This window comes from Pseudomonas sp. P7759 (assembly GCF_013386445.1).
GTDB classification, from domain to species: Bacteria; Pseudomonadota; Gammaproteobacteria; order Pseudomonadales; family Pseudomonadaceae; genus Aquipseudomonas; species Aquipseudomonas azotoformans_A.
Genome location: NZ_JACART010000048.1, coordinates 1 through 56,729, shown reverse-complemented (window position 1 = coordinate 56,729; position 56,729 = coordinate 1). Strand labels below are relative to the sequence as shown.

52 protein-coding genes are annotated in these 56,729 nt (G+C 60.7%); 26 read left to right on the top strand and 26 right to left on the bottom strand.

What is annotated here, in order from left to right; all coding sequences use genetic code 11:
- Nucleotides 1–12: 12 nt before the first annotated feature.
- The gene (locus HX823_RS26600; RefSeq protein ID WP_010212384.1) at nt 13–477 is read right to left on the bottom strand and encodes a CopD family protein; all 465 of its coding nucleotides are present in this window, start codon (nt 475–477) and stop codon (nt 13–15) included.
- A 99-nt stretch (nt 478–576) separates the two neighbouring features.
- Here HX823_RS26600 and dinG point away from each other — a divergent pair, with 99 nt between their 5' ends.
- The 6 genes from dinG to HX823_RS26570 all read left to right on the top strand — a co-directional run bounded on the left by dinG (nt 577) and on the right by HX823_RS26570 (nt 9,034).
- Nucleotides 577–2,721 carry an ATP-dependent DNA helicase DinG gene (gene dinG, locus HX823_RS26595; RefSeq protein WP_038849724.1) on the top strand — a complete coding sequence of 715 codons (2,145 nt, stop codon included), beginning with the start codon at nt 577–579 and terminating at the stop codon, nt 2,719–2,721.
- Nucleotides 2,722–2,810: 89 nt separating this feature from the next.
- A complete protein-coding gene (locus tag HX823_RS26590; protein WP_177077496.1) occupies nt 2,811–5,108 on the top strand; it encodes a beta-galactosidase in 2,298 nt (765 codons plus the stop codon).
- Nucleotides 5,109–5,190: 82 nt separating this feature from the next.
- A complete protein-coding gene (locus HX823_RS26585) occupies nt 5,191–6,336 on the top strand; it encodes an EstA family serine hydrolase (protein WP_038849834.1) in 1,146 nt (381 codons plus the stop codon).
- 143 nt (nt 6,337–6,479) lie between these two features.
- Nucleotides 6,480–7,625 (top strand): OmpA family protein, encoded by a 1,146-nt coding sequence (locus HX823_RS26580; RefSeq protein WP_080642430.1) that lies wholly within the window; start codon nt 6,480–6,482, stop codon nt 7,623–7,625.
- A gap of 27 nt (nt 7,626–7,652) precedes the next feature.
- Nucleotides 7,653–8,300: a pyridoxamine 5'-phosphate oxidase gene (pdxH, locus tag HX823_RS26575; protein WP_177077494.1), complete on the top strand. Its 648-nt coding sequence runs from the start codon at nt 7,653–7,655 to the stop codon at nt 8,298–8,300.
- Between the two features lie 269 nt (nt 8,301–8,569).
- Nucleotides 8,570–9,034 carry a glycine zipper 2TM domain-containing protein gene (locus tag HX823_RS26570; RefSeq protein WP_003189251.1) on the top strand — a complete coding sequence of 155 codons (465 nt, stop codon included), beginning with the start codon at nt 8,570–8,572 and terminating at the stop codon, nt 9,032–9,034.
- 703 nt (nt 9,035–9,737) lie between these two features.
- On the opposite strand, the gene nhaA is transcribed toward HX823_RS26570, so the two are convergent.
- The gene (nhaA, locus tag HX823_RS26565; protein ID WP_016975057.1) at nt 9,738–10,925 is read right to left on the bottom strand and encodes a Na+/H+ antiporter NhaA; all 1,188 of its coding nucleotides are present in this window, start codon (nt 10,923–10,925) and stop codon (nt 9,738–9,740) included.
- Between the two features lie 216 nt (nt 10,926–11,141).
- On the opposite strand from nhaA, the gene HX823_RS26560 reads away from it, so the two are divergent.
- Nucleotides 11,142–12,236 carry a PLP-dependent cysteine synthase family protein gene (locus HX823_RS26560; RefSeq protein ID WP_038849734.1) on the top strand — a complete coding sequence of 365 codons (1,095 nt, stop codon included), beginning with the start codon at nt 11,142–11,144 and terminating at the stop codon, nt 12,234–12,236.
- Between the two features lie 43 nt (nt 12,237–12,279).
- Here HX823_RS26560 and HX823_RS26555 read toward each other — a convergent pair whose 3' ends face one another.
- On the bottom strand, nt 12,280–13,893 hold the full coding sequence (locus HX823_RS26555; RefSeq protein WP_177077492.1) for an NAD(P)/FAD-dependent oxidoreductase: 1,614 nt from the start codon (nt 13,891–13,893) through the stop codon (nt 12,280–12,282).
- A gap of 106 nt (nt 13,894–13,999) precedes the next feature.
- A complete protein-coding gene (locus tag HX823_RS26550; protein ID WP_038849737.1) occupies nt 14,000–14,671 on the bottom strand; it encodes a COG3650 family protein in 672 nt (223 codons plus the stop codon).
- Between the two features lie 182 nt (nt 14,672–14,853).
- On the opposite strand from HX823_RS26550, the gene HX823_RS26545 reads away from it, so the two are divergent.
- Complete coding sequence (locus tag HX823_RS26545; RefSeq protein ID WP_177077490.1) at nt 14,854–15,234, top strand: hypothetical protein; 381 nt, start codon at nt 14,854–14,856, stop codon at nt 15,232–15,234.
- Here HX823_RS26545 and HX823_RS26540 read toward each other — a convergent pair.
- Nucleotides 15,219–15,818, bottom strand: a complete 600-nt coding sequence (locus tag HX823_RS26540) for a short chain dehydrogenase (RefSeq protein WP_177077488.1) — start codon at nt 15,816–15,818, stop codon at nt 15,219–15,221. The genes HX823_RS26545 and HX823_RS26540 overlap by 16 nt on opposite strands.
- Nucleotides 15,819–15,922: 104 nt before the next feature.
- Here HX823_RS26540 and HX823_RS26535 point away from each other — a divergent pair, with 104 nt between their 5' ends.
- Nucleotides 15,923–16,831, top strand: a complete 909-nt coding sequence (locus HX823_RS26535) for a LysR family transcriptional regulator (protein WP_177077486.1) — start codon at nt 15,923–15,925, stop codon at nt 16,829–16,831.
- On the opposite strand, the gene HX823_RS26530 is transcribed toward HX823_RS26535, so the two are convergent.
- The 9 genes from HX823_RS26530 to HX823_RS26490 all read right to left on the bottom strand — a co-directional run bounded on the left by HX823_RS26530 (nt 16,828) and on the right by HX823_RS26490 (nt 24,447).
- Nucleotides 16,828–17,313 carry a DoxX family protein gene (locus tag HX823_RS26530; protein WP_038849743.1) on the bottom strand — a complete coding sequence of 162 codons (486 nt, stop codon included), beginning with the start codon at nt 17,311–17,313 and terminating at the stop codon, nt 16,828–16,830. The two genes, HX823_RS26535 and HX823_RS26530, sit on opposite strands and share 4 nt — an antisense overlap.
- A complete protein-coding gene (locus HX823_RS26525; RefSeq protein ID WP_177077484.1) occupies nt 17,310–18,086 on the bottom strand; it encodes a DNA-binding domain-containing protein in 777 nt (258 codons plus the stop codon). The genes HX823_RS26530 and HX823_RS26525 overlap by 4 nt, the downstream gene beginning before the upstream one ends.
- Complete coding sequence (locus HX823_RS26520; RefSeq protein ID WP_177077482.1) at nt 18,083–18,961, bottom strand: DUF692 domain-containing protein; 879 nt, start codon at nt 18,959–18,961, stop codon at nt 18,083–18,085. Before HX823_RS26520 ends, HX823_RS26525 begins: the two co-directional genes overlap by 4 nt.
- 23 nt (nt 18,962–18,984) lie before the next feature.
- Entirely contained in the window at nt 18,985–19,281 is a 297-nt protein-coding gene (locus HX823_RS26515; protein WP_012722651.1) for a DUF2282 domain-containing protein, read from the bottom strand.
- 171 nt (nt 19,282–19,452) lie between these two features.
- Nucleotides 19,453–20,154 carry an ABC transporter ATP-binding protein gene (locus HX823_RS26510; RefSeq protein WP_010212366.1) on the bottom strand — a complete coding sequence of 234 codons (702 nt, stop codon included), beginning with the start codon at nt 20,152–20,154 and terminating at the stop codon, nt 19,453–19,455.
- 1 nt (nt 20,155) lies between these two features.
- Nucleotides 20,156–20,923 (bottom strand): high-affinity branched-chain amino acid ABC transporter ATP-binding protein LivG, encoded by a 768-nt coding sequence (gene livG, locus HX823_RS26505; RefSeq protein WP_012722652.1) that lies wholly within the window; start codon nt 20,921–20,923, stop codon nt 20,156–20,158.
- Nucleotides 20,920–22,173 carry a high-affinity branched-chain amino acid ABC transporter permease LivM gene (locus tag HX823_RS26500; protein WP_016975068.1) on the bottom strand — a complete coding sequence of 418 codons (1,254 nt, stop codon included), beginning with the start codon at nt 22,171–22,173 and terminating at the stop codon, nt 20,920–20,922. The genes livG and HX823_RS26500 overlap by 4 nt, the downstream gene beginning before the upstream one ends.
- Entirely contained in the window at nt 22,170–23,093 is a 924-nt protein-coding gene (livH, locus tag HX823_RS26495) for a high-affinity branched-chain amino acid ABC transporter permease LivH (protein ID WP_028619257.1), read from the bottom strand. Before livH ends, HX823_RS26500 begins: the two co-directional genes overlap by 4 nt.
- A 226-nt stretch (nt 23,094–23,319) precedes the next feature.
- On the bottom strand, nt 23,320–24,447 hold the full coding sequence (locus HX823_RS26490) for a branched-chain amino acid ABC transporter substrate-binding protein (protein ID WP_016975069.1): 1,128 nt from the start codon (nt 24,445–24,447) through the stop codon (nt 23,320–23,322).
- Nucleotides 24,448–24,787: 340 nt separating this feature from the next.
- Here HX823_RS26490 and HX823_RS26485 point away from each other — a divergent pair, with 340 nt between their 5' ends.
- Both HX823_RS26485 and HX823_RS26480 read left to right on the top strand, forming a co-directional pair.
- Nucleotides 24,788–25,099 (top strand): DUF2288 domain-containing protein, encoded by a 312-nt coding sequence (locus tag HX823_RS26485; RefSeq protein WP_038849750.1) that lies wholly within the window; start codon nt 24,788–24,790, stop codon nt 25,097–25,099.
- A 252-nt stretch (nt 25,100–25,351) separates the two neighbouring features.
- Nucleotides 25,352–26,440, top strand: a complete 1,089-nt coding sequence (locus tag HX823_RS26480) for a hypothetical protein (RefSeq protein WP_177077472.1) — start codon at nt 25,352–25,354, stop codon at nt 26,438–26,440.
- Nucleotides 26,441–26,479: 39 nt separating this feature from the next.
- On the opposite strand, the gene HX823_RS26475 is transcribed toward HX823_RS26480, so the two are convergent.
- The 3 genes from HX823_RS26475 to HX823_RS26465 all read right to left on the bottom strand — a co-directional run bounded on the left by HX823_RS26475 (nt 26,480) and on the right by HX823_RS26465 (nt 31,632).
- Complete coding sequence (locus tag HX823_RS26475; protein WP_038849754.1) at nt 26,480–28,657, bottom strand: hypothetical protein; 2,178 nt, start codon at nt 28,655–28,657, stop codon at nt 26,480–26,482.
- A gap of 204 nt (nt 28,658–28,861) precedes the next feature.
- Complete coding sequence (locus HX823_RS26470) at nt 28,862–31,126, bottom strand: bifunctional diguanylate cyclase/phosphodiesterase (protein ID WP_038849756.1); 2,265 nt, start codon at nt 31,124–31,126, stop codon at nt 28,862–28,864.
- 140 nt (nt 31,127–31,266) lie between these two features.
- Nucleotides 31,267–31,632, bottom strand: coding sequence for a YkgJ family cysteine cluster protein (locus HX823_RS26465; RefSeq protein ID WP_038849758.1), 366 nt, complete (start codon nt 31,630–31,632; stop codon nt 31,267–31,269).
- A 251-nt stretch (nt 31,633–31,883) separates the two neighbouring features.
- On the opposite strand from HX823_RS26465, the gene HX823_RS26460 reads away from it, so the two are divergent.
- Nucleotides 31,884–33,230 carry an MFS transporter gene (locus tag HX823_RS26460; protein WP_177077470.1) on the top strand — a complete coding sequence of 449 codons (1,347 nt, stop codon included), beginning with the start codon at nt 31,884–31,886 and terminating at the stop codon, nt 33,228–33,230.
- Between the two features lie 150 nt (nt 33,231–33,380).
- Here the strand turns inward: HX823_RS26460 and rapA are convergent, their stop codons facing one another.
- Nucleotides 33,381–36,227 carry an RNA polymerase-associated protein RapA gene (gene rapA, locus HX823_RS26455; RefSeq protein WP_177077468.1) on the bottom strand — a complete coding sequence of 949 codons (2,847 nt, stop codon included), beginning with the start codon at nt 36,225–36,227 and terminating at the stop codon, nt 33,381–33,383.
- Nucleotides 36,228–36,447: 220 nt separating this feature from the next.
- On the opposite strand from rapA, the gene HX823_RS26450 reads away from it, so the two are divergent.
- A complete protein-coding gene (locus HX823_RS26450) occupies nt 36,448–36,789 on the top strand; it encodes a hypothetical protein (RefSeq protein WP_033902733.1) in 342 nt (113 codons plus the stop codon).
- Here the strand turns inward: HX823_RS26450 and HX823_RS26445 are convergent.
- The 3 genes from HX823_RS26445 to HX823_RS26435 all read right to left on the bottom strand — a co-directional run bounded on the left by HX823_RS26445 (nt 36,786) and on the right by HX823_RS26435 (nt 39,391).
- A complete protein-coding gene (locus tag HX823_RS26445) occupies nt 36,786–37,967 on the bottom strand; it encodes an aminotransferase class V-fold PLP-dependent enzyme (RefSeq protein WP_177077466.1) in 1,182 nt (393 codons plus the stop codon). The genes HX823_RS26450 and HX823_RS26445 overlap by 4 nt on opposite strands.
- Nucleotides 37,964–38,434, bottom strand: a complete 471-nt coding sequence (locus HX823_RS26440) for a RidA family protein (RefSeq protein ID WP_177077464.1) — start codon at nt 38,432–38,434, stop codon at nt 37,964–37,966. Before HX823_RS26440 ends, HX823_RS26445 begins: the two co-directional genes overlap by 4 nt.
- 90 nt (nt 38,435–38,524) lie before the next feature.
- Nucleotides 38,525–39,391, bottom strand: a complete 867-nt coding sequence (locus HX823_RS26435; RefSeq protein WP_177077462.1) for a LysR substrate-binding domain-containing protein — start codon at nt 39,389–39,391, stop codon at nt 38,525–38,527.
- Between the two features lie 98 nt (nt 39,392–39,489).
- On the opposite strand from HX823_RS26435, the gene HX823_RS26430 reads away from it, so the two are divergent.
- Entirely contained in the window at nt 39,490–39,684 is a 195-nt protein-coding gene (locus HX823_RS26430) for a hypothetical protein (protein ID WP_141537463.1), read from the top strand.
- 143 nt (nt 39,685–39,827) lie between these two features.
- Entirely contained in the window at nt 39,828–39,944 is a 117-nt protein-coding gene (gene ccoM, locus HX823_RS32170) for a cytochrome c oxidase subunit CcoM (RefSeq protein WP_003172387.1), read from the top strand.
- 151 nt (nt 39,945–40,095) lie between these two features.
- Here ccoM and HX823_RS26425 read toward each other — a convergent pair whose 3' ends face one another.
- A complete protein-coding gene (locus HX823_RS26425) occupies nt 40,096–41,571 on the bottom strand; it encodes an inorganic phosphate transporter (protein WP_177077460.1) in 1,476 nt (491 codons plus the stop codon).
- A gap of 314 nt (nt 41,572–41,885) precedes the next feature.
- Complete coding sequence (locus HX823_RS26420) at nt 41,886–42,086, bottom strand: hypothetical protein (protein ID WP_003189295.1); 201 nt, start codon at nt 42,084–42,086, stop codon at nt 41,886–41,888.
- A 531-nt stretch (nt 42,087–42,617) separates the two neighbouring features.
- On the opposite strand from HX823_RS26420, the gene pcaR reads away from it, so the two are divergent.
- From pcaR to pcaC, 11 genes are all read left to right on the top strand, one after another.
- Nucleotides 42,618–43,460, top strand: coding sequence for a pca regulon transcriptional regulator PcaR (gene pcaR, locus HX823_RS26415; protein WP_028619267.1), 843 nt, complete (start codon nt 42,618–42,620; stop codon nt 43,458–43,460).
- Nucleotides 43,461–43,605: 145 nt separating this feature from the next.
- Nucleotides 43,606–44,946 (top strand): MFS transporter, encoded by a 1,341-nt coding sequence (locus HX823_RS26410; RefSeq protein ID WP_061435600.1) that lies wholly within the window; start codon nt 43,606–43,608, stop codon nt 44,944–44,946.
- A gap of 148 nt (nt 44,947–45,094) precedes the next feature.
- A complete protein-coding gene (locus tag HX823_RS26405) occupies nt 45,095–45,952 on the top strand; it encodes a CoA transferase subunit A (RefSeq protein WP_038849774.1) in 858 nt (285 codons plus the stop codon).
- Entirely contained in the window at nt 45,952–46,731 is a 780-nt protein-coding gene (locus HX823_RS26400) for a CoA-transferase subunit beta (protein WP_028619270.1), read from the top strand. Before HX823_RS26405 ends, HX823_RS26400 begins: the two co-directional genes overlap by 1 nt.
- Nucleotides 46,728–47,930: a 3-oxoadipyl-CoA thiolase gene (gene pcaF / locus HX823_RS26395; protein ID WP_177003547.1), complete on the top strand. Its 1,203-nt coding sequence runs from the start codon at nt 46,728–46,730 to the stop codon at nt 47,928–47,930. The genes HX823_RS26400 and pcaF overlap by 4 nt, the downstream gene beginning before the upstream one ends.
- A 17-nt stretch (nt 47,931–47,947) precedes the next feature.
- Nucleotides 47,948–48,652, top strand: coding sequence for a protocatechuate 3,4-dioxygenase subunit beta (pcaH, locus tag HX823_RS26390; RefSeq protein ID WP_019817832.1), 705 nt, complete (start codon nt 47,948–47,950; stop codon nt 48,650–48,652).
- Nucleotide 48,653: 1 nt separating this feature from the next.
- The gene (gene pcaG, locus HX823_RS26385) at nt 48,654–49,220 is read left to right on the top strand and encodes a protocatechuate 3,4-dioxygenase subunit alpha (protein WP_177077458.1); all 567 of its coding nucleotides are present in this window, start codon (nt 48,654–48,656) and stop codon (nt 49,218–49,220) included.
- Between the two features lie 196 nt (nt 49,221–49,416).
- Complete coding sequence (locus tag HX823_RS26380) at nt 49,417–50,712, top strand: MFS family transporter (protein WP_016975088.1); 1,296 nt, start codon at nt 49,417–49,419, stop codon at nt 50,710–50,712.
- 10 nt (nt 50,713–50,722) lie between these two features.
- Nucleotides 50,723–52,078: a 3-carboxy-cis,cis-muconate cycloisomerase gene (locus HX823_RS26375; RefSeq protein ID WP_177077456.1), complete on the top strand. Its 1,356-nt coding sequence runs from the start codon at nt 50,723–50,725 to the stop codon at nt 52,076–52,078.
- A gap of 10 nt (nt 52,079–52,088) precedes the next feature.
- Nucleotides 52,089–52,880 (top strand): 3-oxoadipate enol-lactonase, encoded by a 792-nt coding sequence (pcaD, locus tag HX823_RS26370; protein ID WP_177077454.1) that lies wholly within the window; start codon nt 52,089–52,091, stop codon nt 52,878–52,880.
- A 10-nt stretch (nt 52,881–52,890) separates the two neighbouring features.
- Complete coding sequence (pcaC, locus tag HX823_RS26365; RefSeq protein ID WP_028619276.1) at nt 52,891–53,283, top strand: 4-carboxymuconolactone decarboxylase; 393 nt, start codon at nt 52,891–52,893, stop codon at nt 53,281–53,283.
- Between the two features lie 3 nt (nt 53,284–53,286).
- On the opposite strand, the gene HX823_RS26360 is transcribed toward pcaC, so the two are convergent.
- The 3 genes from HX823_RS26360 to HX823_RS26350 form a co-directional block, all read right to left on the bottom strand.
- Nucleotides 53,287–54,186, bottom strand: a complete 900-nt coding sequence (locus tag HX823_RS26360; protein WP_177077452.1) for a polysaccharide deacetylase family protein — start codon at nt 54,184–54,186, stop codon at nt 53,287–53,289.
- A 117-nt stretch (nt 54,187–54,303) separates the two neighbouring features.
- On the bottom strand, nt 54,304–55,806 hold the full coding sequence (locus tag HX823_RS26355) for a M91 family zinc metallopeptidase (RefSeq protein WP_177077450.1): 1,503 nt from the start codon (nt 55,804–55,806) through the stop codon (nt 54,304–54,306).
- A 91-nt stretch (nt 55,807–55,897) separates the two neighbouring features.
- Nucleotides 55,898–56,729 (bottom strand): OprD family outer membrane porin (locus HX823_RS26350; RefSeq protein WP_177077447.1); only part of this gene is annotated, 832 nt, incomplete at its 5' end.

Genomic DNA, 56,729 nt, shown 5'->3' with positions numbered 1-56,729 from the left:
CAAGCCCGCTCACTACAACATGGGTCGAGCCGAAGCAATCGCCACCACCACCAACCCCACGATCAAATTGATCCCCACCAACCGGCGGATCTGCCCCAGCACCGCAGCCCCCGCCGGCCAGTCCTCGGCCGCCACCGCCGTACGCAATTCCGGGAATTTCAACGCCTGGATACGGATAAACAACGCCGTCATCACCAGGTACAACCCCATCATCACCTGCACATAACGCGGCGCTGTCTCAAAGCCGTTGAAGCGCAACTGCAGCAGGCCTATGCCGCTGATCGGCAAAATCGCCACCGCGACCCACACCCACACGAAAAAACGTTGAAACACATTCGCCCACAACCTGAGCCGGGCAGGGCCCTCAAGTGCCGCCACAGCGGCGGGGCGCAGGATCATCCAGGCGAAAAACATACCGCCGACCCATACCAGGGCGGCCAATACATGCAGGGTGTAAGCGAGGCTAAACGCGGTCATTGTGGTACTCCGTTCTGCGCGGGATTCATTAGCGGGGTATGATAGCCGCCGATCCGAACCACTGAAAATTTATCCAGCGTTTTTTGCGCCCGACTATCCATGATCAGCACTGAACTCAAAACCACGATCCAGGGCGCCTATTCGCGTTTTCTCGAAGCCAAGAGCTTGAAACCGCGCTACGGCCAACGCCTGATGATCGCCGAAGTGGCCAAGGTCCTCGGGGATATCGACACCGACGACGAAGGCCGCCGCGAGGGTGAGCCCGCGGTCGTGGCCGTCGAGGCCGGCACCGGTACCGGCAAGACCGTGGCCTACAGCCTGGCCGCGATCCCCACCGCCAAGGCCGCCGGCAAGCGCCTGGTGATCGCCACCGCCACCGTCGCCCTGCAGGAGCAGATCGTCTACAAAGACCTGCCCGACCTGATGCGCAACAGCGGCTTGAACTTCACCTTCGCCCTGGCCAAGGGCCGTGGCCGCTACATGTGCCTGTCCAAGCTCGACGTACTGCTACAGGAAGGCCACGCGCAAACCGCCACCGCGTCACTGTTCGAAGAAGAAGGCTTCAAGATCGAGGTGGATGAAGTCAGCCAGAAGCTGTTCACCAGCATGATCGAGAAACTCGCCGGCAATAAATGGGACGGCGACCGCGATAGCTGGCCCACCGCCCTGGAGGATGCCGACTGGGCGCGCCTGACCACCGACCACAGCCAGTGCACCAACCGTCATTGCCCCAATTTCGGCCAGTGCGCTTTCTACAAGGCCCGCGAAGGCATGGGCAAGGTTGATGTGATCGTCACCAACCACGACATGGTCCTGGCCGACCTGGCCCTGGGCGGCGGCGCCGTGCTGCCGGACCCGCGTGACACCCTCTACGTTTTCGACGAAGGCCATCACCTTCCCGACAAGGCCATCGGCCACTTTGCCCACTACACGCGCCTGCGTTCCACTGCCGACTGGCTGGAAACCACCGCGAAGAACCTCACCAAGTTGCTGGCCCAGCACCCGCTGCCCGGCGATCTGGGCAAGCTGATCGAACAGGTGCCGGAGCTGGCGCGGGAGATCAAGACCCAGCAGCAATTCATGTTCAGCGCCTGCGAGCAGGTGGCGGACTTCAAACCCGGTGAAGACGTCGAGGGCCGCGAGCGGCCGCGTCATCGGTTCGTCGGCGGTTTGATTCCCGAGCACATGCGCGAAATGGGCATTGAGCTGAAGAAGGGTTTCTCACGCCTGACCGATCTGTTCACCCGCCTCACCGACCTGCTCAAAGAGGGCATGGACGGCGAGGTCAATATCGGCATCGCCAGCAACCAGGCCGAGGAATGGTACCCACTGTTCGGCAGCCTGTTGTCCCGCTCCCAGGGCAACTGGGAGTTGTGGACGGCCTTCACCGTTGAAGACCCGGAAGACAACCCGCCGATGGCGCGTTGGCTGACCCTGTCGGAAAGCGGTGCGCTGTTCGACATCGAGGTCAACGCCAGCCCGATCCTGGCGGCGGAAATGCTGCGCCGCAACCTATGGAACGTGGCTTACGGCTGCCTGGTTACCTCGGCCACGCTGACCGCCCTGGGCACCTTCGACCGCTTCCGCATGCGCGCCGGCCTGCCGAAAAAGGCCGTCACTGCGGTGGTGCCGAGCCCGTTTCATCATGCCGATGCCGGCGTGTTGCGGGTGCCGGACCTCAAGGCCGACCCACGGGATGCGGCGGCTCACACCGCCGCAATCATCCGTGACCTGCCGGAACTGGTAGAAGGTTCACGCGGAACGCTGGTGCTGTTCTCGTCGCGCAAACAGATGCAGGACGTGTTCGACGGCCTCGACCGTGACTGGCGCAAGCAGGTGTTTATCCAGGGCAACCTGTCCAAGCAGGAAACCCTGAACAAACACAAGGCGCGGGTAGATGGCGGTGATTCCAGCGTGCTGTTCGGCCTGGCGAGCTTTGCCGAAGGGGTGGACTTGCCCGGCGCCTACTGTGAGCACGTGGTGATCGCCAAGATCCCGTTCTCGGTACCGGATGATCCGGTCGAGGCGGCCTTGGCCGAATGGATCGAAGCACGGGGCGGTAACCCGTTCATGGAAATCTCGGTGCCGGATGCTTCCTTGAAGCTGGTCCAGGCCTGCGGTCGCTTGCTGCGTACCGAAGAAGACCGAGGCACCATCACCTTGCTCGACCGCCGTTTGGTCACCCAGCGCTATGGCAAGGCTATCCTTAATGCGTTGCCGCCGTTCAGGCGCGAAATTTCTTAAGCCACCGTGGGCGGATTCGCCCACTTCGTGGTCTATCTCACTGTATTTCATCAGGCCATTCATCGGCCGTCTGGGAGAACCTTGCTCGTATGATTCGCACGCTGCCCGCTCTTTTTGCCCTGCTGTTCGCCGCGCCCTTGCTGGCGGCGCCCGCCGGGCAACAGACCCTGTTCAATTTCGTCCGGCCTGCCGATGTGGTCAAGGTGGCGACCCAGGACGCCAGCCTGCCGCAGTACAACGCTGAACAGACCCCCGAAGGCGAAGTGCTACGCCGCATCACCTTCAACCCGGCTGCCGAACCCAGCCTGGTGCTCAGCCCACAGACGGGCGCCTGGGACTGGTCTCAGTCGGGGGCCATGAGCCTGCGCATCCAGAGTGCGATGGATTGGGCGCTGACGCTCTACGCGAAAGTGCAGAGCAGTGATGGCCGCACTCTGATCAGCCGCATCGACCTGCCGGCGGGCCCGGCGCAGACCCTGCTGGTGCCGTTGCAGGCCAACTCGCCGCTGAGCCAGGGCATGAAGGCCGGCCCGCCGATGCCGATCACCGTAGACGGCCAGCGCGTCTTGCTGGCCAGCAGCGCGGGTGAAATCGACCGTAGCCAGGTGGTTTCGGTGACGTTGTCGATGATCAAGCCCAACGCCGCCCAAAGCATCCTGCTGGAACGCTTTGGCGTGCAGGACAGCGAGCCGGTGTTGAAGGCCGCCTACAGCGAATTGGTGGATGCCTATGGTCAATCCACCCGTGCCCGCTGGCCGGAAAAGGTCAGCAGCGACGAACAGCTCAAGGCTGCCGCCGCCAAGGAGCAACAGCAGCTCCAGGGCTGGCTGGCCACGCGAGAGAAATTGTCACTGGATAAGTTCGGCGGTTGGAACAAAGGCCCGGCCTTCGACGCCAGCGGCTTTTTCCGCACCGAGAAGCGCGACGGGCGTTGGTACCTGGTGACGCCGGAGGGGCATCCGTTCTATTCGCTGGGCGTCAATACCGTGGCCCCGGACAACAACCAGACCTACGTGTCCGGCCGAGAATGGATGTTCGCGGCGCTGCCCAAGGCTGGCGAACCGTTCGACAAGTATTACGGCAGCGGCGACAACCGCACCGGCAACGGCGCAGGTGAAGGCCGCAGCTTTGGCGCCGGGCGCTGGTACGACTTCTACGGCGCCAACCTGCAACGCACCTACGGCGGTGACGGGTTTGACCAGAAGCGCTGGACCACTCACACCCTCGACCGCCTGCAAGCCTGGGGTTTCAACACTGTGGGCAACTGGAGCGACGACGATCTCGCCCGTGCCGATCGCGTACCCTACACCTTGCCGCTGTCGATCGTCGGCGACTACACCAGCATCAGCACCGGCACCGACTGGTGGGGCGGCATGCCCGACCCGTTCGACCCGCGTTTCGCCATGGCCACCGAGCGCGCCGTCGCTATCGCCGCCCGCGATCACCGTGACGATCCGTGGTTGATCGGCTTCTTTGCCGACAACGAGTTGGCCTGGGCCGGCCCAGGTGATGATCCCAAGTCCCGTTATGCCTTGGCCTACGGCACTTTACGCATGACCACCGACGTTCCGGCCAAGCGCGCGTTCCTCAAGCAACTGCGTGACAAGTACCGTAACGAAGAGGGCCTGTCGAAAGCCTGGGGCATTGAATTGAAGGGCTGGGAGTTGATGGAAGACCCAGGCTTCGAACCGCCGATGCCCAACCCTGAGCACCCGGAGATCGAAGCGGACTTCAAATACTTCCAGAAGACCTTTGCCGATGCTTACTTCAAGACCATTTCCGACTCGCTGAAATGGCATGCGCCCAACCAGCTGCTGCTGGGCGGTCGTTTCGCCGTGAGCACGCCGGAAGCCGTGGCGTCCTGCGCTCAGTATTGCGATGTGCTGAGCTTCAACATGTACACCCTCAAGCCGCAGGACGGTTATGACTTCGCTGCCCTGCGTGCGCTGGATAAGCCGGTGCTGATCACCGAATTCAACTTCGGCTCGGCTGACCGTGGCCCGTTCTGGGGCGGTGTGACGCAGTTGGCCAAGGAAGAGGACCGCGGTGTGGCGTACGGCAACTTCCTCAAGCAGGCCATGGCTGAACCGTCGATTGTCGGCGTGCACTGGTTCCAATACCTGGATCAGCCGGCAACCGGGCGTCTGCTGGACGGCGAAAATGGCCACTTTGGCCTGGTGGGCATCACCGATGTGCCGTTCCAGGGTTTTGTCGACAGCGTGCGCAAAAGCAATCTGGCAGCGGTCGATCAACTGGGCAAGGAAGCGGAAAAGGCCAAGGCGGCGGGCGCCGTGCGTGAAAGCGAAGGCGGCAGGGCCGGGCACGAAGGCAAAGGCCCGGGGCAGGGCGCCGGGCATGCGGGCGGGCACTCAGGGAATGGTCATTGATTGAGGGCTGACGGGTTCACAAAACCCACCAGTACTGGAACAATGTCGGCCACTTTTTGCTGTGTTGTCCGAGGGTGTTCAGGTGCAGATCCAGGGTCATTACGAACTCCAGTTCGAAGCGGTACGGGAAGCCTTTGCCGCGTTGTTCGATGACCCGCAGGAGCGTGGTGCCGGGCTGTGTATCCAGATAGGCGGCGAAACCGTTGTCGACCTGTGGGCCGGCACCGCCGACAAGGACGGTGCCGAGGCCTGGCACAGTGACACCATCGTCAACCTGTTCTCCTGCACCAAGACCTTCACCGCCGTGACAGCCCTGCAATTGGTGGCCGAAGGCAAGTTGCAACTGGACGTACCCGTTGCCAACTACTGGCCGGAATTTGCGGCAGCGGGCAAAGAATCCATCACCCTGCGCCAGTTGCTCTGCCACCAGGCCGGGTTGCCGGCAATCCGCGAAATGCTGCCGACCGAGGCTTTGTACGACTGGCAACTGATGGTCGATACCTTGGCGGCCGAAGCCCCGTGGTGGACGCCCGGCCAAGGTCATGGCTACGAGGCGATCACCTACGGCTGGCTGGTGGGTGAATTGCTGCGTCGCGTCGATGGGCGTGGCCCGGGAGAATCCATCGTGGCGCGGGTTGCGCGGCCACTGGGGCTGGACTTCCATGTGGGCCTGGCGGATGAAGAGTTTTATCGCGTGGCACATATAGCGCGTAGCAAAGGCAATATGGGCGATGAAGCCGCACAACGTTTGCTGCAAGTAATGATGCGTGAACCCACGGCCATGACGACCCGTGCATTTGCCAATCCGCCGTCTATTCTGACCAGCACTAACAAACCTGAATGGCGCCGTATGCAGCAGCCAGCGGCAAATGGTCACGGTAATGCACGCAGCCTGGCGGGCTTTTATAGCGGCTTATTGGACGGTAGTTTGCTCGAAGCCGACATGCTCGAACAATTGACCCGTGAACACAGTATTGGGCCGGATAAAACATTATTGACCCAGACTCGTTTTGGCCTGGGTTGCATGTTGGACCAACCGCAGTTGCCCAATGCCACGTTCGGCCTTGGCCCGCGTGCGTTCGGGCATCCCGGCGCAGGCGGCTCGGTCGGGTTTGCCGACCCTGAGCATGATGTAGCGTTTGGTTTCGTGACTAATACATTGGGCCCTTATGTACTTATGGACCCACGGGCACAGAAGTTGGTCGGAATATTGGCCGGTTGTCTGTAAACCCCTTGCTGTTTCACATTTTTTTGTTACAAAGGCAACTATAAGAAGGCGCTGAACGAAATGATGTAACTTTAATGTTCTCTAAGCGTCTGTTTAACGGGTCATCCAGACCCCCGTTTCTTTTCTCATTTTGTGGATATCTCATGTTATCGAACAAGTCCTTGGCACTGGCGCTATGCCTCACTATTACCGGCTGCGCACAAACTCCACAAAATGATGCCGAGGGCGGGCATTGGTGGTCATTTGGATCTGATAAGGCTGCCACCAAGGATGCAGTGACCCAAACCGATGCCAAGCCAGACGCTAAACCGGACGCCAAGCCCGCTGCCGGCGCCAAGCCTGCCGCCCCGGTAGTCGCCGCTGCCGCGCCCGCTCCAGCTGCCAAGGCTGACACCGGTTCCAGCTGGTGGCCGTTCTCTTCCAAGACTGCCGACGAAAAAGCCGCCGATGCCAAGGCCGACCTGAAAGCCGACCTCAAGGCCGCCGAGCCGGCGCCTGCCGTCGCCAAGACCGACAGCGAAACCCACTGGTGGTGGCCGTTCGAAAGCAAGCCCAAGCCACTGGCCAAGGTCGACGTGACCAACGTGCCGATGCCTGATCCAAAAATCACCCAGGCCTGGTTGGACGACTATGAGCCGCGCCTGCGCGCCGCCATCAAGGACAGCAACCTGCAACTGGAGCGTCGCGACAACGTACTCGTCGTGATTGCCCCGGTAGACGGCTCCTACAACCCGAAACGCCCGGCCATGCTTCTGCCGGTCACCCTCGGTCCGTTCACCCGTGTTGCCAAGGCTGTAGAAGCCGATCCCAAGACCGCCGTGCTGGTACTGGGCCACGTCGACGCAACGGGCACTGCCCCAGCCAGCCAGGCGCTGACCAAGGAACGTGCACAATCCATCGCGTCGATCTTCAGCCTCAGCGGCCTGAAGCAGGATCGTCTGATGCTGCGTGGCATGGGCGACCTGATGCCACGTGCCGCCAACGACAGCAACCAGGGCCGTGCCCTGAACCGTCGTATGGAAATCATGTTCACTCAGCGCACCACCATGCTGGCGCTGTTGAGCAAATACCAGTCGGGCAAGACCCCGCCTGTCGCCGAGATGGTTGCAGTGCAGGACGTTCCAGCACCTGCCCCAGCGGCCAAGGCTGCAGCTAAAAAGGCGCCAGCCGCCAAGAAAGCCGCCGCCAAGCCAGCCGCCAAAAAAGCTCCGGCCAAGCCAGCTGCCAAAAAGCCAGCGCCGGCCAAAGCCAAGGCCGCTGCACCGGCCAACGACCAGGCGAAAAACTGATCCGCTGAACCAGAAGGATAAAGCCGCATGACCGAGGCACTGGCCGATATGCGCCGTGACTACACACGGGATGGTTTGAGTGAGGCCCAGGCCCCGAGCGAGCCGTTTGCCTTGTTCCACCAGTGGTTTGCTGATGCGGTGAAAACCGAGCAGCCTCCGGTGGAAGCCAATGCCATGACCTTGGCCACGGTCGACCAGGACGGTCGCCCACACTGTCGCATCCTGCTGCTCAAGGGCCTGGACGCGCAGGGCTTTACCTTCTTCACCAACTATCAGAGTGCCAAGGGCCAACAGCTCGCGGCGCGGCCGTTTGCGGCCATGACCTTCTTTTGGCCGACCCTGGAGCGCCAAGTGCGTATCGAGGGGCGGGTAGTCAAGGTCACGGCTGAAGAGTCGGACGCTTATTATCAGGTCCGCCCGCTCGGCAGCCGCCTGGGCGCCTGGGCGTCCCCGCAGAGCCAGGTCATTCGTGACCGCGAGGAACTGCACGACCTGCTCAAGGCCACCGAGCAGCGTTTCAGCGACACCCAGCCCGACTGCCCCGAGCATTGGGGTGGCTATCGATTGCTGCCGGAGCGCATCGAGTTCTGGCAAGGTCGCGCCAGTCGCCTGCATGACCGCCTGAACTATCGCCAGCAAGGGGCTGATTGGACGCGCGAGCGACTGGCGCCCTGAGCTGCACCTTTCGTCACTTCCCTTGAATGCAGACCGTCACCCCGAAGTCTCTATTACAGAGACTTCGGGCGTGCACTGCCGCGCCGAGTTCTCGGCGACCGTTGCGACTACAATCAATGTAATGCTCGAAGGTTGAATTACCGTTCGTCGATTTTTCTGGTGCGGGTAGTCTGTACTCAGGCTGAATGAAAGCAATTTTCTGCGGTGCTTGCCGTGACAGGCGGCAAGCTGCAGCGTTTAATGACCACCTGTCCTTTGGAGTTGATGCTATGCGTAAGTCCGTTTTACTGGTTGCCTGCTTTACCACCCTGTCGTTGCTGCTGGGTGGCTGCGCCTCGAGTCTGACCGGCGACTCGTACTCCCGTGACGAAGCGCGTCGTGTACAGACCGTGCGCATGGGCACCATCGAATCCCTGCGTCCGGTGAAGATCGAAGGCACCAAGACCCCAATTGGCGGCGCTGCCGGCGCAGTCATCGGCGGCGTTGGCGGCAGCGCCATCGGCGGTGGCCGTGGCAGCATCGTGACCGCCGTGATCGGCGCTGTTGCTGGCGGCCTGTTGGGTTCGGCCACCGAAGAAGGCCTGACCCGTACTCAAGGTGTGGAAATCACCGTCCGCGAAGACGACGGCAGCATGCGCGCCTACGTGCAGGCTGTGCAGGAGAATGAAATCTTCCGCATTGGTGACCGCGTGCGCATCATGACCGTTGATGGCACCAGCCGCGTTACTCGCTAAGCGCGGGTTGTAGAAACACAAAACCCCAACCGGGTGACTGGTTGGGGTTTTTGGTTTTCTGGGCGGGCATTTTTAGGTGGCGGCCGGGTTGAATGCAAAAACGCAGGCAATAAAAAGCCGCCTTAGTAGGGCGGTTTTTTATTGCATATCCAACTAGCAGCTGGGGATGCGACTCAAAGATGCATTGACCTGCAGCCCGATATTACCCCTTGTCATACTGTCATGCAAGGTTGGGAGATAGACCACGAGCGCAGCAAAAACTTGCAATAGATCTCACAAGAGTACTGGATATTTGATCACTGTTCGTCACACCTTCATTTGGGATATCCGTTAGGCTCTTCCCTGTTCTACGTTTGTTGCTTTTAGGTGAGCCGGGTACGCGCGCGAATTCTTGGACTGACCGCCACGGGCTAGTAATCCGTGCCGGATTCACGCGGAAGGCCCATCAACCCGGCCGCCTCAAAGATGCATTGACCTGCATCCAAAGGCCACGTGTTCCGGTAAGTGTGCTGGAGGTAGGCCCAACGTAAGGGGGCCGAGTATGTCGAAGTTTGCACGACGTATGTGGAACCTCGTAGTGAACTGCCTGCGTGCTTATCACGTATGGAAGTTCCTGCAAGACAGCTTCGATGACCTGTAAGGTCTGAGAAGTGGAGCCGCCTCGGTCAGTCCGAGGCGGCTTTTTGGTTTGCGGCCTGTCAGTTCAACCCTGAAGTGTGGCCTTCTTACGACTCGCCATCGCCGTCACCGCATAACCAATACACGCTGCCAGAATCGATCCGGTCAAAATCCCCATTCGGTCCTCACCTGCAAACTCACTGGCACCCGGCACAAACGCGAGCGAACCAACAAACAGGCTCATGGTAAAGCCGATCCCACAGAGGATCGCCACACCAAACACCTGCCCCCAATTCGCCCCGCTGGGCAGCGCGGCAAGGCCGGTCTTGATAGCCAGCCAGGTGAGGCCAAACACACCGACGGTCTTGCCGATCAACAAACCGGCGGCAATGCCCATGGGCACGTGGTGGGTGAAGCTTTCCAGGCTGACGCCGGTCAGGGATACGCCGGCGTTGGCGAAGGCAAACAACGGCAAGATGCCGTAGGCCACCCACGGGTGCAGGGCGTGTTCCAGCGTGAGCAGCGGCGAGGGCTCGGCGTTCTTGGTACGCATGGGGATGCAGAAGGCCAATGTCACACCGGCCAGCGTTGCATGCACGCCGCTCTTGAGTACGCAGACCCACAGGATCAGCCCAATGATCAGGTAAGGCCCGAGCTTGATGACGCCCAGGCGGTTCATCGCAATCAAGGCAACCAAGCACGCACCCGCGCCAGCAAGGGCAGCGCCGGACAGGTCGGCGGAGTAGAACACCGCAATCACAATGATCGCGCCCAGGTCGTCAATGATCGCCAGGGTCATCAGGAACAGCTTCAGCGACACCGGCACGCGCTTGCCGAGCAAGGCCAGCACGCCGAGGGCGAAGGCGATGTCGGTGGCCATGGGGATCGCCCAGCCGGAGAGTGCGGCGGGGTAATCCTTGTTGATCGCCCAGTAGATCAGCGCCGGCACGACCATGCCGCCGATAGCTGCCGCGCCGGGCAGCACCACTTGCGAGGGCTTGGACAGGTGGCCGTCGAGCAGTTCACGCTTGACCTCCAGGCCGATCAGCAGGAAGAACAGGGCCATCAGGCCGTCGTTGATCCACAGCAAGGCCGGCTTGGCGATTTTCAACGCGCCGATCTGTGCCACCACCGGTACGTCGAGAAACGCAGCGTACAGGTGCGACAAAGGTGAATTGTTGATGATCAACGCTAGGGCGGCAGCCGCGATCAACAACAGACCGCTGGCGGCTTCCAGCTGGAAGAAACGGGTAAAAGTGCTACGCAGAGGCAAGGGATGCTCTCCAATCCAGATTCAATAGGTGGGTACCCTAACCCGTACCGTTAGTTGTTAAAACAAAAGTTATATTCTTATTTGTTATAAGCAGCTGTTTGGCATGACGTTGCGTCTAAGCCTAGCAATTGTGTGTCCGATTGAGTCGGTACTGTATCTGTGTGACACGTAGGAAACCCCCTAAAATCAGGGCTTACACCTTTAGAGAAACTCTCCATGAGTGACCACCGTCCCTGGGCCCGCGAAGCCATTCGCATCATTGAAGCCGACTTCCAGCGCAGCGCCGACACGCACCTGATTCCTTTACCGCTGCCGGGGTTGCCGGGTATCGAGTTGTACTTCAAGGACGAGTCCAGCCACCCCACCGGCAGTCTCAAACACCGACTTGCCCGCTCGCTGTTTCTGTACGCGCTGTGCAATGGTTGGCTCAAGCCGGGCGCGCCAGTGATCGAGGCCTCCAGCGGTTCGACGGCAATTTCCGAAGCCTACTTCGCGCGTTTGCTCGGTTTGCCGTTTATTGCGGTGATGCCGGCCACCACTTCCCAGGAAAAGATCGCGCAGATTGCTTTCTACGGCGGCAAGAGCCACTTGGTACAGGATCCCACGCAGATCTACGCCGAATCCGAACGCCTGGCGCGGGAAAGTGGCGGTCACTTCATGGACCAGTTCACCTACGCCGAACGCGCCACCGACTGGCGGGCGAACAACAATATCGCCGAGTCGATCTTCCAGCAGATGCGCTTCGAGCAGCATCCGGAACCGAGCTGGTTGATCTCCAGCCCCGGCACTGGCGGCACCACCGCGACCCTTGGTCGTTATGTGCGTTATCGCCAGCACAGCACACGCGTGTTGTGCGCCGATGCCGAGCGATCGGTGTTCTTTGATTTCTACCAGAGTGGCGATGCGAGCTTGCGCCTGGACTGTGGTTCGCGCATCGAAGGCATTGGTCGGCCACGGGTCGAGGCGTCGTTTCTGCCCAAGGTGATCGATGCGATGGTCAAGGTGCCGGATGCGCTGTCGCTGGCGGCCATGCACTATCTGGCCGAGCGCTTGGGACGGCGGGTCGGTGGTTCCAGCGGGACCAACCTGGTCGGCGCTCTGGTGGCGGCGCAGCAAATGAAATCGGCGGGGGAGTCGGGTTCGATTGTGGCGATCTTGTGTGATGGCGGGGAGCGGTATGCCACGACTTACTACGATCAGGCCTGGCTCAACGCCCAGGGCTATGAATTGGCTGGGTTGATTGCGGCCGTTGCGGCCAGTGTCGAGCGGGGCGAGCCGTTGCCGGACAGCATCCTGCGCGCCAACATTTAATCGTGTAGGAGCCCGGCGAACCGGGCTCCTACAAGGGCATGTGTCAGGCTTCGATACCCAGCATATCCCGCGCCAACGCCTCGGCAATCCGAATCCCATCCACGCCTGCCGACAGAATCCCACCGGCATAACCGGCGCCTTCCCCGGCAGGGAACAGGCCTTTCACGTTCAGGCTCTGCATCGATTCGTTACGGGTGATCCGCAGCGGCGACGAAGTGCGTGTCTCAATACCCGTCAACACCGCGTCGTGCAGCGAGTAACCCTTGATCTGCTTTTCGAACGCCGGCAGGGCTTCACGGATCGCTTCGATGGCGAAGTCCGGCAAAGCCAGCGCCAAATCGCCCAGGGATACGCCCGGTTTGTAGGACGGTTCCACACTGCCGATCGCCGTCGACGGCTTGCCGGCGATGAAGTCACCCACCAGTTGTGCTGGCGCCTCGTAGTTGCTACCGCCGAGGACGTAGGCGTGGGACTCCAGGCGCTCCTGCAACTCGATACCCGCCAGCGGGCCACCCGGATAATCCACCTCAGGGGTGATGCCGACCACGATGCCGGAGTTGGCATTGCGCTCGTTACGCGAGTACTGGCTCATGCCGTTGGTGACGACACGGCCTGGTTCGGAAGTCGCTGCGACCACGGTGCCGCCTGGGCACATGCAGAAGCTGTAGACCGAGCGGCCGTTCTTGGCGTGGTGCACCAGCTTGTAGTCGGCGGCGCCGAGTTTCGGGTGGCCGGCGTATTTGCCCAGTCGCGCGGCGTCGATCAAGGATTGCGGGTGTTCGATACGGAAACCCACCGAGAACGGCTTGGCTTCCATGTACACACCACGGCCATGGAGCATGCGGAAGGTGTCGCGGGCGCTGTGGCCCAGCGCCAGGATCACGTGCTTGGACAGGATCTGCTCGCCGCCATCGACGACGACGCCGTTCAACTGGCCATCTTCGATCAGTACGTCGGTCACGCGCTGTTCGAAGCGCACTTCACCGCCGAGGGCGATGATCTGCTCGCGCATGTTCTCTACCACGCCGGTCAGGCGGAACGTACCGATATGTGGCTTGCTGACGTAGAGGATCTCTTCCGGTGCACCGGCCTTGACGAACTCGTGCAGGACTTTGCGGCCGTGGAACTTCGGGTCCTTGATCTGGCTGTACAGCTTGCCGTCGGAAAAGGTCCCGGCGCCCCCTTCACCGAACTGCACGTTGGACTCGGGGTTGAGCACGCTTTTGCGCCACAGGCCCCAGGTGTCCTTGGTGCGCTGGCGCACTTCCTTGCCGCGCTCAAGGATGATCGGCTTGAAGCCCATCTGCGCCAATAACAAGCCGGCGAAGATGCCGCACGGGCCGAAACCGACCACGATTGGACGCTCCGTCAGGCCTTCCGGCGCCTGGCCCACGACTTTGTAGCTGACATCCGGCGCCGGGTTGACGTTGCGGTCATCGGCGAACTTGAGCAGCAGGGCGGCTTCGCCCTTCACGTTCAAGTCGATGGTGTAGATGAAGCACAGCTCCGAGGATTTCTTGCGGGCGTCGTAGCTACGCTTGAACAGGGTGAAATCGAGCAAGTCATCACTGGCGATGCCCAGGCGCTGCACGATGGCGGGCCGTAGGTCTTCTTCGGGATGGTCGATGGGCAGCTTGAGTTCGGTGATTCGTAACATGACAGGATCCGGTAGGCGGCGGGCTCGGAGGCCGGCTGTTTTGCAAACCGGCGATTATAAGCCCCAATGGCGGTTTCCCGTCATGTTAAAACAGCACGGCGTGGCGTCAGTCGTCGCGCGAACCGCCGAACGACGCACAACCGCGCTGCACCTGGCCGTTGACGCGCAGTTCGGCGGTCATGTGTTGCAGGCTGCCGCTGACCGGGTCGACGCAACGTTGCGGGGCTACCCATAACTCCACGTGCTGGTTGTTGGCCTCGGTCATCAGGTTGAAACGGCCGTCACCGATTTGTTCTTCTACATAAGGCACCGCCAGTGGCGGCTGGCCTTCGCGTTCCAGCACCAGGCCCTTGGCGGTGACGTTCATCACCCAGGTCGGCTTGTGGCCGTTGGCGCGCAGGATCATGCGTTTGAAGTCGGGGTCGTTGCAGGCCGAGGTCGACCGCTCGACGCGGTAGAGTTGTTGCAGGTCGACGCTGCCCTGGGTGCCACTGGCAACCCCGGAGAACTTACCGCGCAGGTCGGCAAACAACGCGCCTTGCTCGCCAGCAAGGGAGGCGGCCTCCTGCAGGATGCTGGTGCCGCCGGTGTCGTTGACCACGTAATTGCGTTTGTCGCTGCAGGGCTGGAACAGCAGTTTGCCGCCGACTGCCGTGAGTTCGCCCTGCATGCGGGTCAGTCCGGCGATAGAAGGCTTGGCCGGATCGTTATCGAACATCTGGCAGGCGCCAAACAGGGGAAACAAGGCAAGTAGAGCGAGGGTATGGGCGGCACGCATGGTCGGGTCTCCAGACAAGTGCCGTCACGTTACGCAGGCCTGCGCTGCATCACAAGTCCGGGACAGGGTTTGAGCCGCCTGCCCCGCAATGATGGGAAACGGCGCGTTGTTGTTTGAAACTTTTCCTACACTCAGGTTCGGAGAGTTGTGAGAGGGTCGACCTCTTTTGACCGGAGGTCGCCATGAATATCAAATGGAGCATCTGCCTGCTGCTGCTGTGGGCAAATACTGGCTTTTCGGACGAGCCCGCCCGGCTTTCTTACTCGTCAGCCACTGACTTCACGGATATTTCGATGACGCTCAAGCGTGCTGGAAAGTCCGATTCGGCTTATGTCGACGTGGATGTCTCGCTGAGCCCAGAGGCGAAGGCAAGGACACAATCCATTACGCTGCTGGCCTACCAAAAGTACGTAACACTCTATGTAGACGGTTACCCATTAAGCACGTCCAAGGTTCAAAGCCAGCTGGGCGGGGCGTTCAGGTTTTCCGCCCCGCGTGCGCTGGTGGTTGAATGGATGTCTCGGTTCTCACGTGAGGCGGTGGCCGCTCAACCCACGATGTAGGTCTGACCGGTTTGCAAGCCCTCGACGCTTTTTGCGTAGGCCAGTGCCACGTCGACACCTGTCGCCGGTTTGAACCCGCGGAAGTACGGCGCGTAGCTGCCCATCGCCTCCAGCAGGACAGTCGGGCTCACCGAGTTGACGCGCAGCCCGCGCGGCAACTCGATTGCCGCGGCTTTGACGAAGGCATCGAGTGCGCCGTTGACCAGTGCCGCGGAGGCGCCAGTGCGGATTGGATCGCGGTTCAGAATGCCACTGGTGAAGGTGAATGAGGCGCCATCGTTGGCGTACTCGCGGCCGATCAACAGCAGGTTGACCTGGCCCATCAGCTTGTCGCGCAGGCCCAGTTCGAAATCGCTTTCGCTCATCTCACCCAGCGCCACAAAGTTCACGCTGCCTGCCGCACAGACCAGGGCATCGAACTTGCCGGTCTGTTCGAACAGCTTGCGGATCGACGCGCTGTCGCTGATATCCACTTGGAAGTCACCGCTGTTGCGGCCGATGCTGATCACGTCGTGACGCTGAGCCAGCTCTGCCTTGACCGCAGAACCAACCGTGCCGCTGGCACCAATCAATAGGATTTTCATCGTGCTGTTCCTCCAAGGGGTAAGTGAGGATTCAGTCTAGTGTGGCTTTTTGGGCGGATAAACGTGCTAATAGGCAACCTTTGGTTTTCAAATGGAAACAATCCATGAGCGAGATGGATGATCTGGCGGCCTTCGCTGTGCTGATCGAAGCCGGTAGCTTTACCGTGGCCGCCGAGCAACTGGGCTGCAGCAAAGGGCAGTTGTCCAAGCGGATCAGCCAGTTGGAAGCGCGGTTTTCCGTGGTGCTGCTGCACCGCACCACGCGCAAGCTCAGCCTGACGGCGGCCGGCGCAGCGTTGCTGCCCCAGGCCCAGGCATTGGTGGTGCAGGTGGATCGGGCCCGGCAGGCATTGGCCCGGCTTAAGGACGACCTGGCCGGACCGGTGCGCATGACAGTGCCGGTGTCGTTGGGGGAAACATTCTTCGACGGCTTGTTGCTGGAGTTTTCCAAAGAGTACCCGCAAGTGCAGATCGAGCTGGAGCTCAACAACAGCTACCGGGATCTGGCGCGGGACGGCTTTGACCTCGGCGTGCGCTCAGGTGCCATCGAGAACGAGCGCCTGGTGGCCAAACCATTGCTGGCCTGGCATGAGATGACCTGCGCCAGCCCGGCCTACCTCGAGCAGCACGGCGAGCCGCAGACCCCGGCCGACCTGGCAACCCACACCTGCCTGCTCAACAGCCATTACAGCGGGCGGGAAGAGTGGCTGTACCACCAGCAGCACGAATTGCTGCGGGTGCGGGTCAGCGGCACATTCGCCTCCAACCATTACAACCTGTTGAAAAAGGCCGCGCTGGTGGGCGCCGGTATCGCACGGCTGCCGTCCTATGTGCTGCCTGCAGAATTGGCTGACGGCCGCTTGCGTTGGCTCCTGCGCGATTATCAGACGCGGAGCCTGCCGATGTACCTGGTGCATCCTTATCAGGGCGGTTTGCCGCGTCGCACCCAGGTGCTGGCCGATTACCTGGTGGATTGGTTCAAGCGCAGCGGCGAGGCGCTGGATCGGCTCTAAGCGCAGCGACGGGCGATCAGGTGATCGATGGACAGACGCCCCGGCCCTTTGGCCACCAGCAGCAACAGCAGCGCAATCCAGGTGCCATGGGTTGGGTAGGCGTCCGGGTAGACGAACAGCTGAATCACCAGAGTCATGCCGATCAGGGCCAAGGCCGAGAAGCGCGTGGCGAACCCCACCAGGATCAACACTGGGAAAAAATGTTCGGCAAATGCGGCCATGTGCGCTGCGATTTCCGGCGACAACAGCGGCACGTGGTATTCGCTGCGAAACAGCGGCAATGTCGAAGCCGCCAGTTTCGGTGCACCTAGTTGGAAGGTGCCGCTGATCAAATCAATCGCGAAGCCTTCGACTTTGGTTTGCCCGGATTTCCAGAACACGGCTGCAATGGAGAAGCGTGCGAGAAAGGCGATCAGGCTGTAGGGAATCTGTTCGAAAAGCGCGATAACCCGATTGATCAGGCACGATGGACGAGTATTCATGGCGATACCTTTGGTTCTGGTTGCAAATGGGTGATTGCGTTGTGGCTGATCAACAGCGTCAGGCATTGGTGCAAATCGAACTCGGTGGACGTTTCAAGCGCCTGCTCCACGGCTTTTTCCAAGGGCGTGCCATGGGCCAGGCTGTCGATAAACGCGACTGAGCCGTGGTCGATAGCAAACACCTGAACCTCCAGGCCCTGACGCATGACCAGCGCACCCTGGGCGTGCCAGGGATTCAACGTGGCCAGGCCACCTTCGGTCTGGTGCGCGGCCCACACGGCCACCACCGCATAGGCTGAATTCAACGTGGCCAGGGAGGGGTGCAGTTGCAGGCGCAATTTCCCCAGACCTGCCTGGCCTTGCAGTGCCAGGAGAACCGTCTGCTGGTCCAGCGGCTGGGTATCCGCGGCGTGATAGGCACGCACACGCAAGCGTTCCAGGCGCGCGACATCCGCCAGGTAGGGCACGCTGGCGGCAGGCTCGAAATCCTGGATAAACGCCGCGAACGCACTGCCGTACTCGCTGATCAACGGGCTGGTGGGTGGGCAAACCTGTACAAACAGGCCAGCCATTGCTCGGAAGAACTCATCGCCCACCAGTTGCAATGTCACGGGATATGCGGTCGCCAGTGCGTTGATCAATGAGCTGTGCACATTATTGCGATACACCACGAAGCGGCTGGCGGGGTCGGCGCCATTGGTGCTGAACAGGCCATCGGGGCAGGCCAGGTCCGGCGCCAATAAGGCCTCGGCGAAATCGTCGTGCAGGCTCATGCTTTCACCTTCGACAGATGCCATTCGGCTTGTTGAGCCTCGGCCAGCAGTACGCTGAACGCTGGCACCTGGTTGTCCCGCTCGATCAAAGTCGCCACTGAGCCGACCTGTGTTAGTACCTTTTCGTACAGCTGCCACACGGCGTTATCAATCGGTGCGCCGTGATCATCGATCAGCAGGCGATCACCAAGGCTGTCAGTGTCTTCGGCAAAACCGGCCAGATGAATCTCGCCCACCGCGTGCAATGGCAACGCGTCGAGGTAGGCAAGTGGATCGCGCTGGTGGTTGATGCACGACACATAGACGTTGTTTACATCCAGCAGCAAACCACAGCCAGTGCGGCGGATGACTTCGCTGATGAAGTCCGTCTCGTCCAGGGTTGAGCGCCGGAATTGCAGGTAGGTCGACGGGTTCTCCAGCAGCATCGCGCGCTTGAGGGTGCTTTGCACCTGGTCAACGTGTTCGCACACCCGTTGCAGGGTCGCGCTGTCGTAGGCCAGGGGCAGCAGGTCATTGAGAAACACCGGGCCGTGACTTGACCAGGCCAGGTGTTCGGAAAAAGAGTGGGGTTGATAGCGTTCGATCAGCGCGGCCAACCGTGCCAGGTGCTCACGGTCCAGCGGGCCTTCGCCGCCGATGGACAGGCCCACGCCGTGCAAGGACAGCGGGTACTGCTCGTGGATCAACCCCAGGTAATGATGAAACGGGCCGCCGGCCACCATGTAGTTTTCGGCATGCACTTCAAAAAAACCGATGTCGGGCGAGGTCTCCAGCACTTCAAGGAAATGCTCATGCTTGAGCCCCAGCCCGGCCCGGCGGGGAAGGCCGGGCGCCTGAGCCTGGGAGACGGCTTGCAGGGATGAAAGGGTCATCATCAGTACTCAGGTTTTACGAGGTTTCAGGACTTGGCGGTGAAGGCTGCTTCCTGGCCGAAACCGGTTGGCGAGGTGGAGCTTGGGGTCTTGAGGCAGGTGCCGGCTGGGACCAGTTTCCAAGCGTTGGCTTGATCCTTGGTTTTCGAGGTGCCAGCGCAGGAAGTGCCTGCACCCGCGGCGCAATCGTTCTTGCCGGCTTCAGCGACGCCGAAGCATTTCTGCATGTCGTCGGCGGCATGGGCGGTGGTGGTCAGGGCGGACAGGCTCAGTGCGGAACCGAGGGCCAGAACGAGGGTGGCGGCGGACAGTTTGGTCGTCATGGTGTATCTCCAGCAGTGGGTTGAGGTGGCAGGCTTACATGCCTGCTTACACCTCTAGAGACGGTACGGAGAAAATCGTTACAAGCGTGTAGGGAAAATCTTTTATTTTTCCCAAAAAAATGAGGAGCTGGTTTCCCAGCTCCTCTGATGGCTTTCATCAAGGGCCTTTTATCAGCCGCCCAGATACGCCTCGCGCACCTTCGGATCGGTCAGCAACTGCTCGCCCGTCCCCTGCATCACTACCCGGCCGTTTTCCAGCACATAGGCACGGTCAGCGATTTTCAGCGCCTGGTTGGCGTTCTGCTCCACCAGGAACACTGTCACACCGTCCTTGCGCAGCTGTTCGATGATGTCGAAGATCTGCTGGATGATGATCGGTGCCAGGCCCAGTGAAGGTTCGTCCAACAGCAACAGCTTGGGTTTGCTCATCAGCGCGCGGCCGATGGCGAGCATCTGCTGCTCGCCGCCGGACATGGTGCCGCCGCGCTGGCTGAAGCGCTCCTTGAGCCGAGGGAACAGGTGCAGCACCTTGTCCATCTGCTCCTGGTAATCGCCCTTGTCGGTGAAGAACCCGCCCATGGCCAGGTTCTCTTCCACGGTCAGGCGCGAGAACACGCGACGGCCTTCGGGCACCACCGCAATGCTCTTGCGCATGATCTGCGACGACTGCTGACCCACCAGTTCTTCACCCATGTAGCGGATGCTGCCACTGTGGGCCTGGGGCGAACCGCACAGGGTCATCAACAGGGTCGATTTGCCGGCACCGTTGGCGCCGATCAGCGTGACGATCTCACCCTGACGCACTTCGACGTTGACGCTGTGCAGGGCCTGGATCTTGCCGTAGAAAGTGGAAACGTTTTCGAATTGCAGCATTTTACGCTTCCCCCAAATAGGCTTTGATCACTTCAGGATTATCGCGGATCTGCTCCGGCGTCCCGTCGGCCAAAGGCGTGCCCTGGTTGATCACCACGATGTGGTCGGAAATGCTCATGACCAGTTTCATGTCGTGTTCAATCAACAGCACCGTGGCGTTGTTTTCCTCACGCAACACGCCGATCAGCGCCTTGAGGTCTTCGGTTTCCTTGGGGTTCAGGCCCGCCGCGGGTTCGTCGAGCATGAGGATCCGCGGGCGGGTCATCATGCAGCGGGCGATTTCCAGGCGACGTTGCTGACCGTAGGCCAGGGTGCCGGCTGGGCGGTTGGCAAACTCGGTCAGGTTGACCTTGTCCAGCCAGTACTCGGCGTACTCCATGGCCTCGCGCTCGCTCTTGCGGAACGCCGGGGTCTTGAACAGGCCCGCGAAGAAGTTGGTGTTCAGGTGTCGGTGCTGGGCAATCAGCAGGTTCTCGACCGCCGTCATGTCCTTGAACAACCGCACGTTCTGGAACGTCCGCACCACACCCTTGCGGGCGATTTCGTGACCGGCCAGGCCCTGGATCGGCTGGCCGTCCAGCAGGATGCTGCCACCGCTCGGCTTGTAGAAACCGGTGAGGCAGTTGAACACCGTGGTCTTGCCGGCGCCGTTCGGACCGATCAAGGCAACCACTTGTTTCTCTTTCACGGTCAGGGCCACGCCGTTGACCGCCAGCAAGCCGCCGAAGCGCATGCTCAGATTTTCGACTTTCAGGATCTCGCGGCTCATTTGCGCAGCTCCATGTGTGGACGTTGCATGGGCAGCAGGCCTTGAGGACGCCAGATCATCATCAGCACCATCATGGCGCCGAACATCAACATGCGGTATTCGCTGAACTCACGCATCATTTCCGGCAGCAGGATCATCACGATCGCCGCCAGGATCACGCCCAGTTGCGAGCCCATGCCACCCAGTACCACGATGGCGAGGATGATCGCCGACTCGATGAAGGTGAACGACTCCGGCGTCACCAGGCCTTGGCGAGCGGCGAAGAAGCTGCCGGCGAAACCGGCAAACGTTGCCCCGAGGGTAAATGCCGAAAGCTTGATGACTGTCGGGTTCATGCCCAGTGCACGGCAGGCGATTTCATCTTCACGCAGCGCTTCCCACGCACGGCCGATGGGCATGCGCAGCAGGCGGTTGATCACGAACAGGGCAGCCAGTGCCAGCAGCAGCGCCACCAGGTACAGGAACACCACTTTGCTCACCGGGTTGTAGTCGATCCCGAAGTACTCGTGGAAGGTCTGCATGCCTTCTGCGGCGCTACGGTCGAACGTCAGCCCGAAGAAGGTCGGCTTGGGGATGCTGCTGATGCCGTTGGGGCCGCCGGTGATGTCGGTGAGGTTACGCAGGAACAGACGGATGATTTCACCGAAGCCCAGGGTCACGATCGCCAGGTAGTCACCGCGCAGGCGCAACACCGGGAAGCCCAGCAGGAAGCCGAACGTAGCCGCCGCCATGCCCGCCAAAGGCAGGCAGATCCAGAAGCCCCAGCCCAGGTAGTGCGAGAGCAGCGCGTAGGTGTAGGCACCCACCGCGTAGAAGCCCACGTAACCCAGGTCGAGCAAGCCGGCCAGGCCCACCACAATGTTCAGGCCCAGGCCCAGCAACACGTAGATCAGGATCAGGGTGGCGATGTCGACCGCACCGCGCGAGCCGAAGAACGGCCAGATCAACGCGGCCACGATCAGGCCGATGATGATGTAGCGCTGGGTACGCGGCAGGGTCAGGAATTGGCTGACCTTGGGCGATACCAACGGGCCACGGTTGCCCTTGAACAGGGCGCCGACCTGCTGGGTGAACAGCACGCGCAGGAACATCAGCACCGAACACAGGGCGATGATGGTCAGGGTCACGGGACCGGTGCCATGCACTTCCAGGTTGATGCCGACAATGCTCAGCTTGAGGCCGAGTACCGGAAAGGCCACGGCCCATACCAGCAAGGCGCTGAAAAACGCCGATTTAAGATATCTGCTCATACTTTCTCAACCTCCGGACGGCCCAGGATGCCGGTCGGACGGAACAACAGCACCAGAACCAACAGGCCGAACGCCACGACGTCCTTGTACTGGTCGCCGAAGATATCGGCGCCAAAGGCTTCGGCCACACCCAGCACCAGGCCACCGAGCATCGCGCCCGGGATACTGCCGATGCCGCCCAATACCGCCGCAGTAAAGGCCTTGAGGCCTACCAGGAAACCGGCGTTGGGGTTGATCACGCCGTACTGCATGCTCAGCAGCACCGCCGCAACGGCAGCCAGTGCGGCACCGATCACGAAGGTCAGGGCGATGATGTTGTTGGTGTTGATGCCCAGCAGGTTGGCCATCTTGATGTCTTCGGCGCAAGCCCGGCAGGCGCGCCCCAGACGGGAGCGAGAGATGAACAGGGTCAGGCCCAGCATCGCCACCAGGGTGACGACAAAGACCAGGATCTGCATGTACGAAATCAGCACTTCTTGTGCGCCACCTGGGCCGAAGGAGATGCTCCCCGGGATCAGGTTGGGAATGGACTTGTCCTTGGAGTCCTGGGACAGCAATACGGTGTTCTGCAGGAAAATCGACATGCCGATGGCGGAAATCAGCGGGATCAGACGGTTGCTGCCACGCAAGGGACGATAGGCAACGCGCTCGATACTGTAGCCATAGGCACTGGTCACGACGATCGACGCCAGGAACGCGGCGGTCATCAACAGCGGCAGGGAGTGGATACCCATCATGGCCAACCCGGCAAGGGCGATAAAGGCCACGTAGGAACCAATCATGTACACCTCGCCATGGGCGAAGTTGATCATTCCAATGATGCCGTAAACCATTGTGTAGCCAATGGCTATCAAGGCATAGGTGCTGCCAATGGTCAGGCCATTAACCAGCTGTTGGAAAAAATGATAGATCTCAGGCATTACAGCGCTCCTAAAAACCCGATACGCATTTCACTGGTGGAGTCATTTCCGGCCTGTGCCCTGTTCTGTGACCAGGTTGCACAAAGCGTTTGCCAGCGAACCGCTGGTGACGGTTTTAAGATTTTCAGGTGAGCCAGCGCCCGGATCGCGGGTGACAGGCCCATAAACCTCGTAAAACAAAGCCCACTGCTCTCACAGTGGGCTTGTTGGACCAGTAACGCCTGGCTTACTGAGGGGAAACTTCGGTTTTTGGTTTACCGAAGTGCCATTCGTAGACCACGAATTTGAAGTCCTTCAGGTCGCCCTTGGCGTCGAAACTCAGGTCGCCGGTAGGGGTCTTGAAGGTGCCCGCGTGGATGGCGGCTGCCACTTTGGCGGTGTCTTCGCTCTTCGCAGCGGCAATACCGCCGGCGATCACTTCGATGGCCGAGTAGGCTGGGAACACGAACGGACCGGTTGGGTCCTGCTTGTTCTTGGCGAACTCTTCAACGATGGCTTTGTTGGCCGGGTCGGTGTCGAAGGATTTAGGCAGGGTTACCAGCAGGCCTTCGGAAGCGCCCTGGGCGATTTGCGAGATGGAGTCGTTGCCGACGCCTTCCGGTCCCATGAACTTGGCGTTCAGGCCTTTTTCCTTGGCTTGGCGCAGGATCAGGCCCAGCTCAGGGTGGTAGCCGCCGTAGTAGACGAAGTCGACGTTGGCTTGCTTGAGTTTCTGGATGATCGAGGAGAAGTCTTTGTCGCCGGCGTTCAGGCCTTCGAAGACGGCAACCTTGGTGCCTTTCTTCTCGAGGGTTTGTTTAACGGCGGTGGCGATGCCTTCACCGTATTGCTGCTTGTCGTGCAGGACGGCAACGATCTTCGGCTTCACGTGGTCGGCGATGTAGTTGCCGGCGGCCGGGCCTTGGGCGCTGTCCAGGCCGATGGTGCGGAAGATCAGCTTGTAGCCACGGGCGGTGATTTCCGGGCTGGTGGCAGCCGGGGTAATCATGATCACGCCTTCGTCTTCATAGATATCGGAAGCGGGTTGAGTGGAGCTGGAGCAGAGGTGACCGACCACGAACTTGACGCCGTCGTTGACCACTTTGTTGGCGACGGCAACGGCTTGTTTAGGATCACAAGCGTCGTCGTATTCCTTGGCCTCAAGCATCTTGCCGTCTACGCCGCCCTTGGCGTTGATGTCGGCGATGGCTTGCTTGGCACCCATGAATTGCATGTCGCCGTATTGCGTCACTGGACCGGTCTTAGGCCCTGCGATACCGATCTTGATGGTGTCGGCTGCGAACGAATGGCCGGCAACCCCAGCCAGGACCATAGCGGCAAACAGTTTGGAAATCTGCTTAGTAGCCTTATTCATAGTGCTCCACTCTTACTGTTGTATTTTTTATAGTTCTAGCGGCCTTGTGAGCTGCAGAACCGGATCAGATATCTCGGATATCCCCCCGGCAGTGCCCTGGCAACTGTACCGGTACAGTGTAGAGCGCCGGTTGATCGCTTGAAAAGCTGGCTGCTGGGGGCAAAACCCGGGTATGTCGCTTAAATGAAAGAAAAAGACAGAATTGCGGCGGGGTGATGCCAGAGTTTCGGGCAATCCTTGGCTTTCCTGACACTTTCTCTCGGTGACTCATTTGCAACTGGGTTTTTCTACCAGGGCCACGACGTTATGATTGCGCCGTTTTTTACTCAGGTGAATTCCCATGACGCAAGAACCTAGCACCCTCTATGCCAAGCTGCTTGGTGAAACCGCCGAAATATCCTGGAAGGAGCTTGAGCCGTTCTTCGCCAAGGGTGCCCTATTGTGGGTCGACGCTGGCCTGGATTTGATCGAAGCCGCCGAGGGAATGGCCGAGGACAACCGCGACAAAGTCGCTGCCTGGCTGGCCTCTGGCAGCCTGGGCGAAGTGTCTGCGACGCGGGCGCTGGACCTGGTTGAGCGCGATCCGAGCCTGTGGGCCGTGGTGGTTTCGCCGTGGATCCTGATCCAGGAAAGGGCGGTGGCTTCCAAGTAAGCACTGAAACGGTGCGTGAATTTCAGGTTTGAAAGTGTGTAGCGGGGTAACCGCTGGCGCCGTGATGGCATCTTGCCGTGAAGAAAGGTCACAGCTCAGGGTGACGCGCACGTCATGGGAACAGTTTTTCCATGGCTGACAGCGGGGAAGAATTGTTTCCCGGTGTTTAAAAAGCCTGGCGATTGTCGGATCTTGGCAGTAGGAAGACATGGAATTCCGGTAAAGTGCGCAGCCTGTCACCCGGAGCCCATCATGCCGTCTACGCTGCCCCCCTCAGCGAAACCCTCGCACCAGCTGCTCTACCTTATCTACGGTAAACAAGACGTTTACCGGCGTGAGGCCAAATTCAGCATGCTCACTGCCTTGGCACGGCTCAAGCCGGGTGAGTCATTGTGTATCCGGGTCATGACCGATCGTCCGCAGGATTTTATCGGCTGGCCGGTGGAAACCATCGAGCTGGACGAGCAGACCCTGATCCAATGGCAGGGCGACAACGGTTACCTTCACCGGCGCAAGGCCTGTGCGATCGCCCAAGGCTTGACGCTGGCGGACACCACGCTGTTCGTCGACACCGACACGCTGTTCCTCAAGTCGCCCCATCGCGTCTTCGAACTCATCGGCTCGGGCCAGTATGTGATGGACGAATTCGAGTACGACTGGAGCTATGTCTGCAAACGCCCGGACTACCTCAAGCTGGGCCAGCACCTGCATGCCCACGGCATTTCTGCCAGCAACAGTTTCAAGCTCTACAACAGTGGCCTGTGCGGCGTGCGCGCCAGCGACTGCGCGTTGCTCAAGACCGCGATTGGCCTGATCGACGAGTGGACCCTGGGTTCATTCGACATCCACACCATCGAGCAAGTCGCGATTTCCTTCGCGATGCGTGGCAAGAAGGTGCGCGAGGCCAGGAAGTTCGTTCATCACTATTACGCCGAGAAGCGCTTCTTCCATGCCATGCAGGCGCATTTTTTCAGCCTGCATGGCGAAACCTTCAGTCCTGAGTTGGTGGCGCGTTGCCTGGAGGTGCCGCAGGTCAAGCCCGTGCCATCAGCCTGGCAACGGTTGCTTATCAAATGGAAGCTGCGCAATCAGCGCAAACACCTGAAAAGGGTCGGGCGCGACCTGCTCTACGGCAGCGCGGCGCCTGAGAACCCCTATTACGAGGTGTGTCGCCAGGGTTGGTGGGAATCGGCCTCGCGTGAAATCCGCGATTGGGATGAGGCAGAGCAGAACAAGTTCTTCGGTTCGAGCCAAGCCGGCTGGCCCCAGCAACTGCCCCGGCCGATGAAGTCTGCAGACGAACAAGCCATCGTCGACTACCTGCACCAACGAAGAACCTGATGAGCCTGCGACGGCGCCCAGCAGCGCCGTCGCATGGCTTCAGGCGGTCTTGCCAGTGTGGTTATTCAACGAAATAACCTTGGTCTTACCGATGCGGTGGCGGTAGATCTCGCGCAGGTACTTGATCGCCTTCTTGACGCAATCCCGTGACAGGCGAATGTCATTGATCGACACGAATTTCTCTTTGTCGTTGATCAGCTCGCGGTACTTCTTCTCATACATCGGCTTGATCGCGTACCAGTTGGTATCGAGGATCTTCGCCGGGTTTTCGAACTCGTTGAGCAGCTCGTCGATACGGTCTTCGTCGAAGTCCTCGTGGATGATGAAATCCAGGATCGAGTTATCCAGGGTGTCATCGAACCGGTAGGGGTTGCGCGCAAAGCAGCGTTTGATAAACGCCACGATCAAGGTAAGGAAGTCATCCGACAGGCACGGGCTTTTGGCGATCAGCGTGGTCAGCGACAGGTTGGCGGAGGCACCGATCACCAGGGCATAGCGCTTGAGCGTGGTGTTGGGGAACAGGCTGTTGAGGTGGGTCTTGAGCCGGTTCAGGTCCATGTAGGACAGCTTGTAGTCCTTGGGCAACGAAACAATCGACACCACCGACGAGCAGTTCTTGAAGAAATGCAGGTCATGCAATGCGGCCGCGTCGTAGCCCGAATTCTTGTACTGCTCCAGCGATGCCTTGTAGCGCTTGGATTCGATCGGCAGCAGGCTGATGCCTTCGATAGCCTGGGTGACTTTGTTGAAGTGCGGCAGGTCGATGGAGCGGAAGAACAGGTCATCGATGTTCAGGCGCTGCGGCTCTTTCTCGAACACCTTGAACTTGTCGCTCGACGGCGCCGGGGTTTCCGGCACGACGGACTCGGCGTAGGCAATCGCCACCGGGCCGGCCAGGCTCATGAACAGGTCGTTGGCATCCAGGCGAATGGTCTCGCCGATGTCGATCCCGGCGCGCCGGAAGTAGTTCTGGTCGTAGTCGGTGGTCACGGCCTGGGCCGTGAGGATGTTGAAAATCTGCTGGGAAATGTACTGGTTGGCGTGTTTTTCCATGGCATTGACGTCAATGTTCTGGATGTTGCCGTCATCGCTTTCTTCGGCATAACGCATGATGTCGTTGGAGATCAGCATCATCGCGTTCCACGGCCGGATACGCCCCTTCACGCTTGCTTCGCTGCTGTCTTCATTGGCGAAGTTGTACGAGAAGTCCCATTCTTCCGACAGGTATTTGCACAGCAGACGCCCGGCGTTGATGTGCAGCGCCTCGGACATTTCGCTGCGGTGGTCGGAAATGTTCGGCAGCACGCAAATGCCGCTGGTGAAGATCGGCTCGAACACGAAGGCATGGCCGCTTTTGCTGTCGTGCTCATCGGCGGGCTTGGTGTCGAACGTTTTGTTCATGTACGAGTGCTGCTGGGCCAGGCCGAACTCCGAGGCCATGCCCGAGCCGGTGCCACCGCCAGCGCTGAAGATCGAGAAGTACAGGCGTGACTGGTTGGCCTTGATGCCGCACGAGTCGATCAGGTACGAGTGGATCATCTTCCAGTCAGGGCTGGAAAAACGCTGGGTATCTTTATTGAGGATGATCTTGGCCAGGTACTGGCCAAGGATCGGCGCGTTACCGGCGCCACCGGCATGGACTTCCGACAGGTCCATGATTTTCATCTTGCTGTAGTCGCGCAAAAAGCCGCTTTTTTCGCCTTTGCGCGAGAAACGGATGCGCCCGGCGATGTCCTTGTCCAAGTCGCCGAGCATCACCAGCGGCTCCACCAGGAACACCGGTTTGCTGGCCTTGCCGCTGCCCAGGCGCAGGTTGTTGCGGATCCACTGGGCGGGGCTGTAGCCCTTGTCCTGCGACTTGTCTTCGTTGCTGAATTCGTTCAAGTAGAACTTGCGCGCGTTGTACACCAGTTCCGCCACGTCGAGCGCGATGTTCGAACCGCAACGGCCCAGGCCGATCAGGCACACCGAGGGGAATTCCTGCTCGTTGCGCGGATCGTTGTCGCCTTCCAGATGGGGCGGGCGGGGGAACACCATGTCGCGCAGGCCATCGAGGTTGTCGAGGATGCGGTCGGTATTGGTTTCGGTGAAGTACAGGTATTGCTGGGTGGCCAGCGGGCGGGCGGTGCTCAATGACTGTGAACCTGAGGGTTTTTCCGCAGGAGCTGGGAGCAACACGTCGGATACCACGGTGGCAGAGTTATTTTTAGAAGTCATTGTGCGCCATGTGCCTGGGCGGATGGCTGGAAAACATCAAAAGGCCATCACGGAATGGGAGTTCGCGACTTTACAGTGCGTCCTTGTCCTGGGCGAGTGGGCTAAACCCTAGTGTTTTCGGGGAAAACCTGGCCGGACTCTGATGAATCGGCCGTTCGTCGGCGTTCTTTAGGCAAATGATGGCGAAATGCCAAAGAATCGGCGTCAGCGAATTGGCCTGACGACGGACGGGGAGCCGCCACGGCTCGGGGCGGGATCTTTCGGCACATTGCTGTCTTTGGTGACCCCCACGTTGAGCGGGTAGAGCGGGTTGCGTTGATTGATGCCCTGCATCACACCCATGATGTCACTGGCCGACACCGCCGGGCTAAGCAGGTAGCCCTGCACGAAATCACAGCCATGCTTGAGCAGCAGGTCAAATTGGGCCTGGGTTTCCACGCCTTCGGTCACCACCTGCAAGTGCAGGGTGTGGGCCATGCCAATCACCGCCTGGACGATCTCGATGTCGGCGGTGGATTTGGGAATATCCTGGATAAACGAGCGGTCGATCTTCAGGGTGTTGAGGGGCAAGCGCTTGAGGTAAGCGAGGGATGAATAGCCGGTGCCAAAGTCATCGATGGCCAGCGACACGCCCAGCGCACGGATTTGCCGCAGCAACGCCAAGGTGCTGCTGATGTTGCCCATCAGGGCGTTTTCGGTGACTTCCAGCTCCAGGCGGTTGGCGCCGATCCCGCTGAAGCGCAAGGCGTCTTCGATTTCATCCGCCAACTCATCGCGGGCCAGGTTCAGGGCCGAGCAGTTCACCGCCATGGTCAGGTCGGTATAACCCCGTTCAGACAGTAGGCTCAGGTCATGACAGGCTTGGCGCAGTACCCAGTGGTCCAGTTCGGCAATCAGGCCATTGCTTTCGGCGATGCCGATAAAGCGGTCTGGAGCCAGCAAACCATGTTGTGGATGTTGCCAGCGAACCAGCGCTTCCAGCCGCGTGACCTTGCCCTGTTTCATATCGAATATCGGTTGGTAGAACAGCACCAGTTGGTTGCGGGCGCGCAGGGCGCCGCGCAATTCCTCTTCCAGTTGCAGTTCGAGGAAGGCGCGGGTTTTCAGGTTGGAGCTGAAGAAGTTCAGGCTGTTACGCCCGGTGTCTTTGGACTGGTACAGCGCCAGGTCGGCGGTTTTCAGCAGTTCTTCGCAGGTCAGGCCGTCATCGGGGAACAGGCTGATACCGATGCTGGTGGTCATCACCATGCGTCGGCCGGCCAGTTCGATGGGTTCTTTCATCTGTTGCATGATGCGCTGGGCCAGGTGCCGGGCTTCGTCGCGGTGGTGGATGCTGATCAGGATGCAGAACTCGTCGCCGCCAAACCGCGCAACCACATCGGCGTGGCTGCGTACCGAGCCTTTGATGTGCCCGGCCAGCACAGTGAGCAACTGGTCGCCGGCGTCATGCCCGAGGCTGTCATTGATACGCTTGAAGTGGTCGATATCGAGGAAAATCACCGCCATCATGCCGTGGGAGGCGGTTTTTTCGGCGAGCTTTTCCGCGAAGATCTGGTTGAAGCCTCGTCGGTTGAGCAGGCTGGTCAGGGCGTCGTAATGGGCTACTTGCTGCAGCGAGGCGCGGGCTTGGTCGAGTTCGCTGAGCAGGGCATTGACCCGGCGCAGGTCACGTTCCTTGTGCTGCAGCTTCTTGTCGGCCAGGGCCGCGCTGATGCTGCTGCCGATTACCAGCAGGGTGATGACGGCGACCGACAGGCCAAGTTGAATAGGGTTGTTATCCAGAGGCAATGAGAGGTCAGCCCCGGTGGGGACGATCAGTTGCATGGCCGCCATGCCGGTAAAATGCATGCTCAAAATGCCTGCGCCCAATACCAGGCTGGCGGCGTACTTGAGCAGCTGATGGAACACACCGCTACCGCTACGCAAATAGCTCGACAGCAACAACGCCGCCAGGCTGGCGCCCATGGCGATACCTACCGAGGCCATGAACAGTTTCGTTTCGAAATACACCTGTGCCTGGGAGCGCATGGCCGACATGCCGACGTAATGCATCAAGGCGATGCCGATGCCCATCCACACCGACGCCAGCAAATACTGGTGGAAGCGCAGGTGGGAGTGACTCAGGGTTTGCATGGCGATCAACGATGCGATCAACGCGATCAGCAAGGACGCGAACGTCATGAGCAGTTCGTAGTGGATGGCAATCGGGGCCTGGAAGGCCAACATGCTGATGAAGTGGGTGGACCAGATTCCGCCTGCCAGGCAACCGGCGCCAAGCCAGCGCCAATGGCGCCGTGCAGTGGGGTCTTCGACGTGGCCGACGCGTTCGGCCATGTCCAGCGTGCCGAAACCCGCCGCGCACGCGACCAGATAGGCCAGTAGCACCAGAAAGGGGTTATGACTGCAATTGAGTAATAAGTGCCCGCTCTCAGGAAGCTCGGTAAAAAAGTGCAGACCCAGCCATTCCATAGCATGTCCCGTCATAGCGTCACGTCACTGCCTACGGCGATGACCTATGGGGACCAGTGTAGACGTGTAGGAGAATTCGCCAAGGAGTAATGGCACTTTGCTTCTCTACGATTTTGGCATTCGACCCATAGCGTTTGATGCTAAGCACTGATGGGCAGGTCCAGTTCGAACGGTGCTTCCAGTGGCGCCAGGCCAAATGCGGCGCGGGCTGCATCGCAATCAGCGTTGTGTACACCCTCATACCAGGAGGACTCGAATTCGCGGCACACACTGGAGCGCTGATCGTAGATCGTGCAGCGGGTGCCTTGGCCTACTTCCCCTTCAAGGCTGCAGCAGCGCGCCGGTTTCTGGTCGGTGCCGATCATCGCCACCCGGGTGGGGTTGATTTGCACCACCAGGTCATCGGGCACCGTACCCCCTGACGAGGCACACTCGCCCCAGAAGAAAGACACGCGAAAGTGTGAACAGCAGGCACCGCAATTCAGACACGGACTGGCTTCGGACATGGGCGTCATCGATAAGAAAAGTAGGGGTGGGGTGTTACGGAAGGCTCGCCATTCTATCCGGGCCATGGCCTTTGGGAAGGGGGGCAGGCACTTATATTTTTGTAGGCCAAGTCCCGTGCTGCCGGGCGAAATCATGCCCTATCAGCTTTACGAATCATTACAGACAACCGGGTGCTGGCTGACTATGTTGCAGGTACCGGGCAGGATGCATCGGGCATCGCAGCTCTCATAACAATAAAAGAGACGGACCCATGCAGAACTCGACCCAAGCGGCGAATGCCTGGCGCATTCTGTTCCTGCTGTTCCTCGCCAACCTGTTCAACTTTTTCGACCGCACGATTCCGGCGATCATCATTGAGCCAATCCGTATGGAATGGCATTTGAGCGACTTCCAGCTCGGCATCATCGGTACCGCCTTCACTATCGTCTACGCCATTGCCGGCCTGCCCCTCGGGCGCCTGGCCGACACCGGCTCGCGCAGCAAACTGATGGGTTGGGGCCTGTTCGCCTGGAGCGGGTTGACGGCGGTCAATGGCATGGTCGGCAGTTTCTGGACCTTTCTGCTGGTGCGCATGGGCATTGGCATTGGCGAAGCCAGTTATGCGCCGGCGGCCAATTCGCTGATTGGCGATCTGTTCCCGGCGCACCGTCGCGCGCGGGCCATGGGCATTTTCATGCTGGGCCTGCCGCTGGGGCTGTTGCTGGCGTTCTTCACCATCGGCTGGATGGTCAAGGCGTTCGACAGCTGGCGCGCGCCGTTCTTTATCGCGGCGGTACCGGGGATGATCCTGGCGGTGTTCATGTTCTATATCAAGGAGCCCAAGCGCGGCGCCGCCGAAACCGTGCAGGTCTCCCAGGAACGTGTCGACCGCCCGATCCGCCGTGTGCTGGCAGTGCCGACCTTCCTGTGGCTGGTGCTGGCCGGGCTGTGCTTCAACTTTGCGACCTACGCCTGCAACTCGTTCCTGGTGCCGATGCTGCAGCGTTATTTCCTGATGCCGTTGCAGGAGGCGGCCGTCGCTACGGGCGTCATCGTCGGGTTGACCGGTCTGGTCGGCCTGACGCTAGGCGGCTGGGTCGCTGACAAGATCCACCAGCGTGTTGCCAATGGTCGCCTGTTGTTCGCCGCGTTCAGCCTGATCATCTCCACCGTGACCACCGCCTGGGCGTTGCACGCCGGGCGCATTGAGATTGGCGTGTTTGTGGCGTTGTTCAGCGTGGGCTGGTTGTTCGCTTATAACTTCTACACCTGCGTGTATACGGCGATTCAGGACGTGGTTGAACCGCGCCTGCGGGCCACGGCCATGGCGCTGTTTTTTGCCGGGTTGTACTTGCTGGGCGGTGGGATGGGGCCGATCGTGGTGGGTGGGCTTTCCGATCATTTCGCCCATTCGGCGATGTATGCGGCCGGGGCGGGACAGATGACTGAAGCGTATAAAGCGGTGGGGTTGCATGACGCCATGTACCTGATCCCGGTAGCGCTGTTCTTGACCATGCTGTTTCTGTTCCAGGCATCGCGCAGCTTTGTGCGCGATGCCAAGAAGATGAAGGAGGGGTTGAGTGCGGTGGAGGTGCCGGGTTCGGCGGTGGCAGCTTGAGACCGAGGTGACTCCTTCGCGAGCAAGCCCGCTCCCACATTCGACTGCATTCCAACGTTGGAACTCGGTCAACTGTGGGAGCGGGCTTGCTCGCGAAGAGGCCCGAAAGGCTAATTAAAGAAGGCCCGCATTGCGCGGGCCTTCTTTTTACTAGCCTGCGACCAGGACCCGAATCGCTTCCAAGCGCAGCGCCGCCTTATCCAGCATCGCCAAGCCTTGCTCACGTTGGGCACGCAAGGCCACCAACTCACTGTCACGCACGGTCGGGTTGACCGCTTGCAACGCGGTCAGGCGTGCCAGTTCTTCGTCGGTGTCCGCCGCTAGGCGACGCTTGGCCTCGGCCACGCGCTCGGCATGTTGCGGGGTGATCTTCTCTTCGCCGGCGTTGATCCGTGGCGTCAGCTGGTCGCGCTGGGCCTGGATGAACTTGTTGGCGCTGGCCCGTGGCACGCTTTCCAACTGGTCATTGAGGGTCACGAACGACACGCGGCTCGACAGGTCGTTGCCATTGGCATCCAGCAAGCAGCGCAGGGCGGCCGGCGGCAGGTAGCGGCCCAGTTGCAGCGAGCGCGGGGCGACCACTTCGCTGACGTAGAGCAGTTCCAGCAACACGGTGCCAGGCTTGAGCGCCTTGTTCTTGATCAGCGCCACGGCGGTGTTGCCCATGGAACCGGACAGCACCAGGTCCATGCCGCCCTGCACCATCGGGTGTTCCCAGGTGATGAACTGCATGTCTTCGCGGGACAGCGCCTGGTTACGGTCGTAGGTGATGGTCACCCCTTCGTCGTCGCCCAGGGGGAAGCTGGCGTCGAGCATTTTTTCGCTGGGCTTGAGGATCAGCGCGTTTTCCGAATGGTCTTCGCTGTCGATACCAAAGGCGTCGAACAGGGTTTCCATGTAGATCGGCAGGGCGAACTGGTCGTCTTGCTCCAGGATGTCCTCGACCAGCGCATCACCTTCACCCGCGCCGCCGGAGTTGAGTTCCAGCAGGCGGTCGCGACCAGTGTGCAGCTCGTCTTCAAGACGCTCGCGCTCGGCACGGGCCTCGTCGATCAGGGCTTGCCACTCGCCGTCGTCGGCGTTTTCCAGCAGCGGCAGCAGGCGTGGGCCGAACTGATGTTGCAAGGCGTTGCCGGTCGGGCAGGTGTTGAGGAAGGCGTTGAGCGCTTCGTGGTACCACTGGAACAGGCGCTCTTGCGGGCTGGTTTCCAGGTACGGGACGTGCAGTTCGATCACGTGTTTCTGGCCGATCCGGTCCAGACGGCCGATGCGCTGCTCCAGCAAATCGGGGTGGGACGGCAGGTCGAACAGCACCAAGTGATGGGAGAACTGGAAGTTGCGACCTTCACTGCCGATTTCCGAGCAGATCAACACCTGGGCGCCAAACTCTTCATCGGCGAAGTAGGCCGCGGCGCGGTCACGTTCGAGGATGTTCATGCCCTCGTGGAACACCGTGGCCGGAATGCCGGAGCGCACGCGCAGGGCGTCCTCCAGGTCCATGGCGGTTTCGGCGTGGGCGCAGATCACCAGGACCTTGGTGCGCTTGAGCATTTTCAGCTGGTCGATCAGCCACTCGACGCGCGGGTCGAAGCGCCACCAGCGGTTTTCTTCTTCGATGTCCGGTTGCGACTGGAAGCTGACTTCCGGGTACAGCTCGGCGTGTTCGCCCAGCGGCAATTCCAGGTATTCGTCCGGGTTCGGCAGCGGGTAAGCGTGCAGCTTGCGCTCCGGGAAACCTTGCACAGCGGCGCGGGTGTTGCGAAACAGCACGCGGCCAGTGCCGTGACGGTCGAGCAGCTCACGCACCAGGCGTGCGCTGGCTTCGGTGTCGCCATCGTTGACGGCGGTCAGCAGGGCTTCGCCTTCGTCACCGAGGAAACCCTGGATGGTCTTGTGTGCGGCAGGGGAGAGGCGACCCTTGTCGAGCAGCTCCTGCACGGCTTCGGCGACCGGGCGATAGTTCTCGCTTTCGGCGCGGAAGGCCGCGAGGTCGTGGAAACGGTTCGGGTCGAGCAGGCGCAGGCGTGCGAAGTGACTGTCCTGGCCCAGTTGCTCCGGGGTGGCGGTCAGCAGCAGCACGCCCGGAATCACTTCGGCCAGTTGCTCGACCAGTGCGTATTCAGGGCTGGCCTTTTCTTCGTGCCACACCAGGTGGTGGGCTTCGTCGACGACCAGCAGGTCCCAGCCGGCGGCGAACAGTGCGTCCTGGGCCTTCTCGTCGTCCACCAGCCATTCCAGCGCGACCAGGGCGAGTTGGGTGTCTTCGAACGGGTTGGTGGCATCGCTTTCGATAAAGCGTTCTTCGTCGAACAGCGCAACCTGCAGGTTGAAGCGGCGGCGCATTTCCACCAGCCATTGGTGCTGCAGGTTTTCCGGGACCAGGATCAACACGCGGTTGGCGCGGCCCGACAGCAGCTGGCGATGGATCACCAGGCCGGCTTCAATGGTCTTGCCCAGGCCCACTTCGTCGGCCAGCAATACCCGTGGCGCGATACGGTCAGCGACTTCACGGGCGATGTGCAGTTGGTGAGCAATAGGTTGCGCACGCACGCCACCCAGGCCCCACAGCGAGGACTGCAATTGGCGGCTGGTGTGTTCCAGGGTGTGGTAGCGCAGCGAGAACCAGGCCAGCGGGTCGATCTGCCCGGCGAACAGGCGGTCGCTGGCCAGGCGGAACTGGATGAAGTTGGACAGTTGGGTTTCCGGCAGGGTGACCTGCTCGTTCTGCCCATTGAGGCCGTGGTACACCAGCAGGCCGTCGACGTCGTCGACTTCCTGTACGGTCATTTTCCAGCCTTCGAAGTGGGTGATGCTGTCACCCGGCGAAAACCTCACACGCGTGAGGGGCGCATTCCGTAGCGCATACTGGCGAGTGTCGCCAGTGGCCGGATAGAGCACGGTCAACAAGCGGCCGTCCTGTGCCAGAACGGTGCCTAACCCCAGCTCTGCTTCGCTGTCACTAATCCAGCGTTGCCCCGGTTGATACTGCTGCGCCATGCTGCCTGACTCCCGCCGTGAAAAAGCCGACTATCTTAACGGAACAAGCCCCCACGCCCAAGGACTCTGACAAAAACTACTCCGTTTGCGCCGCAAGCCGGAAGCCGAATCGACGGGTGGCGGGCACTTGGGAGTGTCGACTGGGTCACAGCTTGGCGAGCCTGCGCTCAAGTCGCCCTGCCACCCGCCGACAGCCTGTTGATCAGGAGAAATAATCACTATGCTGCCACCCATGCTGCCCGTCAGCGTTGTGCCGGTGACGTCACAACTCGATCCGGTGCGACAGAAGCCGGATATCCCGCCCGTGGTGCCAGTTCAGCCGGGCTCCAACGAGAGCACTATCGACCTGAAAAAGGGCGACGCCGAGACCTCGGCTTTTTTGCTGCGCGAAGAACAACGCCGTCAGCAGGAACAACAGAAACGCCGGCGTGAAGCCGATGAAGACCCGGAGCAGCACCTGGCCATTCCGGGCGACATACTCAACGCCGATAACACCGTGCCGGTGGTGCCACTGATCGAAGATGCCCCGCGCCAGGGCTTGTGGGTGGACGTCGAGGTTTAGTCGCGTAACTCGCGCAGGGCGGCTAACAACATCTCGATATCCTGCTCGGTATTCAGCGGGCTGACCGAGATCCGCGCCACGCTCTCCAGGCCCCGCACCTGCATATCCAGCGGTGTGTAGGCCACGCCATTGGCGCCGATATTGATGCGCTTGAGGCCCAGCCGCCGCTTCAGTTCGAATGCATCCCAGCCCGCCAGATTGAAAGCGATCAAGCCTGATTGCTGCGTGCCCAGGTCATGCAGGGTAATGCCTGACATCCCACGCAGCGCCTCGCGGATTCGCTCGGCGGTTTGCGACACTCTTTCCCAGACGCGCTCGATGCCCAGACGATTCATCTCTTGCAACGCATTGCCCAGGCCTGCCAGCAAGGCGAAAGAAGTTTCGCTGGTTTCGAAGCGCCGTGCGTCGTTGCGCAGGTCAAAACCCTGGGCGGTCCATGGTGCTGAAAATACATCGCGCTGGGTCGGATTCAACCGCTCAAGAAAGCCCGGTCGCACATACAACAGCGCGGTGCCCCGTGGGCCGCGCAGATGTTTGCGGCCGGCCGACTTGAGCACGTCGCACTGCAACGCCTGTACATCCACCGGCACCTGGCCGACGGCTTGGCCGGCGTCGATGAAGTAGGGGATGGCATGCCGCCGCGCCACTTCACCGATGGCCTGGGCAGGGTTGATCAGGCCGCCATTGGCGGGGAGCCAGGTGAGGTCGATCAGCTTGACGTGTGCATCGATCATCGATTCCAGCGCCAGTGGGCAGACCGCGCCGGATTCATCGCAAGGGATGACTTCCACTCGGGCACCGGCCTGCACTGCCAGCTCCATGCTGGCCAGGTTGCCGCCCCATTCGTGACGGCCTACCAGAATACGGTCGCCTGGTTGCCAGGGCGCCAAGGCCTGGAACGCCAGGCTCCAGGCGGTCGAACCGCTGCTGGCAAAGGCAATCGAAGCGGCGGGGGCGTTGAGCAGTTGCGCGGCGGCGCGGCGGGCTTTTTCCACCAGTACGGCGCCATGTTCACCGGCTTCCATCGGGCCGTCGCGGGCCTCGCGTTGCAGTTGTTCGATGATTGCATCGAGGGTCGCCTGGCTCGGCAGGGAGGCGCCAGCTGGGTTGAAGTGCACGATGCCGGATCGGCAGCCCGGCGTGTCGTCCCGCAGCTGCTGGACTTCGAGCGAGCTCAAGGGCGCAGCTCGAAAATGGCATCAACCTCCACGGCCACACCGGCCGGCAGGCTGGACACACCTACGGCGGTGCGCACATGCCGGCCTTTTTCACCAAGGGCGTTGACCAGCAGGTTGGACGCGCCATTGGCGACCACGCTTTGCTGTTTGAAATCACCGCTGCTGGCGATGAATACACCCAGGCGCACGGTGCGCGCCAGGCGCGAGAGGTCATCGCCCAGGGCATTGCTCAACTGCCCCAGTAGGCCCAAGGCCGCCAATTGCGCCGCCTGTGCGCCTTCTTCATCACTGAGGGATTCGCCCAGGCGACCGATGTAGGCGGGCTTGCCGTCTACCAGGGGAATTTGTCCGGAAACGAATAACTGGTTTTGGCTGATGACATGATTGATGTAGTTGGCAATTGGCTGGCTTGGGGTGGGCAGTGTGAGGCCAAGGGCTTGCACGCGCTGGTGAAGGGAGTCGCTCATGATGAATCCTCTGGGTTCGGGAGGCTTCAGCATGTTGGCTGCATCAAGGGGCGACAAACGGATAGATCTCACGCGACGTATCGAAATAACTCACGCGTCGGTGCAGGCTTCCTTCAGCCATTGGCTGAAACAGGCGGCGGCTTCAGTGGCGGGGCCCTCGGGCGCGATGAGCCAGTAGCCGATATCGCTGTGATAGGGCGGCCAGTCGAACGCTTCCACCAGGCTTCCGTCCTGTAGTCGACGTTCTATCAGGCGATGGCGGCCCATGGCGATGCCTTGTCCGGCCACGGCGGCTTCGACCACGATGTTGTAGTCATGCAGCATTACGCGGGGATGGTGGATGAGGTCGACCTGATAGTGCGCGGACCAGTCGGTCCATTCAAACGGGCGGTGCGAAGTGGCCATCAGCAGTGGGCCGTTCTGGCGTGCCTTGAACGACGGGCTGCACACTGGGGAGATAACCTCGGGCATGAGTCGCGTAGCTAGGACATCGGGCCAATCGCCCTTGCCGTAGCGGATGGCCAGGTCAACCTCGGCGCCTGTGACATCCGCCAGTTGAATCGCCGGCAACAACTCTACCTGGATATGCGGATAGCGGTTGAGAAAGTCCGCCAATCGCGGCGCCAGCCACAACGTGGCGAACGATGCCAGTAAACCGATGCGCAACACGGTGGCGCTCGGGGCAACCCGCTGGGCACGCGTGGCGGCGGCGATAGCATCGAGTGCAGGGCGGATTTCGTCGTAGTACTGTTGGCCGTCGGCGGTCAGATCGATCGCGCGGGTGCGTCGGATAAACAGCGGTTTGCCCAGATGCTGCTCAAGTTTCTGCACCTGATGACTGAGGGCGCTCTGGGTCACCGATAACTCGCTGGCGGCTTTGATGAAACTCAAATGCCGCGCCACCGCTTCGAAAGCGCGCAAGGCCAGCAACGGCGGAAGGTCCTTGTGCAGTGCCACCTGGGAGCGTCTCCGGGTTCGGGAAAGGCCTCGATTTTGTGCGATGCCCTGCCTTTTGTCGCCCGTTGATTTGCCGTTGAGCGCTTGAGCCCGCATTATTGAGCCATTCCCTCCACGACGTAAGCCAAGCCATGAGTGAAGACGACAAGCTGATCGATTTGAATGCCGAACGTGCCAAGCGCGTGCATGACCTTAATGACAAGCGCCTGAATGAAGTGCGCCAGGCATTTGAACAAGCGATGCCACTCGGCAAAGTGAAGAAAAAGCCGAAGAACAAACCGAAAAAGCGTTGAAACAGCCTGCATCCCTTGATGCAGGTCAGTTATTGCCCTTCTTTACGCCCCGTCGCGGGCGACATTGATCCCCGTCAATTTTCCAATCCGCCTTCTCCGTTAACTTAGCCCTATCGCAACAGGGCAAGCACAGGAGGCCGGTCATGTTCATCGATAATGTGGTGTTTGCCGGAGTGCTGACTGTAAGCCTCATGGTGCTGTTTTTTGTAGGGTTTGGAATTTTTATCTGGAAAGACGCGAACAAGCGTAAAAAACCTTAGTTTTTCCAGGTTACATGAGCACGCAAGGCATTTTGGGCGACTTCGGTCGCCCTTTTTTTGCCTGTTATTTGAGTCGGCTTCTACAGAAATACGAACATAAAAAAAGGTGCGAACCTCGCGGATCGCACCTTTTTTTATTGCGGCGGGGTTATCAACTGCCCAGCGCCTTCGACGCCAACCAGAACAACCCGGCCGACAAACCTACCGTCGCCGGCAGGGTCAGGACCCAGGCCATCAGGATGGTCTTCACGGTGCCGCCTTGCAGGCCGCTTTTGTTCGCGACCATGGTGCCGGCCACGCCGGAAGACAGCACGTGGGTGGTGGACACCGGTAGGGCGAAGATGTTGGCGAAGCCAATCATGGTCGCGGTGGTGATCTGTGCCGACATGCCTTGGGCATAGGTCATGCCCTGCTTGCCGATCTTCTCGCCGATGGTCAGCACCACACGCTTCCAGCCCACCATGGTGCCCAGGCCCAAGGCCAGTGCAACGGCGAGGATCACCCAGAACGGGGCGTACTCGGTGGTGGCGGTCAGGTCTTTGCGCAGCTTGTCGAGGTCGGACTTCTCACGCGCATCCAGGCCCGGCAGCTTGCCGACTTTTTTCGCGGTGTCATCCAGGCAGAGCAAATAGCGACGCACTTCAATACGCTGGTCAGACGTCAGCGAATGATAGTCGGACACGCCTTTCAAGGTGTCGACCAGCGCGTTGATGGTCGGCTCGGTCTGTTGCGGGTTGCACTGGAACTTGCCCGGCAGATCGTTCTTCACGCTTTTGCCCAGGGCCAGGAACTCACCGAGCGTAGCATTGTTGCGCTGGTAGAACTGGCTCAGGTGCACGGTTGCATCGCGGGTACGTTCGATCTGGTAAGTGGTGCTGCCCAGGTCGAGCACGAACTGTGCAGGCACGATACCGATCAATACCAGCATGATCAGGCCGATGCCTTTCTGGCCGTCGTTGGAACCGTGCACGAAACTCACGGCCATGGCGGAAATCACCAGCACCAGGCGGTTCCAGAACGGCGGGTGTTTCTTGTCGTCGAGCTTGCGGCGCTGGTCCGGGGTCTTGTGCATCTTCGACATTGGACGCCACCACTTCAGGCCAATCAGCACCAGGGCTGCGACGAGGAAGCCGGCCATGGGCGAGAACACCAGGGAGGCGCCGATATCGATCGCCTTCTGCCAGTTCACACCGTCAGCCAGGGGAATGTCGTTGATCAGGGCATTGGCCAGGCCGACACCGAGGATCGAGCCGATCAGGGTGTGGGAACTGGAAGCCGGGATACCGAAGTACCAGGTGCCCAGGTTCCAGGTGATCGCCGCTGCCAATAAAGAGAAGACCATTGCCAAACCATGGCCGGTGTTCACATTGATCAGCAACTCCACCGGCAGCAAGTGCACGATGGCGTAGGCGACACCGACACCACCGAGCAACACGCCGAGGAAGTTGAACACCCCGGAGAAGAACACGGCCAGGTGCGGCGGCATGGCTTTGGTATAGATGACTGTGGCCACCGCGTTAGCGGTGTCATGAAAGCCATTGATGAACTCGAAGGCGAGGACAAAGGCCAGGGCGAGCAACAGGCTCACGAGAACCCAAGCATCCAGTCCGCTGAATAAATCGATCATGAAGGTTTTCTGACCCGGTCGTAAGGGGGCGCGATTATGCCAGAAAACCTCAGTAATCGATGCACTAGCTGCTCATCGGTAACAATCTTCACCGAAAAAAACAGCCGGAAAGGCACGCATCCCAGGGTTTTCGGGGCTTTGGCAAGTCTTTGATTTATAAAGCAGAGGGGCCTCTGGGCGGGCTTTTGTCACAAAAACGTCACCCCTGAAACATTTGTATGAAATTTTACCGGGGATGGTGGGATTCAAGGTTGCCGGCTGCTAGCTATGTGCCAGCAGTCGAGGCAAAAACCTTGGGGCTTGGACCGGATCGCTTATGGCTCTTCGGTTTTCAGCTCTTGTTCAATCTTTTGGATTTCCTGGGCAAATGCCTGGTCGAGCAGGCTGGCTCGCTTGCGCCATGGTTTGCGTTCAGGTTCAGGCTGGGCGGCGTAGGTGGTGACTTCCCCGCCGTAAACGTCCTTGTAACGTTGCTCCTGGCGCTCAAGTTCCGCGCGCAGTTCATCTTTCGTCACATCGTTACCTAATTGAGTGGAGTGTTGATACGTTGCGCCGTTATGCCAGATTGCGCCCTCGGCGTGTTCCAAGTTGAAACGCAGAAGCGTTCAAGTTAGTGGTGCATTCGCGGCAATAGTTGAGATCGACAATGCACGGCATGTGCACCATCTGATGAAGCTCGCTCCCGATTATCAAACCAGGTGGACCTTCACACAGAGTGCATTATAGCGGCGCATTTGAATAACACTATCAGCGGAAAGTTAAAAGCCGTCAACTTTGTGTGAGGGTTTTGTTACACGGGTGCGTGGGTAGTTGCAAAAATTCTGGCGTCATAAAATTTAACCAAACTTCACACGTTATTAAGCAGCCCTTAACTTGATGAAGGCGGGCGGGCCTAAAAACGACGCTCGCCCACAAATTGCGATAATCGAATGATTGTCCGATAATCGCACAATGTTCTCAGGCCTGCCTTGTGCATCCTGGCTGACACGGCTTGTAATAGCTGCCGAACCACCCCAGCGGTCGACAATAAGAGAAAGGATCCCGACATGAACGATCAATTGCGCAACTCTTTCGCGTCAGTGGCGCCGCCGATCGTTGCCTCTCCGGCCAAGCGTATCCAGGCGTTTACCGGTGATCCCGACTTCATGACGTCCCTGGCTCGCGGCCTGGCCGTGGTGCAGGCGTTCCAGGAGCGCAAGCGTCACCTCACCATCGCCCAGATCAGTCACCGCACGGAAATCCCCCGCGCCGCCGTGCGCCGTTGCCTGCACACCTTGATCAAGCTCGGCTACGCCACCACCGACGGGCGCACTTATTCGCTGTTGCCCAAAGTGCTGACCCTGGGCCATGCCTATTTGTCGTCCACACCGCTGGCCGTGTCGGCCCAGCCTTACCTGGACCGCATGAGCGAGCAGCTCCACGAAGCCTGCAACATGGCGACCCTCGAAGGCGACGACATTCTCTACATCGCCCGTTCGGCCACCACCCAGCGCCTGATTTCCGTGGACCTGTCGGTGGGTGGGCGCTTGCCGGCCTATTGCACCTCCATGGGGCGCATCCTGCTTGCTGCGCTGGACGACGCCTCGCTGCAGGATTACCTCGACCACGCCGACCTGCAAACCAAGACCAGCCGCACCCTGACCACGCCCGCAGCGCTGTTCGAATGCCTGCAACAAGTGCGTCAGCAAGGCTGGTGCATCGTCGACCAGGAGCTGGAGCAGGGCCTGCGTTCCATCGCGGTGCCGGTGTATGACGCCTCGGGCCAGGTGCTGGCCGCGCTGAACGTCAGTACCCACGCCGGGCGCGTCAGCCGCAGTGAGCTGGAACAGCGCTTCCTGCCGAGCATGCTCAGCGCCAGCCGTGAGTTGAGCGCGCAACTGTTCGCTTAAGCTGTTCGGTCACCGCACAGATCCCGGTTTGCTCAATTGACGGTGTTTCCCCCGACTTATTACTGTGCGGCAGCGCTGTTGAAGCGCCCCAATAATAACGACGGCCGCAGGTCGTCAGCCCGCCATCGGTGTGGAAATAAAAACAATGAATCAGCCTTCTGTCGGTTCCACGTTGGACGTCCAGTCCTTCATCAACGCCCAGCCCCTGTCACGTTATCAGTGGCGCGTGGTGATCCTGTGTTTCCTGATCGTTTTCCTCGACGGCCTCGACACCGCTGCCATGGGCTTTATCGCACCGGCACTGTCCCAGGACTGGGGCATTGATCGCGCCAGCCTCGGCCCGGTGATGAGCGCTGCGTTGATCGGCATGGTGTTTGGTGCCCTCGGTTCCGGCCCGTTGGCCGACCGCTTCGGCCGTAAAGTGGTGCTGGTGGGCGCGGTGCTGGTGTTTGGCGCGTTCAGCTTGGCCTCCGCTTACAGCAGCAACGTCGATCAATTGCTGGTGCTGCGTTTTCTCACTGGGTTGGGCCTGGGCGCCGGCATGCCGAATGCCACGACGCTGCTGTCCGAATACACACCGGAACGCCACAAATCATTGTTGGTGACCAGCATGTTCTGCGGCTTTAACCTGGGCATGGCCGGTGGCGGGTTTATCTCGGCCAAGCTGATCCCGGCGTTCGGCTGGCATGCCTTGCTGCTGATCGGCGGCATCCTGCCATTGATTCTGGTGGTGGTGCTGATGCTGTGGCTGCCGGAGTCGGCGCGCTACCTGGTGGTGCGTAACCGGGGCACCGACAAAGTGCGCAAAACCCTCTCGCCCATCGAACCCAGCATCGTCGCCCAAGCCAGCAGCTTCAGCGTGCCCGAGCAAAAAACCGTCAAGGCGCGCAACGTGTTTGCGGTGATCTTCTCCGGCACCTACAGCGCCGGCACGTTGCTGCTCTGGCTCACCTACTTCATGGGCCTGGTGATCGTCTACCTGCTCACCAGTTGGTTGCCGACCCTGATGCGTGACAGTGGCGCCAGCCTGGAACAGGCCGCGTTCATCGGTGCGTTGTTCCAATTCGGTGGCGTGTTGAGCGCGGTGGGCGTGGGGTGGGCGATGGACCGGTTCAATCCGCACAAGGTCATCGGCATTTTCTACCTGCTGGCCGGGGTGTTTGCCTACGCGGTAGGGCAGAGCCTGGGCAATATCACCCTGCTGGCAACCCTGGTGCTGGTTGCCGGGATGTGCGTCAACGGTGCGCAGTCGGCAATGCCGTCTCTGGCCGCACGTTTCTACCCGACCCAAGGCCGCGCGACCGGCGTGTCGTGGATGCTCGGCATCGGTCGTTTCGGCGCGATCCTCGGCGCCTGGATGGGCGCAACCTTGCTGGGCCTGGGCTGGAACTTCGAGCAAGTGCTCACCGCCCTGGTGATCCCGGCTGCATTGGCCACCGCTGCGGTGGTGATCAAGGGCATGGTCAGCCATGCCGACGCCACCTGAGGCTGATCGATAGCTTGCCAACAATCCGTTCGATAATCGAACACTGAGTCGATTATCGGATTGTTTGGCCCATTTCCCCGGCTTAATCTTCAAGCACTTCGGCGCCACCTCAGCGCCTTTTTCGATCCATACCGGGAGCCCGAACCCCATGGCTGAAATCCTCGCGCTGCGTGACGCGGTGAAGCAATTTGTGAACGACGGTGACACCGTCGCGCTAGAAGGCTTCACCCACCTGATCCCAACGGCAGCAGGTCATGAAATCATTCGTCAGGGCAAAAAAGACCTGACGCTGGTGCGCATGACACCTGACCTGATCTACGACCAGTTGATCGGAGCTGGTTGCGCCCGCAAGCTGATTTTCTCCTGGGGCGGCAACCCCGGCGTGGGCTCCTTGCATCGCCTGCGCGACGCGGTCGAGAAGCAATGGCCGCAACCGCTGGAAATTGAAGAACACAGCCACGCCGACCTGGCCAATGCCTACGTCGCCGGCGCCTCTGGCCTACCGTTCGCGGTGCTGCGTGCCTACGCGGGTTCCGATTTGCCCAAGGTCAACCCGCTGATCAAGACCGTGACTTGCCCCTTTACCGGTGAAGTGCTGGCGGCGGTGCCGTCGGTGCGCCCGGACGTCACCGTGATCCATGCACAAAAGGCTGACCGCAAGGGCAACGTGCTGTTGTGGGGCATCCTCGGTGTGCAGAAAGAGGCGGCCCTGGCGGCCAAGCGTTGCATCGTCACCGTCGAAGAAATCGTCGATGACCTGAATGCGCCGATGAACAGCTGCGTACTGCCGACCTGGGCGCTGACGGCGGTGTGTCATGTGCCGGGTGGCGCGCATCCGTCCTACGCCCATGGCTACAACGAGCGTGATAACCGCTTCTACCAGGCGTGGGACCCGATCGCCCGCGACCGTGGGACCTTCACCGCCTGGATCAATGAATACATCCACGGCACCGCCGATTTCAGCGAATTCCAGGCCAAACTGGCCACCGCGCAGGAGGCCAAGTAATGGCTTACTCGACCAATGAAATGATGACCGTCGCCGCCGCGCGCCGCCTTAAGAACGGCTCGGTATGCTTCGTCGGCATTGGCCTGCCGTCCAAGGCGGCGAACCTGGCGCGCCTGACTTCTTCGCCGGATGTGGTGTTGATCTACGAGTCTGGCCCGATTGGCGCCAAGCCGTCGGTACTGCCGTTGTCTATCGGTGATGGCGAGCTGGCGGAAACCGCCGACACCGTCGTGCCGACCGGTGAGATTTTTCGCTACTGGCTGCAGGGCGGTCGCATCGACGTGGGCTTTCTCGGCGCGGCTCAGGTCGACCGTTTCGGCAACATCAACACCACGGTGGTCGGTGACTACCACCAGCCTAAAGTGCGACTGCCGGGAGCCGGTGGCGCGCCAGAAATCGCCGGTTCGGCCAAGAGCGTGTTGATCATCCTCAAGCAGTCGGCGCGTTCGTTTGTCGACAAGCTCGACTTCATCACCTCGGTCGGCCATGGCGAAGGCGGCGACTCGCGTAAACGCCTGGGTCTGCCAGGTGCCGGCCCTGTCGGGATTATTACCGACCTGTGCATCATGGAACCGGAGGAGGGCACCCATGAATTCGTGGTCACCGCGCTGCACCCTGGGGTGACCCGTGAACAGGTAGTGGCCGCGACCGGTTGGGCGATTCGTTTTGCCGACCAGGTCGACACCACCGCCGAACCGACTGACGTAGAGCTGACCGCCCTGCGTGACCTTGAAGCCCGCACTGCGGCCGCCCATGGCCAAGCGCCTGGAGAAGCCTGATGCGCGATGTATTTATCTGTGATGCCATCCGTACCCCCATTGGCCGTTTCGGCGGTGGCTTGTCCACCGTGCGTGCCGATGACCTGGCAGCGCTGCCGATCAAGGCGTTGATCGAGCGCAACCCTTCGGTGGATTGGACGGCCGTCGATGAAGTGTTCCTCGGCTGCGCCAACCAGGCCGGTGAAGACAACCGCAACGTGGCACGCATGGCGTTGCTGCTGGCGGGCCTGCCGGAAAGCATTCCGGGTGTGACCCTCAACCGCTTGTGCGCCTCGGGCATGGATGCGATCGGCACTGCCTTCCGCGCGATTGCCAGCGGCGAAATGGAGCTGGCGATTGCCGGTGGCGTCGAGTCGATGTCCCGCGCGCCGTTCGTGATGGGCAAGGCCGACGCGGCGTTCTCGCGCAACATGAAGCTGGAAGACACCACCATCGGCTGGCGTTTTATCAACCCGTTGATGAAAGCGCAGTACGGCGTGGATGCGATGCCGCAGACGGCCGACAATGTGGCCGACGACTACAAGGTGTCCCGCGCCGACCAGGATGCTTTTGCCTTGCGCAGCCAGCAACGTACTGCTGCTGCCCAGGCCGCTGGGTATTTTGCTGAAGAAATCGTACCGGTGCGCGTCGCCCATAAAAAAGGCGAAACTCTGGTGGAGCACGATGAGCATCCACGGGATACCACGCTGGAAGCCCTGGCCAAACTCAAGCCCGTGAACGGCCCGGACAAAACGGTGACCGCCGGCAACGCCTCGGGTGTCAACGACGGTGCTGCAGCGCTGATCCTGGCCTCAGCCGAAGCCGTCAAAAAACACGGTCTGACTGCCCGTGCCCGCGTGTTGGGCATGGCCAGCGCCGGTGTCGCGCCGCGTGTGATGGGCATTGGCCCGGTGCCAGCGGTGCGCAAGCTGGTAGAGCGCCTGGGCCTGGCCGTGACCGATTTCGATGTGATTGAACTCAACGAAGCCTTCGCCAGCCAAGGCCTGGCCGTGCTGCGCGAACTGGGCATCGCCGACGACGCGCCGCAGGTCAACCCCAACGGCGGCGCCATCGCCCTCGGCCACCCGCTGGGCATGAGCGGCGCGCGGCTGGTGCTGACGGCCCTGCACCAACTCGAAAAGACCGGCGGCAGCAAAGGCCTGGCGACCATGTGCGTGGGCGTCGGCCAAGGCTTGGCCCTGGCGATTGAACGCATCTAATAAGAGAGGACTGCACCATGAGTGACAAGCCTGGATACCGGCGCCCGCAAGCGGGCACTCAACCTGATTACCTGCACCCGGCCTACCAGTCGACGAACTTGCGTTCGCCGTCCCAGCCGTTGGTGTTCCTGCCCCATTCCTTGTCGGAAATCACCGGCCCGACCATCGGCGCCGAACGCATCAATGAGAAGGACAACGACCTCACGGCCCAGCATGAAGGCGAGCCCCAAGGCGAACGCATCATCATTCATGGCCGTGTACTCGACGAAAACGGTTTGCCTGTGCCGGGCATTCTGGTGGAGATCTGGCAGGCCAACGCCGCCGGTCGCTACAACCACAAGCGCGACCTGCACGATGCGCCACTGGACCCGAATTTCACCGGCACCGGCCGCACCGTCACCGACGCCGATGGCTGGTACCAGTTCCAGACCATCAAGCCCGGTGCCTATCCGTGGGGCAACCACCACAACGCGTGGCGCCCGGCGCATATCCACTTTTCGCTGTTCGGCCCGAGCGTGCTGACGCGCTTGGTCACGCAGATGTACTTTCCCGGCGACCCGCTGCTGGAATACGACCCGATCTACAACTGCGTGCCGGACACCTCGGCCAAGCAACGCTTGATCGCCAGCTTCGATCTGGAAAAAACCATTCCTTCCTATGCCCTCGGCTACCGCTGGGACATCGTCCTGCGCGGCCGCGACGCCACGCCGATGGAGAAATGAGATGACACTCAACGCGACCACGTCCCACACCGTCGGGCCGTATTACCACATCGGCCTGACCTGGCTGAACCGCGAAGACCTGACCGTGAGCGCCACCCTCGGCGAACGTGTGGCGATCAGCGGGCAAGTGGTGGATGGCAATGGCGATGTCGTCAACGACGCCATGCTCGAAGTCTGGCAGGCCAATGCCGCCGGTAAATATGACCACCCGGAAGACGAGCAGGACAAAGCCGTCGACCCGAACTTCGAAGGCTTCGGCCGGGTGCCGGTGGATGCCGAAGGGCGGTTTCGCTTTACCACCATCAAGCCGGGTGCGGTGCCGGGCCTGAAAGGCACAACCCAGGCGCCGCACCTGGTGGTGCTGGTGTTTGCCCGTGGCTTGGTGAAGCATTTGCTGACGCGGATTTATTTCGAGGGCGAGGCGCTGAATGGGGATGACCCGTTGCTGGCGTGTGTGCCGGCAGATCGGCGTGAAACCTTGATTGCCAAGCAGGATGCAGAGGGTGTGCATCAGTGGAATGTGATTTTGCAGGGCACAGACCGGGAAACAGTGTTCTTTGATTATTGAGTTGGCTTGAGATCATTCGCGAGCAAGCCCGCTCCCACATTGGATCGAGTTCCAACTCTGGAATGCAGTCAACGGTGGGAGCGGGCTTGCCCGCGAAGAGGCCCTCACAGGCACGACATACCTAAAAGTCTTGTTGCGGAACGAGCTTGTTGCAAAGTATGTCTAGGCTATAACCGTTCCCACTGAGTGAAAAAACATGACAACAACAACCAGTCACTACACCGGAGAAGAACGCAGCAAACGGATTTTTGCGATCGTCGGGGCATCCTCCGGCAACCTCGTCGAATGGTTCGACTTCTACGTCTACGCCTTCTGCGCCATTTACTTTGCCCCGGCGTTTTTCCCGTCGGACGACCCCACGGTCCAACTGCTCAACACTGCCGGTGTGTTCGCCGCCGGCTTCCTGATGCGACCCATCGGTGGCTGGTTGTTTGGCCGGGTGGCGGACAAGCACGGGCGCAAGAACTCGATGATGATCTCGGTGCTGATGATGTGCGCCGGTTCCCTGGTCATCGCTTTCCTGCCCACCTACAAAGACATCGGCGCCTGGGCTCCGGCGTTGCTGTTGGTGGCGCGGCTGTTTCAGGGCCTGTCGGTGGGGGGCGAATACGGCACCACCGCGACCTACATGAGTGAAGTCGCGCTCAAGGGCCAGCGCGGTTTCTTCGCGTCGTTCCAGTACGTGACCCTGATCGGCGGGCAACTGCTGGCGGTGCTGGTGGTGGTGATCCTGCAACAGATCCTCACCGAGGAAGAATTGCGCGCCTGGGGCTGGCGGATTCCGTTCGTGATCGGCGCTATTGCGGCGGTGATCTCCCTGTTGCTGCGTCGCACCCTCAAGGAAACCACCAGTAAGGAAATGCGCCAGGACAAGGACGCCGGCAGCGTGGCCGCGTTGTTCCGCAACCATAAAGCGGCGTTTATCACCGTGCTCGGCTACACCGCCGGCGGCTCGCTGATCTTCTACACCTTTACCACTTACATGCAGAAATACCTGGTGAACACCGCCGGGATGCACGCCAAGACCGCCAGCTACATCATGACCGGCGCGCTGTTCGTGTACATGTGCATGCAGCCGCTGTTCGGCATGCTCTCGGACAAGATCGGCCGTCGTAATTCGATGCTCTGGTTCGGCGCCCTTGGCACGCTGTGCACCGTGCCGATCCTGCTGACCCTGAAAACCGTGACCAACCCGTTCCTGGCCTTTGTGCTGATCTCCCTGGCTCTTGCCATTGTCAGCTTCTACACCTCGATCAGCGGCTTGGTGAAAGCGGAAATGTTCCCGCCGCACGTGCGTGCCCTGGGTGTCGGCCTGGCCTATGCAGTGGCCAACGCGATCTTCGGTGGTTCGGCGGAATACGTGGCCCTGGGCCTCAAATCCATGGGCATGGAAAACACCTTCTATTGGTACGTCACCGGCATGATGGCGGTGGCCTTCCTGTTCAGCCTGCGCCTGCCGAAACAGGCGGAGTACTTGCACCACGATCTATAAGGGACGCGTTATGACACTGCGCACGAGCAATCAATTGTTCGACGCTTACTTCACGGCGGGCAGCATGGCCGAGGTGTTCTGTGACCAGGGACGCTTGCAGGGCATGCTGGATTTTGAAGCGGGCTTGGCCAGGGCCCAGGCCCAGGTCGGCTTGATTCCCCAGGCCGCCGTCGCACCGATTGCCCAGGCCTGCCTGGCGTCGTTGTACGACGTGGATGCCCTCGGCGTGGCAATTGCCACGGCGGGGAATTCGGCGATTCCGCTGGTGAAGGCACTGGGCAAGTTGATTGCCAGTGAAGATGCCGGGGCTGAGCGCTACGTGCATTTGGGCGCGACCAGCCAGGACGTTATGGACACCGGCCTGGTGCTGCAACTGCGGCGGGCGGTGGAATTGATCGAGTCAGACCTGATGCGTCTGGGCGACATACTTGCCGCCCAGGCCCAGCGCTACGCTGGCGTGCCATTGGCCGGGCGTACCTGGTTGCAGCATGCGACGCCGGTCACCCTGGGAATGAAAATCGCCGGTTGGCTGGGCGCGGTGACGCGCAATCGGCAGCGTCTTGCTGAACTGAAACCGCGTTTGCTGGTGCTGCAATTCGGTGGCGCTTCGGGAACCCTCGCAGCGCTGGGCGAACAGGCCATGCCGGTGGCCGAAGCGCTGGCGGCTGAGTTGCAATTGACCTTGCCCGAACAACCCTGGCACACCCAGCGGGATCGTTTGGTGGAGTTCGCCAGCGCCCTCGGTTTGATCGCTGGCAGTCTGGGGAAGCTGGGCCGTGATATCAGCTTGTTGATGCAGACCGAAGCCGCCGAGGTGTTTGAGCCATCCGCGCCGGGCAAGGGCGGTTCTTCCACTATGCCGCATAAACGTAACCCGGTCGGCGCGGCGGTGCTGATCAGCGCCGCCACCCGTGTACCGGGCCTGGTCTCGACGATGTTCAGCGCCATGCCCCAGGAGCACGAACGCAGCCTGGGCCTGTGGCACGCCGAATGGGAAACCCTGCCGGAGATCTGCCGTTTGGTCTCCGGTGCGTTGCAACAGGCGTTGTTGGTGAGCGAAGGCTTGGAAGTCGACCCGCAGCGCATGGCGCAAAACCTCGACCTGACCCAAGGCCTGGTATTGGCCGAAGCCGTCAGCATCGTGCTGGCCCAGCGCCTGGGCCGTGAAACCGCGCACCATCTGCTGGAGCAGTGCTGCAAGCGTGCCGTCGCAGAGGGGCGTCACCTGCGTGCGGTATTGGCGGACGAACCACAGGTCACCGCCGAACTGTCCGCAACTGAATTGGACCGTTTGCTCGATCCCGCCCACTACCTGGGCCAGGCCCACACCTGGGTCACCCGCGCCGTAGCCGAACACTTTGCTTGAGGAGACCACCGTGGCCTTTGTACAACTCGCCGAGGGCGAACTGCATTATCAATTGGATGGGCCTGAGGATGCACCGGTTCTGGTGCTCTCCAACTCGCTGGGCACCGACCTGCACATGTGGGACATCCAGATCCCGGCCTTCACCCAACATTTTCGCGTGCTGCGTTTCGATACCCGTGGCCATGGCAAATCCCTGGTGACTCCAGGCCCCTACAGCATCGGGCAACTCGGTCAGGATGTGATCGCGCTGCTGGATGCGTTGGATATTCAACGCGCGCATTTCTGCGGGCTGTCCATGGGCGGCCTGATCGGCCAATGGCTGGGCATCAACGCGGGCGAGCGTCTGCAGCGCCTGGTGGTGTGCAACACCGCCGCCAAGATCGGCACACCCGAGGTGTGGAACCCGCGCATCGAGATGGTGCTGCGCGATGGCGCAGCGGCGATGGTGGCGTTGCGCGATGCGTCGATTGCACGCTGGTTCACCGCAGACTTTGCGGCGGCCAACCCACACCAGGCCAAGCAGATTACCGACATGCTGGCGGCCACATCGCCCGAAGGTTATGCCGCCAACTGTGCGGCGGTGCGTGATGCCGATTTCCGTGAGCAACTGGCTTCAATCAAAGTGCCAACCCTGGTCATTGCCGGTACCGAAGACGCCGTCACACCGCCGGCGGGTGGCCACTTTATCCAGAACCATGTGCAGGGCGCCGAGTACGCCGAGTTTTATGCGGCGCACCTGTCCAATGTGCAGGCCGGTGCTGCGTTCAGCGACTGCGTCATTGATTTTTTGTTGGCCCGCTGAGGAGCTTTTTGTGGACGAGAAACAACGTTATGCCGAAGGCCTGCAAGTGCGCCGCGAAGTGCTGGGCGATGCCCATGTCGACCGCAGCCTCAATGCCCTGACCGAATTCAACAGCGAGTTCCAGGAAATGATCACCCGCCACGCTTGGGGTGACATCTGGACCCGTCCCGGCCTGCCCCGGCACACCCGCAGCCTGATCACCATTGCCATGCTGATCGGCATGAACCGCAGTGAAGAACTCAAGCTGCACCTGCGCGCCGCGGCGAGCAATGGCGTGACCCGCGCTGAGATCAAGGAAGTGCTGATGCAGAGCGCGATCTACTGCGGGATCCCGGCGGCGAATGCCACGTTTCACCTGGCGGAGTCGGTGTGGGATGAGCTGGGGGTTGAATCGCGGGAATAGGGGTTAGTGGGAGTCGGCGTCCCACACCCAATTCCATACGCCCGGCAAATGCACGGCTTCGTTCACATCCCTGACCGTACGCGCCAGCGCTGCGCGCTTTAGCTGGGCCGTGTCGGTGTAGAAAGGTTCGGCGGCGGTCTTCACGCCGTTGATCCGGGCGCTGTCCAGCAGGATCTGCAGGTACTCCTGCAGATGTCGCGCGGTGTAGCGGTTGATGTCGTGGAAGGTCACCACTACCGGTATCACGCCGTCCACCGTCGGCAATTCACCCAAGGCAATGTGTTCGCGCACCACCGACAGTTGCCGGTACAGGTTGGCTCGGCGGCGCGGGCTGCCGTTGAAGCCCCAGATCTTGCCGTCATTGGCGCTCAGGTCCGTCAGCAACACGTGCATGCCGTGGCGCTGGTAGGCGGTGAAGGTGCGGCGGTCGTAATTCCAGAACGGCGGGCGCACCAGCACCGGTGGCGCACCTGTGATCGCGGCGATGTCGGCGGCGCCTTGGGTGAGGGTGCTTTCCAGTTCGGCATCGCTCAGCCAGCGGTGGTTGGTGTGAAACCCCGTGGCCGTGTGGAAGGCCAGGACGTGACCGGCCGCGTATTCGCGTTCCATGGTCTTGCGACCCCGTGAGCTGCCGCCCGATCGAGCGGCTTCGGTCTGCAGAAAAAACACCGCTTTGATCCCCGGCAGCACCGGGTTCTGCGCCAGGTCGGCCACCACCGAACGGCTCGGGTTGTTGTAGCCCGACGCGCTGGGACCGTCATCGAAGGTCAGCAGGAAGCGGATCGGTGCCTGGGTTTGCAGGCGCTGCTCGGTCTCTGGCGTGAGAGCGATGGGCGAGCCAATGCAGCCGCTGAGGCTCAAGGCCAGGGCAAATACGGCGGATACGATGGCGAAGGATTTCATGGTGGGCGCAGGCTCGAATAAAGGCCGCTGCTGAGTGGATCAGCAGCGGCAGGCGCGCACCATACAGCAAGATCGGCTGTGCGAGGTTACAGGCTGACAAACGAGCGTCGCCAAGGGTCAGCCGACGTATTGAGGGCGCAGCGGCTTGCCCATTTCTTCATTCAAGGCGTTTTCAGTCAGGGGTTTGGGGTTGGGTGGGGTCGCGGGCGTAGTGGGCAGCCCTACGGCCTGACGTTCGCTGTTGGGGACATCGTGTTGCTCGCCCTCAAATGTTTCAGTGGTCGAGCCGGTCAAAGCGGTGCCATTACCTGCGTTATAGGCATGCACCATTTCGTGGTAAAGCGTCGTGATGGAGGCGTAGGTCACGCCAGCGACGGTGTCCACTGCGGAGCGGTTATAGCTGATTTCAGCCCGGTCAGCCTGCGACCCCGGCACACCGTCGACCATGAAGCCCCATTTGGGATCGTCACCGACAATAGGTGCGCGTTCATAGCCGAACAAGGCCTTGAGCTCCTGGCTGCCGTAGACATAGCCGCTGCCGAGGTCGACCAAATCTTCGACGATGGTCACCGGTGCGCCGTTGCGCTGGGCGATGGCGCTCATGGCGGCCAGCATCTGTTGGCCGATGGGAGATCGGCGCAGCAGGGCCAGATCGTCCTCGACCCGTTGGATAAACTCGGGCGAACCCTTGATCACAAACCCTGTTTGAGGTTCCGGCGCGGCCGATACCGCGGTAAACCGCGAACCGTTGAGGTGGCTGATCGCGTCGTCGGGTTTACCGTAGATCAGGTCGCCTGGGCCGTTGGCGATCACTGTGTCGCGGCCATCGCCGGTGTAAAAGGTAGTGCGGTCGTGGCCGATCAAGCGATCGTCCCCGGCACCGCCGTGCAGGACCGTATGCCCGTTTCCTGCATAGAGTCGATCATTGCCGTTGCCGCCATCCAGGTAGCTGGTTTTGTGCTTGGGGCCTGCACCCGCGTAGAGACGGTCATTGCCATTGTTGCCATATATGATGTTGTCGCCGGTGCCGCCCATGATTGTGTCATCACCGTCGTTGCCCTCGGCATAACCCAGGCCACTGCCGAGGCGCAGCACATCATCGCCTTTGCCGCCGAACACACGGGTGTAACCGCCGCCGGCCCGCACGCGGTCATTGCCGTCGCCGGCTTCCACGATGACGGGTTGGGTCACATTGGCGTCGATGTGGATGTTGTCGTCACCGCCATGGGTTTTGAAGTGAAAGGTGAGGGGCTTGCCGTCTTTATCCTCACTGTCAAAACGATACAACCGCCCATTGACCCGAACATCCAACTGTCCTGCGCGTGTCTGGCTGACGTGAATCTGGTCGGCTTTGTCACCGGTTTCGAGGACCAGGGAGTTCTGCAGACTGTAAGTCACGTCCTGTTCCCAGACCGATTGGCAACTGACCTTCAAGTTGCCGTCATCCAGAACCGGGTGTACGTAGGCCTGGATCTGATTATCCGGTGTGAACGGGAGTTGAGGGGCGACGGCGGGTACGTAGCGACTGTTCTCAACCGAGACTACCGGGGCATGCGTGGAGTGGTGCTCGCCTTTCAGGGGCGGGCGGTGCGCGTTTTCAAGGCTTTTGGACACTTCCATTTGAGATCCCTTTCGAAGAGTCAGGCGGTCTGCCTGCCTTTTGGAAGTGTCCGTCTGCGGCAAATCGTTCCAGCGAGGTTGTAATGAGGTCTTACAGCAAACTGATCGGGTAACTGACAATCAACCGGTTCTCATCGAACTCATTGTTGCTGTAGTCGCGGCGCATGCTGGAGTTGCGCAGGCGCACCGTGAGGTTTTTCAGGCTGCCGCTTTGCACGGTGTAGCCCAGTTCGCTTTCGCGACCCCATTCCTTGCCGTCGGTAATCGTACCGGTGTGCACGTTGCTGCCGCTGATGTAGCGGTTCATCAGGGTCAGGCCGGGCACGCCGAGGGCGGCGAAGTTGTAGTCGTGGCGTACCTGCCAGGATTTCTCCTGGGCGTTGTCGTAGCTGGAGTTGTAGCTATCGTTGGCCAAGGTGCCGCCGCTGGTGCCGTTGACGCGCATCCAGGCGCTGTTGCCGGTGAGTTTCTGCAGGCCGACGTAGAAGGTGTTGCCGCCGTACTTGGCGGAGAACAGGCCGGACCAGGTCTTGTTGTCCAGGTCGCCGGCGCGGGCGCTGCCGTCGTCCTTGCCGTAGAAAAAACCGAGGTTGGCGCCCAGGGTCCAGTCGCCGATGGGTTGGCTGTGGATCAAATTGACGAACTGCTGGCTATAGATGTCCTTGAGTTGCGCATTCCACAGGCCGATCTGGGTGCGCTTGTCGTTGAACGCGTACTCGGCGCCCTGGAAGTTGAAGCGATCGGAAGTGAACGCGGTTTTTCCGAACATAGACATGTCCGTCATGCTGCTGTCGTCACGCGGGCTGTTGGCGCGGAACTGGCCGCCGTAGAGGGTCAGGCCGTCGATTTCTTTCGAAGTGATCTGCCCACCGCGCAGGGTTTGCGGGAGGGAGCGGCCGTCGTCCGAGCGCAGGATCGGCAGC

What these genes read in the sequence shown, in the direction of transcription:
- HX823_RS26600 (WP_010212384.1), bottom strand. Translation starts at nt 477, where the DNA reads ATGACCGCGTTTAGCCTCGCTTACACCCTGCATGTATTGGCCGCCCTG.
- dinG (WP_038849724.1), top strand. Translation starts at nt 577, where the DNA reads ATGATCAGCACTGAACTCAAAACCACGATCCAGGGCGCCTATTCGCGT.
- HX823_RS26590 (WP_177077496.1), top strand. Translation starts at nt 2,811, where the DNA reads ATGATTCGCACGCTGCCCGCTCTTTTTGCCCTGCTGTTCGCCGCGCCC.
- HX823_RS26580 (WP_080642430.1), top strand. Translation starts at nt 6,480, where the DNA reads ATGTTATCGAACAAGTCCTTGGCACTGGCGCTATGCCTCACTATTACC.
- pdxH (WP_177077494.1), top strand. Translation starts at nt 7,653, where the DNA reads ATGACCGAGGCACTGGCCGATATGCGCCGTGACTACACACGGGATGGT.
- HX823_RS26570 (WP_003189251.1), top strand. Translation starts at nt 8,570, where the DNA reads ATGCGTAAGTCCGTTTTACTGGTTGCCTGCTTTACCACCCTGTCGTTG.
- HX823_RS26560 (WP_038849734.1), top strand. Translation starts at nt 11,142, where the DNA reads ATGAGTGACCACCGTCCCTGGGCCCGCGAAGCCATTCGCATCATTGAA.
- HX823_RS26555 (WP_177077492.1), bottom strand. Translation starts at nt 13,893, where the DNA reads ATGTTACGAATCACCGAACTCAAGCTGCCCATCGACCATCCCGAAGAA.
- HX823_RS26550 (WP_038849737.1), bottom strand. Translation starts at nt 14,671, where the DNA reads ATGCGTGCCGCCCATACCCTCGCTCTACTTGCCTTGTTTCCCCTGTTT.
- HX823_RS26545 (WP_177077490.1), top strand. Translation starts at nt 14,854, where the DNA reads ATGAATATCAAATGGAGCATCTGCCTGCTGCTGCTGTGGGCAAATACT.
- HX823_RS26540 (WP_177077488.1), bottom strand. Translation starts at nt 15,818, where the DNA reads ATGAAAATCCTATTGATTGGTGCCAGCGGCACGGTTGGTTCTGCGGTC.
- HX823_RS26535 (WP_177077486.1), top strand. Translation starts at nt 15,923, where the DNA reads ATGAGCGAGATGGATGATCTGGCGGCCTTCGCTGTGCTGATCGAAGCC.
- HX823_RS26530 (WP_038849743.1), bottom strand. Translation starts at nt 17,313, where the DNA reads ATGAATACTCGTCCATCGTGCCTGATCAATCGGGTTATCGCGCTTTTC.
- HX823_RS26525 (WP_177077484.1), bottom strand. Translation starts at nt 18,086, where the DNA reads ATGAGCCTGCACGACGATTTCGCCGAGGCCTTATTGGCGCCGGACCTG.
- HX823_RS26520 (WP_177077482.1), bottom strand. Translation starts at nt 18,961, where the DNA reads ATGATGACCCTTTCATCCCTGCAAGCCGTCTCCCAGGCTCAGGCGCCC.
- HX823_RS26515 (WP_012722651.1), bottom strand. Translation starts at nt 19,281, where the DNA reads ATGACGACCAAACTGTCCGCCGCCACCCTCGTTCTGGCCCTCGGTTCC.
- HX823_RS26510 (WP_010212366.1), bottom strand. Translation starts at nt 20,154, where the DNA reads ATGCTGCAATTCGAAAACGTTTCCACTTTCTACGGCAAGATCCAGGCC.
- livG (WP_012722652.1), bottom strand. Translation starts at nt 20,923, where the DNA reads ATGAGCCGCGAGATCCTGAAAGTCGAAAATCTGAGCATGCGCTTCGGC.
- HX823_RS26500 (WP_016975068.1), bottom strand. Translation starts at nt 22,173, where the DNA reads ATGAGCAGATATCTTAAATCGGCGTTTTTCAGCGCCTTGCTGGTATGG.
- livH (WP_028619257.1), bottom strand. Translation starts at nt 23,093, where the DNA reads ATGCCTGAGATCTATCATTTTTTCCAACAGCTGGTTAATGGCCTGACC.
- HX823_RS26490 (WP_016975069.1), bottom strand. Translation starts at nt 24,447, where the DNA reads ATGAATAAGGCTACTAAGCAGATTTCCAAACTGTTTGCCGCTATGGTC.
- HX823_RS26485 (WP_038849750.1), top strand. Translation starts at nt 24,788, where the DNA reads ATGACGCAAGAACCTAGCACCCTCTATGCCAAGCTGCTTGGTGAAACC.
- HX823_RS26480 (WP_177077472.1), top strand. Translation starts at nt 25,352, where the DNA reads ATGCCGTCTACGCTGCCCCCCTCAGCGAAACCCTCGCACCAGCTGCTC.
- HX823_RS26475 (WP_038849754.1), bottom strand. Translation starts at nt 28,657, where the DNA reads ATGACTTCTAAAAATAACTCTGCCACCGTGGTATCCGACGTGTTGCTC.
- HX823_RS26470 (WP_038849756.1), bottom strand. Translation starts at nt 31,126, where the DNA reads ATGGAATGGCTGGGTCTGCACTTTTTTACCGAGCTTCCTGAGAGCGGG.
- HX823_RS26465 (WP_038849758.1), bottom strand. Translation starts at nt 31,632, where the DNA reads ATGTCCGAAGCCAGTCCGTGTCTGAATTGCGGTGCCTGCTGTTCACAC.
- HX823_RS26460 (WP_177077470.1), top strand. Translation starts at nt 31,884, where the DNA reads ATGCAGAACTCGACCCAAGCGGCGAATGCCTGGCGCATTCTGTTCCTG.
- rapA (WP_177077468.1), bottom strand. Translation starts at nt 36,227, where the DNA reads ATGGCGCAGCAGTATCAACCGGGGCAACGCTGGATTAGTGACAGCGAA.
- HX823_RS26450 (WP_033902733.1), top strand. Translation starts at nt 36,448, where the DNA reads ATGCTGCCACCCATGCTGCCCGTCAGCGTTGTGCCGGTGACGTCACAA.
- HX823_RS26440 (WP_177077464.1), bottom strand. Translation starts at nt 38,434, where the DNA reads ATGAGCGACTCCCTTCACCAGCGCGTGCAAGCCCTTGGCCTCACACTG.
- ccoM (WP_003172387.1), top strand. Translation starts at nt 39,828, where the DNA reads ATGTTCATCGATAATGTGGTGTTTGCCGGAGTGCTGACTGTAAGCCTC.
- HX823_RS26425 (WP_177077460.1), bottom strand. Translation starts at nt 41,571, where the DNA reads ATGATCGATTTATTCAGCGGACTGGATGCTTGGGTTCTCGTGAGCCTG.
- pcaR (WP_028619267.1), top strand. Translation starts at nt 42,618, where the DNA reads ATGAACGATCAATTGCGCAACTCTTTCGCGTCAGTGGCGCCGCCGATC.
- HX823_RS26410 (WP_061435600.1), top strand. Translation starts at nt 43,606, where the DNA reads ATGAATCAGCCTTCTGTCGGTTCCACGTTGGACGTCCAGTCCTTCATC.
- HX823_RS26405 (WP_038849774.1), top strand. Translation starts at nt 45,095, where the DNA reads ATGGCTGAAATCCTCGCGCTGCGTGACGCGGTGAAGCAATTTGTGAAC.
- HX823_RS26400 (WP_028619270.1), top strand. Translation starts at nt 45,952, where the DNA reads ATGGCTTACTCGACCAATGAAATGATGACCGTCGCCGCCGCGCGCCGC.
- pcaH (WP_019817832.1), top strand. Translation starts at nt 47,948, where the DNA reads ATGAGTGACAAGCCTGGATACCGGCGCCCGCAAGCGGGCACTCAACCT.
- pcaG (WP_177077458.1), top strand. Translation starts at nt 48,654, where the DNA reads ATGACACTCAACGCGACCACGTCCCACACCGTCGGGCCGTATTACCAC.
- HX823_RS26380 (WP_016975088.1), top strand. Translation starts at nt 49,417, where the DNA reads ATGACAACAACAACCAGTCACTACACCGGAGAAGAACGCAGCAAACGG.
- HX823_RS26375 (WP_177077456.1), top strand. Translation starts at nt 50,723, where the DNA reads ATGACACTGCGCACGAGCAATCAATTGTTCGACGCTTACTTCACGGCG.
- HX823_RS26360 (WP_177077452.1), bottom strand. Translation starts at nt 54,186, where the DNA reads ATGAAATCCTTCGCCATCGTATCCGCCGTATTTGCCCTGGCCTTGAGC.
- HX823_RS26355 (WP_177077450.1), bottom strand. Translation starts at nt 55,806, where the DNA reads ATGGAAGTGTCCAAAAGCCTTGAAAACGCGCACCGCCCGCCCCTGAAA.